We start from the raw sequence: 57,671 nt of genomic DNA, 5'->3' as shown, positions 1-57,671 counted from the left end.
ACAAGTTCGGTATCAAAGCTGACGTTTCTTACATCTCTACTGGCGGCGGCGCTTTCCTTGAGTTCGTTGAAGGTAAAGTACTTCCTGCAGTAGCAATGCTTGAAGAGCGTGCTAAAGCATAATTGATTTAGAAAGGCGAGATGCGAATCTCGCCTTTTAACGTTTGCTGCATATCACACTTTTTTGCTAGAATGGCATAAGTTGTGAGCAAACGATTGCAAGTTTTTAAACTTAAGTTTTTTAATCTTAAAACGATAGAATAAATAGGACTATTTCCATGTCTAAGATCTTCGATTTTGTAAAACCTGGTGTGATTTCTGGCGATGACGTACAGAAAGTATTTGAAGTAGCAAAAGAAAACAAATTTGCTCTTCCTGCTGTAAACGTTGTTGGTACTGACTCTGTAAACGCAGTACTAGAAGCGGCTGCTAAAGTTAAATCTCCAGTAGTTGTTCAGTTCTCTAACGGTGGCGCTGCATTCTTCGCAGGTAAAGGCGTTAAACTTGAAGGTCAAGGTGCACAAATCCTTGGTGCTGTAGCTGGTGCTAAATACGTACACGCTGTAGCTGAAGCTTACGGTGTTCCAGTTATTCTACACACTGACCACGCTGCTAAGAAACTACTTCCATGGATCGACGGTCTACTGGACGCTGGTGAAGAGTTCTTCGCTCAAACTGGTAAGCCTCTATTCTCTTCTCACATGCTAGACCTTTCTGAAGAGTCTCTAGAAGAGAACATCGAAACATGTGCTAAGTACCTAGAGCGCATGGCTAAAATGAACATGACAATCGAGATCGAACTTGGTTGTACTGGTGGTGAAGAAGACGGCGTTGATAACTCTGATATGGATGCATCTGAGCTTTACACTTCTCCAGAAGATGTTGCTTACGCATACGAGAAACTAAGCGCTGTTAGCCCACGTTTCACTATCGCAGCATCTTTCGGTAACGTACATGGTGTGTACAAGCCAGGTAACGTTGTTCTAACTCCAACTATCCTACGTGACTCTCAAGCATACTGTGCAGAGAAGTTTGGTATCGCACCTAACGCTCTAAACTTCGTATTCCACGGTGGTTCTGGTTCTACTGAAGCAGAAATCCAAGAGTCTATTGGCTACGGTGTTATCAAAATGAACATCGATACTGATACTCAGTGGGCGACATGGGATGGTATCCGTGCATACGAAGCGGAAAACCGTGACTACCTACAAGGTCAAATCGGCAACCCAACTGGTGAAGATGCACCAAACAAGAAGTACTACGATCCACGCGTATGGCTACGTGCTGGTCAAGCTTCTATGGTTACTCGTCTTGAGAAAGCATTTGCTGACCTTAACGCTGTAGACGTACTATAATTCTTTGAATTAAGTACTCTTTAGTTCCAAAACCCGCAGATTGAGCGGGTTTTTTTATATCTGATAAAAAGTTGTATTATTTATGTGAAAAACCTAGCGTGTGGTGAATAAGTTTCCTAGGATTGAGTTAACGGTATTTGTATTTATGCGTAAGTTTCCTTTATTCAAAGGCTTACATGAGTATGACTTTGCAATCTTTTAAAGACAGGATATCGTGCCGGAAAACGGAGTGTAGACACTCTGTTTCGTAAAACAGACTTAGCAAATTTTTCGTTAGCCTTCTGGTTTGGTCAAATAAAGTTAGCAAAGCCTATTCGACTGAAAAATTTGGTTTAAGGCAGTTTAGCTCATAGCGTATAACATAGAGGATGCACATTATGGCTGAGAGTTCTACAACGATTGAGACCCCGCTTGTAGATGGTCTTTCAAATGCAGAACAGTGGTTAACGGATAACTCAGATTTGTTTATTCAGTACGGGGTAAACATTATATCTGCATTGGTTATTCTGTTTATTGGTAACCTAATCGTAAAAGCTGTAGCAAACAGCGTGGCTAAGGTTCTTCAGAAGAAGAATATGGACCGAGCGGTTGTTGAGTTCATTCATGGCTTAGTCCGTTATTTGTTGTTTGTTATTGTTTTGATTGCAGCTCTTGGTCGTCTTGGCGTTCAGACTGCATCTGTGGTGGCGGTAATAGGTGCCGCTGGTTTAGCGGTTGGTCTTGCACTGCAAGGTGCACTATCGAACTTTGCAGCAGGTGTGCTTATCGTTGCATTCCGTCCATTCAAGTCTGGCGACTATGTGGAAATTGGCGGTGTGGCAGGCTCAGTTGATTCAATTCAGATCTTCCAAACGGTTTTAACAACACCTGATAATAAAATGGTTGTGGTACCAAACGGCAGCGTTATCGGTGGCTCAATCACTAACTATTCTCGCCATGATACGCGTCGTATCGACCTAATGATTGGTGTCTCTTACGGCGCAGATCTACAAAAGACCAAAGAGCTTTTGACTAAGATCTGTGAAGCTGATGAGCGTATACTTAAAGAACCAGGTGTTTTAGTTGGTGTACACACGCTAGCAGACTCTTCAGTTAACTTCGTGGTTCGCCCATGGGTTAGCACTGCTGAGTACTGGAATGTTTACTTCGACTTAATGCAAGCAATCAAAGAAGGCTTGGATAAAGAAGGTATCGAAATCCCATTCCCACAAATGGATGTTCACATGAACAAAGTTGAGGGCTAATAAAGCTTCGACAAATTGAATAAAAGGCGGATAACTTAGGTTATCCGCCTTTTTTGTTGTCTTCAATATCATTCCTTTTACTCGTTAGTTGTTGTTACTGCTTAGCTTCTTTTCTTTGTATATCCCTATTTCGTGTTCTACTCGACGTCGGCCACAACGATGTTTTTAACATCGCATATAAGGGCTTTCTTACTTCTTGTCCTCCCAAAATAGCCAATAAACATAAACCGCCAGGAATCAGAATCATCATCAGTAGCGGTCGAAGTAGGTAAGAGAAGCAAAAGATCGTGGGCAGAAAAATCAGCACTTGTCCCAGTCGGTTTAATATATTCATCATGTCCGTATCTCCAAAGTTAAATTGAGCGCGCTCATTTTTATAATTGAGCGTGCTCAATTTGTCAAGTTAGAGCACTAAGAGTATGATCAAGCTTGATTAGAGAAGGATGTATTTTCGTGAGTAAGAGAGAGATAACGAAACAGAAGATCTTAGCGTCTGCTTGGGAGTTGTTTGGGGAAAATGGTTATGACAACACTACAACTCGACAGATCGCTCGCCACGCGGGTGTGGCAGATGGCACGGTGTTTAGTCATTTTGAAACCAAGCTGACTATTCTTCGAGAAGGAATGCTATCGCAGTTGGAAAAGATTGGTCAGGAGGTGTTAGCGGCTGAGCAAGATAAACGTGCTGTGGATATCGGTATCTCGCTAATTGGACACTACTACAGCTATTATTTTGATAATGTTGAGTTAAGTCGAGCGTTACTCAAAGAGGTCATTTGGGATCTAGACTATTACCGCACCTTTGATCAGGCACTCTTTCAGACTGTTAATGTCGATGCATCTATTTCTGAAAAAATGCCATTGATTATGGATAGCTATTTCATGACCTTGATAAATCACTTGAGCCAACCGGAACCAAGCCTTGAAGCTGCGCTGAGTGAATTTAACAGTAAAATTCGAGTCATTCTAGCGTAACTCATTATATTAATGAGTTACTGATGTCATCTTTGGCTTGGTCGGCAGTCTTTGTTCTTTAATTGCTTACCAGTATTGCTCAACCAGTCCATTGGTAAGCACAGCAGCAATTGCGAACATCATAGTTGCTACAGCGATATCAATGCCTTTCTTAACATTCGGTTTAGATAGCGTTGGGCCTAGCTTTGCCGCGCCCAGTGACAAAGAGTAAAACCAAACAAATGAAGCCAAGATGGTTCCCATAGCAAAAGCAATTCTGTCGTTACCTTCAAACTGCCCGCCAATCGACCCAAGAATCACCACCGTATCTAAGTAGAGATGTGGGTTTAACACAGTAACCGCCAATGCGCCCAAAATAACGGTGCGCTTACCACGAGCCAGTATATCTCCTTTTGACTCCTCGCTTGAGGGCGCTTTAAAGGCACTGCGTAGTGATAACAAACCATACACGGTTAGAAAAGCGATGCCGCCTAACGTGACCGAGGTGAGTAGCAATTCATTTTGCGACAAGATAGCGCCACCACCAAAGATGCCTAACGAGATAAATAGGGTGTCGAGCAAGCTACAAATCGTTGCTGTGGTTAAATGGTGATTGCGCTTTATCCCTTGATTCAGGACGTACGCATTTTGTGCGCCAATAGGGATAATCATGCTTGCCCCTAGACCAAAACCTTGTAATAAAACCCAAAAACTCATTTTAACCTCCCATTAAATTAACGACATACGCTGGTGATAAAGGGAAGATACTCCGCTCCTTATGATAAGTATAATTAATGATTTTAATCTATTATTAGAGTTGCTAATGTGGTGTAAATTCTGATTAAAAAGGAAGCAAAGCAATGCGTGGTTTGGATTATAAATGGATAGAAGCGCTGGATGCTGTGGTTAAACAACGCAGTTTTGAAAGGGCGGCAGAGCAGTTATATATCTCTCAATCTGCGGTGTCACAGCGCATTAAACAGCTAGAAAAGTGGCTCGCTCAACCTGCTTTGGTAAGGGAAAACCCACCTAGACCAACCCCGGCTGGTAAAAAGTTACTAGGCTTATATCGTCGAGTCCGTTTGTTGGAGCATGAACTCGTTCCCGAGCTGATGAATGAAGATGGGAATCAGCCTCTATCAATATCCATTGCGACCAACGCGGATAGCTTAGCCACTTGGTTACTGCCTGCTTTGTCGGATGTGATGAAGTCGCGCCAAGTGGAATTGAATCTTGCTATTCATGGCGAATCGAGAACCATAGAGAAAATCAAAAGTGGTGAAGTGGCAGGTGCTATTAGTTTGGAGTCTCAAGCGATTCCTGGCTGTAGTGCCGACTACCTTGGTCGCATGGATTATGTGTGTGTGGCGAGCCCTGACTTTCATCAACGTTATTTTTCTGAAGGGGTTAATTACACCACATTGAGAAAAGCCCCAGCAGTGTCTTATGATCAATATGACGACCTACATAAGAAGTTTTTGCATGATCATTTTAATGTGCCTAGAGACAGCGTGATCAATCACACGGTCGGTAGCTCAGAAGCATTTGTACGTTTGGCATTGTCGGGCGTTGCCTACTGTTTGATTCCGAGGTTACAGATCATCGAGGAGCTAGAATCGGGCTCGTTGATTGATATTACCCCCGGTTTTTTATTGTCTTATCGGATTTATTGGCACCATTGGCAGCTTGAAAGTGGGGTACTTAAAGAGATCTCGCAAGCGATCTTGAGTTTTGCTCACGAACATCTACCACAGTAAGTTGGCGGTTTTTTCAGCGTCAAAGTTCTGTTAGAAGTGTTGCGTCTGGATTGGATAAGCGACAAATTACTCTATGATGAAAAGACATTTGTTTAGCATAGGTCTCCCCCCATGAAGTTTGTACCAAAGATGTTAGCAACCTCTCTTGCCCTTACTGCTGCGTTGAGCGCTGTGAGCTTTTCTGCATTGGCTAACTCGCCATCTTTTCCGCATATTTCTACCACCGGTTATGGCGAAGTAATCGCGACGCCCGATATGGCGACGTTTTCGGTCAGAGTTGTAGAGTCAACGATGACGGCAGAACAAGCAAAAATCACCGTTGATAAAGTGGTAACCGGTTTTCTTAACAAGCTGCACCAAGCTGGTGTTGATGAGGCGAGTGTACACAGCTCTAACCTGTACCTAGCACCTCAATATCACTACCCGAAAGACGGCAAGCCAGAGTTGGTCGGTTACCGAGCTTCACGTAATGTGACGGTCGAAGTGAAGGAGCTATCGAATCTCAATGAGTATATGGATATTGCTATTGCTCAAGGGATTAACCAGATCGATAACATCCAATTGCAAGTGCGTGACCAAGCGAAATACCAAGAAAAAGCGCGTTTAGAAGCCATCAAAGACGCAAGAGCGAAAGCGAAATCATTAGCGACGGGTTTTGAGCGTGAGCTTGGTGACGTTTGGCGTGTGGATTACAACGCACAGTCTTCTCAGCCGGTATTAATGCGTTCTATGGCAATGGATGCGAGAACGGAGTCGAACTCTTATGAAGACTCAACGATCACTATTCGTGATCGTGTGAATGTGATCTATCAGCTTGAAGAGTAATTAGATCATCATGATCTAATTGCCTATCATAGGCCAAATACTAAAAAGGCTCTCACAATGAGAGCCTTTTTGTTTTTCTAATACCGAATTCGATGATTAGTGAAGTAGACGAGCACGGATAGTGCCTTCGATCTCTTTCAGTTTCAGCAGTGCTTCTTCAGACCGGTCTGCCTCAACATCGATCACTACGTAACCCATATCAGCGGCTGTCTGTAGGTACTGACCCGCGATGTTGATGCCTTCTTCTGCGAAGATGGTGTTGATTTGAGTCAGAATGCCTGGACGGTTCTGGTGAATGTGCAATAGGCGAGATGTGCCCGTATGCAATGGTAGCGATACCTCTGGGAAGTTAACACTTGATAGCGTTGAACCGTTATCAGAGTATTTTGCCAGTTTACCTGCCACTTCTACACCGATGTTCTCTTGGGCTTCTTGAGTAGAGCCACCTACGTGAGGTGTAAGAATCACGTTATCGAACTGCATCAATGGAGACTCAAATGGGTCAGCATTGGTTTTTGGTTCGGTTGGGAATACATCGATAGCTGCACCAGCAAGGTGACCAGAATCTAGTGCACCACACAGAGCAGGGATATCGACTACAGTGCCACGCGCTGCATTGATAAAGATAGAGCCTGGCTTCATACGCTCGAACTCTTCTTTACCCATCATGTTCTTGGTTTCGTTAGTTTCTGGAACGTGCAAAGAGATCACATCACACTTGTTCAACAGTTCTGTCATGGTGTGAACTTGCGTTGCGTTACCTAAAGACAGCTTGTTTTCAATATCGTAGAAGTAAACACGCATACCAAGGTTTTCTGCAATAATACCAAGCTGAGTACCAATGTGACCGTAACCGATAATACCTAAACGCTTACCACGAGCTTCGTAAGAGTTGTCTGCACTCTTTTTCCAGATGCCACGGTGCGCAAGAGCGTTCTTTTCTGGGATGCCACGCAGTAGTAGTAGAACCTGACCAAGAACCAGTTCCGCAACGCTTCGCGTATTTGAGAATGGTGCGTTGAAGACAGGTACGCCACGCTTTGCAGCCGCTTCAAGGTTTACTTGGTTAGTACCGATACAGAAACAACCGATAGCAACCAATTTTTCAGCAGCATCAATCACTTCTTGGGAAAGGTTTGTGCGAGAACGAATACCGATGAAGTGAGCATCTTTAACTGCTTCAAGTAGTTCATCTTCAGGTAGTGAGCCTTTGTGGTACTCAATATTTGTGTAACCAGCGGCTTGAAGTACTTCTACTGAAGAAGGGTGAAGACCTTCTAGAAGTAGAATTTTTATTTTTTCTTTTTCCAGTGAAACTTTGGCCATTGTTCTCGTCCTTAAAATGGAAAGGTTGGGCAAATGCGGCGCACGTGCTACAAAATGGCTGAAAGGGGAACAAACTCACCACTTTGTTAGGAGACAAACGTTTTCCCTGTGCGTCTTCTGAACAATAAAGTAACAAAAAAAAAATGTTTTGGGTAAGAAAATTACGGAATAAGACATAATTTTACAGGTGCAAAGCAAAAAAAACGGCGCCCTTGGGCACCGTATGTAATGAAGTAACAGAAAAACTCAATCTTCTATTATTTATTCTTCGATTTTTGCACCTTCAGGGGTACCTGTGATAACCACATCTGCACCACGGTGTGCGAATAGGCCAACCGTTACCACACCAGCAATACCATTGATGATGTCTTCTAGCTGTTTCGGGTTTTCAATAGCCATGCCGTAAACATCTAGGATCACGTTGCCGTTATCCGTTGTACAACCTTCACGGTAAACCGGGTCACCACCAAGCTTAACTAGCTCACGCGCAACGTATGAACGCGCCATTGGGATAACTTCTACCGGTAGAGGGAATTTACCCAGTACATCAACAGCTTTCGTGCCATCAACAATACATACAAATTTATCAGAGATAGCCGCTACGATTTTTTCACGAGTTAGAGCTGCACCGCCGCCCTTGATCATGTCGCGAGTTGGGTTGATCTCGTCTGCGCCATCAACATAGATGTCTAGCTTAGCAACATCATTACACTCATACACTTTGATCTCTAGCTCTTCTAGGCGTTGCGTTGAAGCAACAGAGCTTGAAACTGCACCTTTGATTTTGTCTTTCATTGTGCCCAGTGCGTCGATGAAGTGATTTACTGTAGAGCCAGTACCAACACCTACAATGCTGCCTTCTTCAACATATTTAAGTGCTGCCCAACCAGCTGCTTTTTTCATTTCATCTTGAGTCATGCCATTCTCCTGAATAAGATCTTGCGCTTTGAATTAGTCGTTCGCGTATTGAAGTTAACGTTTGTATATCAAGGTTAACGTTTGCGGCGGGATTATAGCGCTTTAATGGTTACTTTCCCATTGCCAAGTTTTACTCGGAGTCACGATTTTAGGTAAGGGAATGTCCCATTTCTCAATCGGTAGAGTATCGACATGTTGGCAATCGTGAGCCAAACCAATTGGAGTTGCACCTTCGCCGGTCGCAAACCACTTCGCTAGGGTGCGATCGTAATATCCGCCGCCCATACCTAAGCGGTGACCATGAGAGTCAAACCCTACAAGGGGCGTCAGGATGAGGTCGAGTTGCTGACAAGGTTTCACCAACGTTTGATTAAGCTGGGGTTCTACAATGCCGTACTTATTTAAAACAGTGGGTGTGATTGGAGAGTAGTGCAGAAACAACAGGTGTCCGTCAGAGAACGGGTGTAATACTGGTAAATAAGTTTGCTTACCTTGCGACCATAACCACTCGATTAAAGGTTGGGTATCAAGTTCACCATCGATCGAGATATAAAGTGCGATATGTTGAGCAGACTGAATGTCATCGAGTTGAGCGCACTGCTTAACTAAGTCTAAACCGGATTGAGCTTGCTGTTCGTTAGATAGGGAGTTGCGTTTAATGCGGATCTGTTTGCGAAATTCGCTGCGTGTGAGCGTCTTCATAAGAAGGGATACCCCAAAGTGCCGTTGAGAATAGATGGCCCTTGAACCAGCGAGTTCAAGGCGGATCAGCAATGATTACCGTAGGCTTCTCGGTCGGGCCGAGCATGCTCAATAGCACTCAAGTACTAACCCTTAGGGATTGCTTATCGGCTCGGGGACGTGAATCCTCTGACAAACACTCCAGGGTAAATTTTGTGTACGCTATTGCTGTCCGTGCTTAACCTTACTGAGAACATCTGAAAGTGATGTTGTGAGCTGTTCCATTCGCTCGGTCAGTGCGTTTTGTTCGTCATTTGCTTCAAACTTCTTGGTTTGTAATTCATAACAAATGTTCAGAGCTGCGATAGTCAGCAGCTTCACTTCATTGGTTACCTTAGTACGTTCAGCCATCTCTTTCAATCGATTATCAAGATCGGCCGCCGCTGCAATCAATGACTCTTCTTGCCCTGGTGGACAATTCACTCGAGTCAGTTTTCCTAATATTTCAACGTCTACCGCTTGATTACTCATGATGGATGAACTCTTTAACGCGCTATTTTAAGGCTGTTGCTCTTCGTTATTTTCTTGAAACAAAAAGTGCAAGTACCGATGAGGAAGCAATCTCCTCTGAGGGAGAAACTATAGGTAAACCGCTATTAAGATTCAAGCTTTTCAGAGTGACTGTTTGTAAATGAGAGCTTGAGCACACAGTAATTCAGCAAATTGAACAATTGGTAGTCAGTCATTCTTCAATTGCTAGGGATCGATGCTTACCAGAATTGGGGTGAAGTGGTACGATTATACTATCGATATAAAGAATAACTGAGCGAGCTATCTGATGAGCGAAACTACTTTACCTGATTACCTAACGGTTGCGACTGAACTTCAATCGGCAAGTCTAGCCGTAACCCCTGCTGAGATGCACGGTTTATTAACGGGTATGTTAAGCGGAGGCTTAAGCCTTGCAGATAAAAGCTGGCAGCCACTGATCTTTGATTACACCAATGAAGGCATGGGTTGGCCAGACCGCGCGTTAACCTTAGCAGAAGCAACCCTGAAGGTAACTACTAACGAGATCACAGGCTCAGGCATGGAATTGTCTATGTTGTTACCTGACGAAGACGCAAGTGCAAGCCTGTTTGATTTGGCGGATGGTGTGTCTGACTGGATCAACCACTTTATTTCTGGTTTAGGGTTAGTAGGCGCTCAGTTAAACAAAGCATCGGAAGGCACTAAAGAAGCACTGGCTGATCTTGAAGAGATGGCAAAGCTAGGCATTGATGAAGATGATGATCTAGAAGAACAAGCACAACTTCTAGAGCACGTTATTGAGCACGTAAAAGCGTGTGCATTAACCATTCATGCTGAGTTCGGTGCACGCCCATCTGAAGATGCGGCGCCAACCATTCACTAATCGTTTTTCGGTTTGAGGTTATGATGGCTCAGTATGATGTTGTAATTGCTGGTGGTGCGATGGCAGGGGCAACCTTAGCCCTAGCTTTGAATCACCTAAGCCAAGGTTCACTGTCGATTGCGGTAGTGGAGCCTTATCAGGTTGATCATCAAGCTCACCCTGGATTTGATTCTCGTTCGATCGCTTTGTCTTATGGCACAGTGCAGATCCTTGATTCGTTGCAGTTGTGGCAATCGATCGCTCCTGTCGCTACCCCGATTAAAGATATTCATGTCTCGGATCGTGGGCATGCAGGGATGACTGATATTTACAGCGAAGATCTTGCGGTTGATGCACTTGGTTATGTGGTCGAGTTGGCGGATGTCGGTCGAATCTATCAGCAAAAGCTGGAGTCTGAATCGAGCATCACGATGTTGTGCCCTGACTCAGTAGCGAAAATTGAGCGTAGTGATTTACTGATGACCATTGACCTTAACAGCGGGCAAACCATTACTACTAAGTTGTTGGTTGCAGCTGACGGAGCGATCTCTACCTGCTGCCAACAACTGAATATTTCGTTGAGTGAGCATGACTTTGAGCAAGTGGCTGTCATTGCCAACATTGTGGCGAGCGAGCCTCATCAAGGTCGCGCCTTTGAGCGTTTTACCCATCATGGGCCAGTTGCTTTATTACCGATGACGGACAACCGTCTATCGCTAGTGTGGTGCTTACCGCCAGAACAAGCTGATAAAGTGATGGCTTTAAACGACAGCCAGTTCCTTGAACAGCTGCAGAATGATTTTGGTTGGCGATTAGGCCGTTTAGATAAGGTGGGTAAGCGTGCGAGCTATCCTCTGATTCTTCGTCATCGTCAGCAAAATATCTCTCATCGATTTGCGATTGTCGGCAATGCCGCTCAAACTCTTCATCCGATCGCGGGTCAGGGCTTTAACCTTGGTATTCGTGATGTGGCTTCTTTAGCCGAAGAGTTGTGTACTCAGTTGGATGATGTTGGTCGATACACTGGTCTTGTTAACTTTAGAAAACGTAGAGAACAGGACAGAGGGGCGACGATTACACTGACATCGAGCCTAGTACACCTGTTCTCAAATGATTTTTTAACCGCTCGTATCGGGCGAAACCTTGGGTTAGCTGTTATGGATAACCTTCCACCACTTAAAGGTCCACTTTTGCGTCATACGCTTGGCCTAGTAGAAAGATAAGGTAGATAAATAATGATGCAAAGTGTTGATATCGCAATTGTTGGTGGAGGCATGGTTGGCTTAGCCCTTGCAGCGGCTTTGAAAGACAGTGATCTGAGAGTGGCTGTAATTGAAGGCAAGGCACCAAGCGAAGGGCTTAATGAACTGCCTGACGTACGTGTTTCTGCATTGAGCCGTTCTAGTGAAGTGATTTTGCGTAATCTAGGTGCGTGGCAGGGAATTGAGCAAAGACGTGCAGCCCCTTATCAAGCGATGGAAGTGTGGGAACAAGATAGCTTCGCTCGTATTGAATTTGACTCAACGCGTTTAGCGCAGCCTAATTTAGGTCATATTGTTGAGAATCGTGTGATTCAATTGGCGTTGCTTGAACAGGTTAAAAAGCAAGAAAACGTCAGTCTCTACATGCCAGCGACGTGCAAAACAATGGCAATTGGTGAAAGTGAAGCGTGGCTGACTTTAGATAACGGTCAAGCACTAACGGCTAAACTCGTTGTGGGTGCGGATGGAGCTAACTCTTGGGTTCGCAAGCAGCAAGATATTCCGTTAACGCATTGGGATTATGGACACAGTGCAATTGTTGCTAATGTTAAAACCGTAGAACCGCATCATAGTGTGGCTCGTCAAATATTTACGCCACAGGGGCCGTTGGCATTCTTACCAATGCAACCGAGCAACATGAGCTCGATTGTTTGGTCTACTGAGCCTAATCGTGCCGAGAAGCTCGTATCAATGTCGGATGTTGAGTTTAACAAACAGCTAACGGCTGAGTTCGATGCAAAGCTTGGCTTATGTGAAGTGGTTGGTGAGCGTTTTGCTTTCCCATTGCGTATGCGATATGCGCGTGACTTCGCAGTAGAACGCGTAGCTTTGGTGGGTGATGCAGCGCATACCATTCACCCGCTTGCAGGGCAGGGCGTTAACCTTGGTTTGTTAGATGCAGCCAGCCTAGCACAAGAGCTATTAAAGCTTTGGGCAGCAGGTGAAGACATTGGTACCAAGCGTAACTTACGTGGTTATGAGCGCTGGAGAAAAGCAGAAGCCGCGAAGATGATTGCATCGATGCAGGGCTTTAAAGACCTATTTGAAGGCGATAATCCGGCGAAGAAGCTGATTCGTGGTATCGGTATGAAGCTCGCAGGTCAATTACCTGGTGCGAAAGATGAAATCATGAAGCGAGCTTTAGGACTTGCGGGTAACCTTCCTGACTTAGCGAAGCCCCCTGTGATTCATCGATAACGTCTGAATGTACCTATGATTCGTAGAGTCATTAATACGAAAAAAGGGTTGGCAATAAGCCAACCCTTTTTGTTTGGAATCTTCTAGATAATCAGATTATGCGTAAGCACAGCGCAGCTTCATAATTTCACTATTTATTTCTTTCACTGTTTGAAAGTGGCGTTGCTCTGCTCGATCTGGCAGGACTAACTTGCCGTTATCAAACTCAAATTTCCCTACGCCGTAAATGTAGATTCGTCCTTTGAAAAGTCGACTTACATGTTTAGCAATCATACTCGGTGTATAGCGCTTAAACAGTCTCATTCTTAATTATCCTTATATTTACCCAGCCTGCACATTATAGAAAAACTCCGGAAAAATAATTGTGATAAGCATGGAGTAATATGCAGTAGCGTTGACGTTAATTAGATATTTGTGCTGTTCTAAGCACTTTCTACAGTAAATATCTATTTTTACGTGAGCTCCTCCCCAAAATAATACTGAGTAGTGAACTGCCGTGAACTTTCCTATTCGGTATTAAGCAGTGTTAATGTGACAAGTATAAGAATAGGCGGGATTTTTTTGTTTGTGTAATCAAATTGTAAAATTAAGACAAAAAAAAGCCCGTCTAAAACGGGCGAATAGTCACAGATGCATTACACAAAAGTGGATACTGATGTTACTCAGTGGATTCACTTGTACTGATTTGCCTAGGGGCTAGTCAGTAAATCCACAATAACGCAGTTTTTTACTTGTGACTACTTATGCTTTAATTTTGATTAAATATTTAACTTTAATCTATTTATCTTATGACGAACTTCACAATAAATATGTATCTAGTGAAAACTGGAATGTGACTTTGCGATCAGTTACTGCTTTGATCTGATCATCGGCTGATCTCTGTAATGATAGGCGCGCATAGGGCTATGAGATCATCGGGATCCAGAGCAATACCTGCCATTCGATCCCCAGAGCTGATGGTCACCGTCGAATTGTTTTGAATCGAAGGATCAAAGATGATCGGCATGTGCCTCTTTAATGCAAGAGGGCCAACACAACCTATCTTAAAACCAGTGATGGACTCTACATCGCTTAGCGGAACACAAGTCATTCGGCGGCAATTTAAAATTGAGCGCACTTTCTTTGGGTCGACCGAGCGATCACCAGCCGTACAGGCTAAGGCGTATTGATTGCCCATGTCTTTGAGTAGAATGCATTTCACCATTTGAGAGGGGTCGATGCCTCGCTCTTGTGCGGTTTCTTCGATGCTGGTGGTTGGCTTGCTTTGCAGCAGCAGGCGATAGTTTACCTGCTGCTGATCGAGCCATTGTGTAATCACTGTTTCCACGTAATTACTCGTCGTCAAGACTGTAAGGCAGTGGCAGGATATTCCAGATTTGATCAGGTTGTGCTGTCAAACGCAGTTGAACATCGTCATCCAGGTTATTCGGCAGAACCATTAGACCAATCGCTTGGTTGTCAGCAAATTGATATACGTTGATCAGTCGACCTGCACCACGCCAGTTTTCACCCACGCTACGCTCTAGCTCAATAGGGTTCTCTAGTGTTAGCACTTCCGCAGTCGGACCAGAAACAATGCGCATTTCACGTTTGTTCATGCCACGATATTTAGCGCGAGCTACTGTTTCTTGCCCCGTGTAACAGCCCTTGGTGAAGCTAATGCCACCAATCGCTTGCAGGTTAAGTGCCTGAGGGATGTGCTCATTTTGCTCTGCTTTGGTTAGGTGAGGTTGAGCATCGATAATTTCATGATACTGCCATAGCGCCTCTGAGACTTTCTCCGCAGAACTGTTAGTGACCAAAGCTTCTGCAGCTTGTTCTGTTACAAGCAGAGCCCAGCGGTTTTCTGCAACTTGAACGGCTGTACCGCCTGAAATCGCACGAACTTTACCTTGGCTCTCTGAAATTGAGTCGATGTATTGATCCGCAACTGCGCCCATCACACCGATAACCACATCGCTGGTTTGCTCAATATCAACTTTAGAGAAGACCGCGTATTTTTTGATTTCTACGAGCTCAACTTCAATCGCAGACTTAGGCTGCATAAGCGCATAACCACCGTTGTGGTGGAATAGGCGGAAGATACTCCATACCTTTCCTTTTGCATCACAGTGGGCGCCTAATGTGGATTCATCATTAGGAAGAGTCACGACGTCGCACGTTACTTGACCTTGTAGGTACGATTTTTTGTCGTCGCCTACCATGGTAATTGCACTCCAGTCTGACACATGTGTCATCATCAGTTCTGGAAGCGAATCATTTTGCGTATGAGCGTGCGGCTGAAAGGTGTTTTTCCAATCCATTTTATCTTTCCTAAGAATTTTATTTGGCTCTATGATAATCCTGTTCTGTTTCTTTGTCAGCCTAGGTTTTTTTGTGAGCTGAGATAGGGACTGTGACCCACATAGTAGTTGCAGAGCGTATGACTTGTTACACTCCAAGAAAGAAAAATTATAGGTGAGGATAGCCAATGTACACTGCAGAGCAGAAAGCACGAATTAAATGGGGTTGCCGTCGCGGCATGTTAGAACTTGATGTAGTCATCATGCCATTTTTCGAAGAGTGTTTTGATTCATTGCAAGAGCAGGAACAGCGCGAGTTTGTTTCTTTACTAGAGTGTGATGATCCAGACTTGTTTACTTGGGTGATGGGCCACGGCCGCAGTGAAAACCTAGGTCATGCATCAATGGTTGATAAAATTGTCGCACACAACCTCAGCAAGGTTCGTTAAGCTCCAGCTTAACCCTTCGCATTTCGCATTATTAACAAAAGGCACTGTTTTCGGGTGCCTTTTGTTTTTCATCGTTGTCTCTTCTATTCCATTGGCTGTCAGCCTTTATTGTCTTTATTTATCCTTCAATTTGTTTCGTGCCAATCATATGCTTATCACCAGTGCTCAAGGGCGTTTTGATTATAAGGGTGATGGTGAGGTGCGGCTTAATGATCAGCTTTACAAGTTAAAGTCCGTCGACCAGATTTGGGCGCAATTCTTTATAAAATTACGATTTGAATGCGGTCACTCGATACTGCTATGGCGAGACAGTTGCCAAGATCAAGAATATCGGCACTTTTTGGCGAACTTACAACGAATGCGTTCGCTCAGCTAAAGTAATCGATTAGCCGTGAGATAAAAGAAAAGGGAGCACTAGGCTCCCTTCCATTTGATTACTTTTCATTGTTGGCGAATGCGCCAGATTACGATTGACGTTTCTCTGGTGTCAGAATCGTTGGGCCACTGTCTTCAGCAAGCTCTGGGTAATCCAATGTATAGTGCAGGCCGCGACTCTCTTTACGTTGCATCGCACAGCGAACCATTAGCTCAGCGACTTGAAGTAGGTTACGCAGTTCTAGAAGGTTGTTCGACACCTTAAAGTTGCTGTAATACTCGTGAGTCTCTTGCTGCAACATCTGAATACGACGCATTGCGCGCTCAAGACGTTTGTCTGTACGTACGATACCCATGTAATCCCACATGAATAGACGAAGTTCATGCCAGTTGTGCTGGATAATAACTTCTTCATCACTGTTAGTGACTTGGCTTTCATCCCATGCTGGAAGTTCAGCACACAACTGAGACTGTTCAATGTTCTCAACGATGTGTTTTGCTGCCGACCACGCGTAAACCACACATTCTAGTAGTGAGTTTGATGCCATACGGTTCGCACCGTGCAGGCCAGTGTAGCTAACCTCACCAATCGCGTAGAGGTTTTGCAGATCCGTTTGACCATCTTTATTGACCATCACCCCACCACAGGTGTAGTGCGCAGCAGGAACAATCGGGATCGGCTCTTTAGTCATATCGATACCCAAGTCCATCAAGCGAGTGTGGATCATTGGGAAGTGCGCGGTGATGAACTCTTCAGGTTTGTGGCTGATGTCGACGTACATGCAGTCTGCACCTAATCGCTTCATTTCGAAGTCGATCGCGCGAGCAACCACATCACGAGGCGCCAATTCACCACGCTCGTCGAAGTCCTTCATGAAGCGTGTACCATCCGGGCGACGCAGGTATGCGCCTTCGCCACGTAGCGCTTCCGTTAGTAGGAAGTTACGCGCTTCTGGGTGGAACAAGCAGGTTGGGTGGAATTGGTTGAACTCTAGGTTTGCTACACGACAACCTGCACGCCAAGCAATCGCAATACCATCACCAGAAGATACATCTGGGTTAGAGGTGTATTGGTAAACTTTGGATGCGCCGCCAGTAGCAAGTACAACAAATTTAGCGCGTACGGTTTCTACTTGTTCTTGGTTACGGTTCCAGATGTAGGCACCAATAACCTTGTCTTTCGAGCCACCAATTTTATCTTCAGTGATCAAGTCAAGCGCGTTGTGGCGCTCGAAGATCTCGATGTTCGGGTGATTCTTGACGTTATCTTGCAGTGAAGTTTGCATTGCCATGCCGGTTGCATCGGCAGCGTGCAGGATTCTGCGGTGACTGTGGCCACCTTCACGAGTTAGGTGGTACTTAGGTTGACCATCAGTGCTGTTCTCATCTTTATCAAATGGAACACCGCCATCAATCAGCCATTGCACACACTCTTTAGCATTTTCAGCAATGAATTGAACTGTATCTTCCTCACATAACCCAGCCCCGGCAATTTGAGTATCTTCAACGTGAGACTCAATACTGTCAGACTCATCGAACACCGCAGCGATACCGCCTTGTGCGTAATACGTCGATCCTTCGCTGCGTGGTCCTTTGCTTAATACAATTACTTTTGCATGTTCTGCTACGCGTAAGGCTAATGACAAGCCTGCCGCACCACTTCCTACCACTAATACATCACACTGATGTTCACGGTTTGCGTTCATAAAACTTATTAAATCCCGGGCTATAGTCGAGTTGTCCACTCTCAATTGACTTTGTCTTGTTTTAGGAGTCGCGGTAAGACTGTTATAATCTCCCCAGAGTCGTCCTAAAACGCTATGCAAAATCAAGATATAGACAGCTATCTAGAAATATTTAATTGCTCAATACCATTGCTTTTGCTCAAGTTTCCCCAAATTGATAGGGATAGCTATTTTTATTACATCACATTGTGAAACAATAATGGCAAATAATTTTAAGAAAGTTGGAACTTTCGGTATTTGGCTTAGTCACAATAGTGCTCTTGTAGACGGTGGTGTCAATACTACATTTCGCATAATTAGTACCCATATCTGTGAAGGTGAGGGTTATAACAATAGGAGTACCCGCTCGAATGAACGAGCAGCTAACCGATCAAGTGTTGATTGAGCGAGTTCAGAGTGGAGATAAGCAAGCATTTAACTTACTAGTGGTTAAGTATCAAAACAAAGTTTGTAATCTTATCTCTCGATACGTGAATAATTCCGGTGATGTACCTGATGTAGCACAAGAAGCTTTTATTAAAGCTTACCGCGCGATACCTAATTTTCGTGGCGAGAGTGCCTTCTATACATGGTTGTACCGAATTGCCGTGAACACCGCTAAGAATCATATCGTTGCCCAGAGCCGTAGGCCTCCCGCAACGGATGTAGATGCAGAAGATGCTGAATATTACGAAACAGGCAGCGCGTTAAAAGAAATATCGAACCCTGAGAACTTAACGCTGTCAAAAGAATTGAAACAAGTTGTTTTTGGTGCGATTGAAGCGCTACCTGAAGACTTAAAAACTGCAATGACGCTGCGTGAGCTTGAAGGTTTGAGCTACGAAGAGATTGCAGAAGTAATGGATTGCCCTGTAGGAACCGTACGTTCGCGTATTTTCCGAGCTCGTGAAGCGGTGGAAAAGAAAATTAAACCTCTTTTGCAACGCTAGAACTTGTAATAATTATGGTGAAAATAATGGCTGATAAAGAAAAGCTTTCGGCACTCATGGATGGTGAAACGATCGATAAATCTTTCATTGTAGACCTAGAATCTGATCAAGAAAGCATGAATACCTGGCAGAGTTACCACTTAATTGGTGACGTTATGCGTGGGGATGCGCCAGAAACTAAAAATTGGAACATTGCTGGTAGTGTGGCAGCTGCGCTTGAAGATGAGCCTGCACACAGTGCAATGCCAAACCAGCACCAAGTGAATGTTGAACCTACTGTTGCTCCAATTGAAGAGCAACCAAAGCCTCAGCAAGCGAAGCGTCAGCTTCCTGCGTGGTTACAACAGTTTGGACAAGTTGCTGTGGCAGCGTGTGTTTCATTAGCAGTTGTATTAGGTGTTCAACAATATGGTGGCAGCGACCCAGCGGCACCAGAACAGTTACCTGTACTTCAGACGATTCCATTTGCAGGATCGGCTGAGCCAGTGAGCTTAACGCGTGACTCTGTAGAGAGACCGGCTTCTGAAGCAAACTTGCAAGAGCAGCGCAAACGCGTTCATGCAATGCTAGAAGATTATGAGCTACAACTAAGATTAAACAGTGATGCGTCGCCTATGGAAGATGCACATCTAGAATCGGACATTGAATGAAGAAAATCCTGGTCAGTGCACTGACACTGTTCAGCTTGATGTCTCCAACAGCCTTTGCAGAGGAAACAACTGCAAAGGCGTTGTTGCATCAAATGAACGAGGCCAGTCAGCATCTAAATTACGAACTCTCTTACATACTGATCAAGAAGAGCAGTATTGAACCTCTTGTTTATCGCCATGCGGTTAACGACGACCAACAACTCGCACACCTTGTTTACCTGAGTGGCCCTGTTCGTGAAGTGATTCGTCGCGGTAATGAAGTGAGCTACATCGAACCGGGTACAGAGCCGTTTACGATCCAGTCAGGCAGTATGGTTGCGCCTGTTATTCCGATGATCAATCGAGATATCGAATCCCTGAATCAGTACTACGACTTTGTAAAAGTTGGGCGTTCTCGTGAAGCGGGCAGCACTACTCAAGTGTTACGCGTAGTGCCAAAAGATGGCCTTCGTTACTCTTACGTGGTTTGGGTAGACGAGAAAACCAGTCTTCCTCTACGTGCCGACCTATTAGACCGTGATGGTGAAATACTGGAACAGTATCGAACAATCTCTTACGTGGTGAACGATAAAATCGCTGAAGCCATGGGCGGCTTAAACCAAGCGCAACTGCCGAAGGTTTTATCATTACCTGAAGGTTTGGTGAGTGAGACCGACTGGCAAGCTTCATGGGTGCCAGAAGGGTTTAAGTCAAAAGAATTGAGCCGTTACCAAATGGCAGCGACCGATAAAATGGTCGAGAGTCAGCTTTTCAGCGATGGATTATTTAGCTTTTCGGTATATATCGCCGACAAAGACGAACACTCATTGAAAGGCCAGTTGGTACGTCAAGGACGCAGAACCTTGCACAGCTTAGTGATTGGCGACAGAGAGGTGTCTGTCGTGGGTGATATCCCGCCAGCGACAGCTAAGCGTATCGCTCAATCTGTGACTTTCAATCATCAGGTATCAGCGCAATGATGACCGCGCTGGCTACCGTTAGCTCAGTTGAACAAAAAGGTAAGCAATACTTTGTTCAACTGAGCTGCGAACAACAAACCAGTTGCAGCAGCTGCTCTTCACAAAAAAGCTGCGGCACTGGCATTGTCACCAAAGCGGTTGGCAACAAATCCTTGTTTTGGCAATTAAAAACCAAAAGCCTTGTGAAAGCGGGTCAGATTGTAGAAATCGGCTTTCCTGAAAAAAGCCTGCTTCAGTCTGCAGCTATTGTTTATCTCATCCCACTTTTCATGTTGATGGTTGGTGCTGGCATTGGACAACTCTTGTTACAACCCTTACTTCAAGGGGGCGAGGGGATTGTTATACTGAGTGCAGCCCTATTTACAGCTGGTGGTATTGCTTTAGCGAAGCGACTCGCTAAACCGATGGAAGACAAATCCAAGCAAGAAGTCGTATTGATTCGAATCCTAGGTGAGCCGCTCGTCTAATTTATGATGCGTCTTGCTGTTAAATTGGGTAGAATCTGCCAACTTGATTGAAATGCCGCCACCGTTAGCTATTTTTAAATAGTTTTGCGGCTTTCTTACCGTCCTAATTTAAAGAGTTTGTCACACCAAATTATGAAGCACATTCGTAACTTTTCGATTATCGCCCACATCGACCATGGTAAGTCGACCCTATCTGACCGTCTAATCCAAGTTTGTGGAGGATTAAGCGATCGTGAAATGGCTGCACAAGTCCTTGATTCGATGGATCTTGAGCGTGAACGTGGCATCACCATCAAATCTCAGAGTGTGACACTAAACTACACCGCAAAAGATGGTGAAACTTACCAACTTAACTTCATCGATACTCCGGGACACGTTGACTTCGCATACGAAGTATCACGTTCTCTTGCGGCTTGTGAAGGCGCACTATTGGTTGTCGATGCTGGTCAAGGTGTAGAAGCTCAGACTCTAGCAAACTGTTACACAGCGATCGAAATGGATCTGGAAGTTGTGCCAATCCTCAACAAGATTGACCTTCCAGCAGCTGATCCAGAGCGCGTATCTGAAGAGATCGAAGAGATCGTAGGTATCGACGCGATGGAAGCAACGCGCTGTTCTGCGAAAACAGGTATCGGTGTTGACGATGTTCTAGAAAACATTGTTTCAGCAATTCCTGCTCCAGAAGGCGATCCTGAAGCGCCACTGCAAGCGCTGATCATCGATTCTTGGTTCGATAACTACCTTGGTGTTGTTTCTCTTGTTCGTATCAAGAACGGTTCTCTGAAGAAGAACGACAAGATCAAAGTAATGAGCACAGGCCAAGTTTGGGGTGTAGACCGTCTAGGTATCTTCACACCGAAACAGGTAGATACTACTGAACTAAATACTGGTGAAGTAGGTTGGGTTGTTTGTGGTATCAAAGATATCCTAGGTGCACCGGTTGGTGATACGCTAACACTGGCTAAAAACGGCTGTGAAAAAGCGCTACCAGGCTTTAAAAAAGTAAAACCACAGGTATACGCGGGTCTGTTCCCAGTATCATCTGATGACTACGAAAACTTCCGTGATGCGCTAGGTAAACTCAGTCTGAACGATGCTTCTCTATTCTACGAACCAGAGAACTCAGCAGCACTTGGTTTCGGTTTCCGTTGTGGCTTCTTGGGTATGCTTCACATGGAGATCATCCAAGAGCGTCTAGAGCGTGAATACGACCTAGACCTAATCACAACAGCACCAACCGTAGTATACGAAGTTGAAAAAACAGACGGCACTCAACTGTATGTTGATAGTCCAGCTAAGCTGCCAGCTATCAATGATATCAACGAGATTCGCGAGCCGATTGCACGCTGTAATATCTTAGTACCTTCTGATTACCTAGGTAACGTAATCACACTGTGTGTTGAGAAGCGTGGTGTTCAGGTTGATATGATTTATCACGGCAACCAAGTAGCGGTTGTATACGATATTCCAATGGCTGAGGTAGTACTGGACTTCTTCGACCGTCTGAAATCAACGTCTCGTGGTTACGCATCACTGGATTACAACTTCCAACGCTTTGAAGCATCAAGCATGGTTCGTGTAGACGTACTTCTAAACGGTGACACGGTTGATGCACTTGCGATGATTACACACAAAGATCAATCGCAAACTCGTGGTCGTCAGCTTGTAGAGAAGATGAAAGAGTTCATCCCTCGTCAAATGTTTGATATCGCGATTCAAGCGGCTATCGGTAACCACATCATCGCGCGTTCTACAGTTAAACAACTGCGTAAGAACGTAATCGCGAAATGTTACGGTGGTGACGTGAGTCGTAAGAAGAAACTTCTGAAGAAACAGAAAGAAGGTAAGAAGCGTATGAAGCAGATCGGTAACGTAGAGCTGCCTCAAGAAGCATTCTTAGCAATTCTTCACGTTGGCAAAGACTAGGCTTATCCAACGATAAACGAATAATTGAAAGTGAAAGGGTAGCTCGCTATTCTTTCACTTTCGTTATTTTTAAAGAAATGAAATTTAAGGGATATCAATGGCTAACAAATTTTCGCTCTTTTTAGTGCTCTTAACTCTAGTGACCGGCATTGTATGGGCATTGGAAAAGTTTGTGTGGGCGAAGAAACGCCAGCAGAAGCTTGCTGATGTGGAAGCACAAACCAATGGCCTAGACGCTGAAACCAGCGCAAAAGTTACGGCTCAGCCTTGGTGGGTTGAGAACAGTGTGTCCATTTTCCCGGTAATTGCATTTGTTTTGATCTTGCGTTCATTTATTTATGAACCGTTTCAAATCCCATCTGGCTCGATGATGCCAACGCTTTTGGTTGGTGATTTCATCTTGGTAGAGAAGTACGCTTACGGTCTTAAAGACCCAGTATGGCGCGCTCAATTAGTTGAAACTGGCAAGCCAGAACGTGGTGACGTTATGGTATTCAAGTATCCACCAAACCCAAGCATCGATTACATCAAGCGTGTTGTCGGTTTGCCAGGTGATACTATTCGTTACAGCAGTCGTAAAGAAATCTGTATCCAAGCGAAAGGTACAAGTAGCTGTAAACCTGTGAAACTAAGTCACGTAGAAGAGAGCCAATTTATTCAAGACGGTGTGCCTCTGATTCAGCTGAATGAACAGCTTGGAGACGTAGAGCACCAAATCTTAGTTAACCCACTGCGTCGTGATCGTGTGCATGCATATCAACCTCGCAACGGTGTTAACGAATGGGTTGTTCCAGCAGGCCATTACTTTGTGATGGGGGATAACCGTGACAATAGTTCTGATAGCCGTTACTGGGGCTTCGTCCCTGAAGCAAACCTTGTTGGTAAGGCCGTTGCTATTTGGATCAGTTTCGAATTCGAACGTGGTTCCGACAGTGTACTTCCAACATGGATTCCTACTGGTGTGCGTTTTAATCGCATCGGTGGGATTCATTAATCGATCAATTAACACATCGAGAGAGCATGAATTCTCCAATTGATAAACTAGAAAGAAAGATTGGCTATCAGTTCAATGATGCCGATCTTATCCACTTGGCGCTGACTCACCGCAGCGCCGCTGGTAAACATAACGAACGTCTTGAGTTTCTGGGCGATTCAATTTTAAGTTTTGTTATCGCTGATGATCTATACCACCGTTTTCCTAAGGTAAACGAAGGTGATATGAGCCGCATGCGCGCGACATTAGTACGTGGTCATACATTGGCAGAACTAGGTCGTGAATTCGAACTAGGAGATTACTTAAAATTAGGTCCAGGTGAGTTGAAGAGTGGCGGTTTCCGTCGTGATTCTATTCTAGCGGATGCTGTTGAAGCGATCATCGGCGCTATCTATTTAGATAGTGATACCGAGACGGTTCGCGGCATTATTTTAAGCTGGTACCAATCTCGCCTAGAAGCTATTCAGCCTGGAGTATCTCAAAAAGACCCGAAAACTCGTCTTCAAGAGTTCTTACAAGGTCGAAGAAATCCTCTACCTGTCTACACAGTGACTAATATTAAAGGTGAAGCACACAACCAAGAGTTTACGGTTGAGTGTGAAGTGGCAGGTGTGGATAAACCTGTTATCGGTAAAGGCACTAGCCGCCGCAAGGCAGAACAAGCGGCTGCTGAAACAGCATTAGAGCAACTAAGCAATGTCTGATAACAACCAAGAATTCGATATCGATGCATTCTTTTCATCTGATAGCAAACAACCTAGCCTACCGGAAAACCAACACTGTGGCTTCATCGCTATTGTAGGTCGCCCAAACGTAGGTAAGTCGACGCTTCTGAACCATATTCTGGGACAGAAGATTTCTATTACATCACGTAAACCACAGACGACACGTCACCGTATTATGGGCGTGGAAACTGAAGGTGATTACCAAGCGATCTTCGTTGATACTCCTGGACTTCACATTGAAGAAAAGCGTGCAATCAACCGTTTGATGAATCGTGCAGCAAACAGCTCACTGAGTGATGTGAACCTAGTATTCTTCCTTGTTGACGGTACTCACTGGACTGAAGACGATGAGATGGTTCTGAACAAGCTGAAGAAGACTAACTTCCCAGTTGTACTTTGCATCAACAAAGTAGATAACGTTCAAGACCGTACTAACGTGATGCAGCACATGATGGAAGTCTCGAAGAAGATGGACTTCATTGATGTTGTGCCAATCTCGGCGAAGCAAGGTAAGAACATTGATGTACTGCGTAAGCACGTACGTGAACACTTACCTAAAGCGACACACCACTTCCCAGAAGAGTATGTGACGGATCGCTCGCAGCGTTTTATGGCGTCTGAAATTATCCGTGAAAAGCTGATGCGCTTTACGGGTGATGAACTACCTTACTCGGTAACGGTTGAGATCGAACGTTTCGACTACAATCCAGACAACGATGGTTTCCACATCAATGCGCTAATTCTTGTTGAACGTACTGGTCAGAAGAAAATGGTGATTGGTAAAGCGGGCGAGAAGATCAAAACGATTGGTCGCGAAGCACGTATCGATATGGAAGAGCTATTCGGTCGTAAGGTTTACCTAGAGACTTGGGTTAAGGTTAAATCTGGTTGGGCTGATGATGAACGTGCACTTCGTTCACTAGGCTACATCGACGATCTATAATCTAGATTGAACTTCACTTTCCTGAACTGGATGTGAAATCAAAATAGTGAGTTGAAGAGAGAGTGCGAACTCTCTCTTTTTGTATCTGCAAGAAGGATGAATCATTGAGCGAAGGGTTACAGCGATGCTTTGTATTGCACCGCAGGCCATATAGCGAGTCGAGCTTGATACTGGATATTTTCAGTGAAGAGTTTGGCCGTGTAACGTTGATGTCGAAAGGTGCTCGTAGCAAGCGTTCCAATTTAAAAGGAGCGTTGCAGCCTTTTACGCCTCTATTACTGAAGTGGTCGGGGAATAGCTCAATGAAAACACTGCGCCAAGCTGAGCCTATCAGTTTAGGTTTGCCTCTCACTGGTATTAACCTCTACTCCGCAATGTATGTGAATGAGCTGATTGGCCGAGTGCTGATGGCTGAAGTGCCAATGCCTGCTCTTTTTCACGACTATCTTCATGCTTTAACAGAGCTGGCGCATAATGAAAATCCAGAGCCAGCACTGCGTCGCTTTGAGTTGGCACTGCTATCTGCTATGGGTTATGGCGTCGACTTTTTACACTGTGCAGGTACTGGCGAACCGATTGATCCAACAATGACTTATCGCTATCGAGAGCAGAAAGGTTTCATTGCTTCAGTGCGACGAGACAACCTAACTTTTATGGGCGATGAACTTATTGCGATCAGCGAACGTAGGTTTATCACTAAAGAGCAGTTAAAAGCGGCAAAACGCTTTACACGCATAGCCTTAAAGCCGTATCTTGGCGGCAAACCATTAAAAAGTAGAGAACTGTTTTTGCCAAGAGCAGGTCTTTCTAGAGCACGGAGTATTGGAAAATGAGCTCAATCCTTTTAGGCGTTAATATCGACCATATTGCAACACTACGTAATGCACGTGGTACTAAATACCCAGATCCAGTACACGCAGCTGAAATTGCTGAGCGAGCTGGTGCTGACGGCATCACCATTCACCTGCGTGAAGACCGTCGCCACATCGTAGATCGCGATGTACGCATTCTGGCTGAAACTATCCAAACTCGCATGAACTTAGAAATGGCAGTGACGGATGAGATGGTTCAGATTGCACTAGATACTAAGCCTGAGTTTGTTTGTCTTGTTCCTGAAAAGCGTGAAGAGCTAACTACTGAAGGTGGCTTGGACGTGGTTGGTCAGCTTGAGAAAGTAAAAGCGGCTACGCAAAAGCTATCTGCAGCTGGTATTAAAGTGTCGCTGTTTATCGATGCTGACCGCGAACAGATTGATGCAGCAAAAGCTTGTGGTGCACCGTTCATTGAGCTTCACACTGGTCACTACGCTGATGCGAAAACAGAAGAAGACCAACAAGATGAGCTGAAAAAGATTGCGGCTGGCGCAAGCTACGCAGACGATCTAGGTATTACGGTGAATGCCGGTCACGGCCTGACGTACCACAACGTGGCGCCAATTGCGGCACTACCAGAAATCTACGAGCTAAACATCGGTCACTCAATCATGGGACGTGCTGTCTTTGATGGTTTGAACAAAGCAGTAGCTGACATGAAAGCTGTAATGGAAAACGCGCGTAACAACATTTAGTTTGTTAAATATCTAGTTTGTTAAGTGGCATCATCAAAAAGTAGTTAAAGGGTAATCATGGCTGTTGTAGGGCTTGGGACAGATATTGCGGAAATTGAACGTGTTGAAAAAGCATTGTCACGCAGTGGTGAGGCATTTGCTCAGCGTATTCTGACGGATTCTGAATTTGAAGTGTTTCAACAGCTAAAGCAAAAAGGTCGTTATCTCGCTAAGCGCTTTGCAGCTAAAGAAGCTGCATCAAAAGCGCTGGGTACAGGCATCGCACTGGGTGTTACTTTTCATGACTTCGAAATCTCGAACGACGAGCATGGCAAGCCAGTGCTGAGCTTGCACAATAAAGCTCGAGAAATCGCACAAGCGAGTGGCACAACTTCGATTCACCTGACTATTTCAGATGAGCGTCATTATGCGGTGGCGACGGTATTATTTGAGTCGTAATTGCTAGCTAACCCTGACGTTCGTCTGCTGCTAAGTAAATAGAACAAACAAAAAAGCAGAGCTTATACGCTCTGCTTTTTTATTGCCTTGAGTTTGAGGCTAAGCCGATTTAATCACTGGTTGGTTTTAAGTAGTGAATAGCGGTTGCTTGCACCTTATCGAGCTCGTCTTGAAGTTCAAAAAGTTCTGGCTCGATATCTTCAATTGAAGTACCTGAGCGCAGCTCTTTCTCTATCGTGGCACAGACTGATTTAAGCCTTGGTACGCCACTGTATGAGCTGCTGCCATGCATCTTGTGGATGATGTGTATCAGCTGATCTACAGGGTAATCCGTGTCTTCGATTGCTTTCTCCGCCGCGTCATACACCTCAGGGATAAAGTCGACCAGCATCTGCAGCATATCGCGTGCGAGGTCTTCTTTATTGGCTGCCTGCTTCATCGCAGCTTGCCAATCAATGATGATGTTCTTGTGTACGCTAACATTACTTTCAGACACCTGGCTGTTGTCTATCTCGGCTGACACTGCAGGGTGATCTGGATTGATCTTTTCGATGTGCTCAACCTCAGAGGTTGGGCTCCAGTGAATTAATACTTGCTGTAACACATGCTCTTCAATTGGCTTGGTCAGGTAGTCATCCATGCCAGCTTCTAGCAGCCTATCGCGCTCGCCCGTCATGGCGTGTGCAGTAACAGCAATCACAGGTGTGCTGGCATTGTTGGCGAGCTTTTTGATGTTCTGGCAAGCGGTTACACCATCCATCTGCGGCATCTGAATATCCATGAAGATAATATCAAATTGAGTCTCAGTGGCTTTGTCGATCGCCTGCTGACCACTGGTGCAGCTAATGACGGTTTCCACGCGTTCTTTGAGTAGCGCGGTGATAAGTTTCAGGTTAGCTGGGTTATCATCCACAGCCATTACAGTCAGTGGCAGCTTCTCTTCTGAGTGGGTTTCAATTGCTGGTGCAATCAAGGTTGGCGCTTGGTTCGACACCAGAGTTTGCAGCAGCTTCTTACGAGAAAGAGGTTTGGTGATGCATTGAACATCGACTTCTTTCATCAATTGTTCGCCAAGTGCGAGCTCGGTACTCGGTGTACCAATGATCACGTTCTGAGCAATCTTCTTCGCGCCAATTGCCCAGCCACTGACCGTATCAAATTGATAATCTTGGTTAGCTGCGAGGTTCAGCAGAACGTAGTCGTACGAGGTTGATTCGTCAGGCATCACCGAACGGTAGGTAACGACTAAGCCTTCTTGGGTCAGGATTTGTTGAGTAATCGAAGCGGCTTGCATGTTTGGTTCGATAAGCAGTAGTTGCTTGTCTTGCAGACATTGAGTCTCAATTAGCTCTGTCATCGGCATATCGGTGGTTGATAGCCTTAGCGTAAACCAGAAAGTTGAACCTTGGTGTAGGCGACTGGTTAGGCTGATCTCACCGCCCATTTGGCTCACAAGTTTCTGGGTGATAACCAGACCTAGGCCTGTACCACCATAGCGACGAGAGATACTTGCATCTGCTTGGCTGAAGGCTTGGAATAGTTGGGCTTGCTGACGCTCAGAGATACCAATACCCGTATCACGAACCATGAACTGTAGCTCGATGTTGTCTTCGCTTTGTGAACGTAACTCAACGCTAATATCGATGTTACCGCGCTCGGTAAACTTGATTGAGTTACCCACTAGGTTGGTCAGAATTTGTTGGATACGCAGTGGGTCACCTACAACGCCTGCAGGCACTTTAGGATCGATCTTAAGCGTAAGCTCTAGGCCTTTCTCATGAGCGTTGGTCGCTTGAAGGTTCACTACCTCTTCTAGGCTTGCTTGGAACTCAAATGGAATGTTTTCTAGCGCCAGTTTACCGGCTTCAAGTTTCGAGAAGTCCAAGATATCGTTGATGATACTGAGCAGGTTGTTCGCAGAGCGTTCAATGGTCTGTAGGTAATCCGTCTGGCTGTTCGACAGGTGAGTTTTTAGCATTTGGCGAGTAAAGCCAATCACACCGTTGAGTGGTGTTCTTAGCTCGTGAGACATGTTTGCCAAGAACTCAGACTTAACACGTGCCGCTTCTTGTGCGCGTTTTTTCGCGATGTCTAACTCAACGTTTTGAATCTCTAGTTGTTCAAGAGTTTCACGCAGATCCGAAGTGGCTTGGTCGATACTGTGCTGCATCTCGACGTGATATTCCGACAGCGAGACCGCCATCGCGTTGATACCGTTTTTCAGCGAGTCCAACTCACCGTGCATTTTACCTTCGATACGGACATCTAAGTGACCACGACGAATTCGGTCCACCATGTTCTTCATGTGAGTGATCGGTTGAGTTACATCGTGCATCAAGCGGAAAGCGAAAACACCAGAAAGACCCAGTCCAAGAATCAACACTAAGAAGGCAGAGAACACTTCTTGGTATTGCTGCAAACGAAGTGAAGAAAGGTCCAACTCAATCGCAATATAACCAATCGCTTGGTTGGCTTGAGACTGACCGTTAGCCGAGTTGATGTACTGGCCTTCAGCAATAATCGGTGTCCGAAGAATCAGTGTGTTATCGAGTAAGTCAGAAGAGCTTAAATGCGGAATCGGTTTATCTTTGGGATAAGTTAGGCTTTCGAAATCAGGGTGGAAGTTTGAGGTTACAAACAATTCATGACGATCATCGAACACCGCGATACTGCGTACCAGCTTAGAGTTCTTTCGATGTGCATAGCTGATTAGCTGACGAACAGACTCTCGACTTTCGAGTTGCATGCCAGATTCACTCGCAATTGCCAGTGGCTCAATGATGCTAGTACCTGTGTTCACCACCTGACCTTCAAGGTCTTGATAGCGGTTAAATGAGAAAAATGCACTCAATAGCAGCCCAATAATCAGGGTTGGAGCTAGAGTTAAGGTAATTACACGGGCTCTTAAGCCATATCTGGTCATGTTCTTTAATTACATCGAGGTCTGGATATGGGAAAATAACGCACACAATGGCGGTTAAGTGAACGGTAAGCTTAATCAAAGCCGTGACGTTCGACAATGATTCCAAGGCAGAATAGTGAGTCCTGGATACCAATTACTTATTAAAAGATACATTAGGCACAAGCAATGGCACGTTTTTTCCGACCAAAAAAGAAAACTCAACTCGAGACCAAGCATCAATCGGTTTTGGTTGAACGAATGGATCACAATGGCGCTGGCATCGCTTATCAGAAGAACAAACCGGTTTTCATTGATGGCGCATTGCCCGGTGAACAGGTGGTTATTCAGCTTACTGAAAGTAAAAGTAAGTTTGCACGCGCGAAACTCATCAAATTACTGAAGCCAAGCGAGCAACGTTTAAAGCCTTTTTGTAAACACTTTAATCAGTGTGGCGGTTGTCATCTTCAGCACCTTGGTTACCAATCTCAGATAGAACACAAGGCACAATCTCTTACGCACTTGATGAGCCAATATAAGACGGATGAGACAGAGATGGCTCAACCGATTGTGGGTGATGAAACGGGTTATCGTCGTCGTGCGCGTATCAGCCTGTTTGTTGATAAGAAAACGCATAAGCTTCAGTTCGGTTTTCGTAAGAAGCAGAGCAAGCAGATAGAAAACATCACCGATTGTGCCGTGCTTGATCCTCGCCTAAATGTATTGCTGCCAAAGGTGAAAAATTTACTCAACACTTTCAGCAACCTTACGTCTTTAGGACACGTTGAATTGGTATTGGGTGATACTGGCCCGGTAATGGTGTTACGTCACCTCAAGCCTTTGATTGAAAAGGATGAGCAAGCATTGGTTGCGTTGGCGAAAGAAGAAGGCGCGATACTGTACTCAATGCCAGAGACCGATAAGTTGGTCCGTCTGGTTGGTGATGCGCCTAGTTACAGCGAAACAGGCGTTACCTTACCTTTTGAGCCAAACCACTTCATTCAGGTGAACCAGAAGGTCAATCAGCAGATGGTGGCTCAAGCGATTGAATGGTTAGAACCTAAAGCGGACGAGCGAGTACTGGATCTGTTTTGTGGCTTAGGTAACTTCAGTCTGCCTATCGCTCAACAGTCGGCATTTGTGGTTGGGGTTGAAGGTGTCGATGAGATGGTTCAGCAAGCCACATCGAATGCCAAATTGAACCAGTTGAGCAACACCGAATTTTACCAAGCGAACCTTGAAGAAGACCTATCGGCACAAGCTTGGGCAAAAGAGAAATTTGATAAAATCTTACTGGACCCAGCTCGTGCTGGAGCGAGTGGTGTTGTTGATCAAATTTCAGCATTAGGAGCGAAGCGTGTGGTTTATGTTTCGTGTAATCCTGCTACTCTAGCTAGAGATTCAGAGAGCTTAGAAAAGCAAGGCTACCAATTAGCCAAACTTGGTATGTTGGATATGTTCCCACACACCAGCCATCTAGAATCGATGGCTCTCTTTATCAAGGCTTAAAGGCCCGTAAATAAGGCTTAAAAATGAATGACAAAGGCGCAGGGACACCTGCGCTGATATCAATATGGTCGAACTAACTTGGAACCAGTTAGTCATATTGAATTGGGTATAAAACAGAATAACTAGGAAGGCACGATGGTTGCGGTACGAAGCGCACATTTAAACCCAAGCGAACAGTTTGAGCTAGAAAGTTGGATTGCGTCATTAAAGCAAGACGCAAAAACCTCGAATAAACTGAACAAAGTTTATCGTCACTGTGAAGAGCTATTAAAAGATCACGAGCAAGCATCACTCTTGCTATGGCGTGGACGCGAGATGATTGAAATCTTGGTCACGCTGTCGATGGATCGTGCAACATTAGTCGCAGCACAACTCTTCCCAGTGGTATCAAGTGGCGTTTTTGAGCGCGAAGCCTTCGAAGAAAGCTACGGCAAAGAAATCGTTAAGCTGATTGACGGCGTTGAAGAAATGGCGGCCTTGGGCCAGTTAAACGTAACCCTTGAAGGCAGTGCTGCTTCGGGTCAAGTTGATAACGTTCGACGCATGCTATTGGCCATGGTTGATGATTTCCGCTGCGTAGTTATCAAACTTGCGGAGCGAATCTGTAACCTTATCGAGGTGAAAAAAGCGCCTGATGCTGTGCGCCGCGCGGCAGCAAAAGAGTGTTCTAACATCTATGCCCCACTGGCAAACCGTTTAGGTATCGGCCAACTTAAGTGGGAAATCGAAGATTACGCCTTCCGCTACCAACAACCAGATACCTACAAGCAGATTGCAAAACAGCTGTCTGAGCGTCGTATCGTTCGTGAACAATACATCACAGATTTCGTTGATGATTTAACCGCAGAAATGCAGCGTTCAAACATCAATGCTGAAGTGAGCGGCCGACCAAAACACATCTACAGCATCTGGCGCAAAATGCAGAAGAAAGGCTTAGCCTTCGATGAGCTTTTTGACGTACGAGCAGTACGTATTATCGCTGACCAGCTACAAGACTGCTACGCCGGTCTTGGGGTGGTACACACCAAATACAAACACCTACCGAGCGAATTTGATGACTATGTGGCGAACCCTAAGCCAAATGGTTACCAGTCGATTCATACCGTAGTCCTTGGCCCTGAAGGCAAGACTATTGAGATTCAGATCCGTACCAAGCAAATGCACGAAGACTCTGAGCTTGGTGTGGCGGCGCACTGGAAGTACAAAGAAGGGGCTTCAAGCGGCCGTAGTGGCTACGATGAGAAAATCACTTGGTTGCGTAAACTTATCGACTGGCAAGAAGAGATGTCGGACTCTGGCGAGATGCTGGATGAAGTACGTAGCCAAGTCTTCGATGACCGTGTATACGCATTTACTCCACGTGGTGACGTGGTCGACTTACCAATGGGCGCAACCCCGTTGGATTTTGCTTACCACATCCACTCGATGGTCGGACACCGCTGTATCGGTGCCAAGGTAGCGGGGCGTATCGTACCGTTCACTCATAAACTATCGATGGGCGACCAAGTTGAGATCATCACGCAGAAAGAGCCGAACCCATCTCGTGACTGGCTAAACCCAACTACGGGTTTTGTTCACTCTGGTCGTGCTCGAGCGAAAATCAACGCTTGGTTCCGCGCACAAAGCCGTGAGAAAAACCTAGAAGCGGGTCGTGACATCCTGGAAGTTGAGCTAGCGAAAGTGGGCGCAACCCTAAAAGATGCTGATCAATACGCACTAAGACGCTTTAACGTGAATACGCCAGACGAACTCTATGCAGGTATTGGTAGTGGCGACTTGCGTATTAACCAAGTGGTTAATCACATCAATGCGCTAGTGAATAAGCCAACGGCGGAAGAAGAAGACAAGAAAGCGCTAGAGAAACTGCTTGAGTCGGAAAACAAGCCGGCACAACAGAGTCGTCCTAAGAAAGATGCAGTTGTTGTTGAAGGTGTAGATAACCTAATGACGCACCTAGCACGCTGTTGTCAGCCGATTCCAGGCGATGTGATTAAAGGTTACATCACTCAAGGTCGCGGTATCTCGGTTCACCGTGCCGACTGTGAGCAGTTGAGTGAACTAAGCCTGCACGCACCAGAACGTATCATTGATACAGTTTGGGGTAATGGCTTTGTCGGTTCTTACATCCTAACGCTGCGTGTAGAAGCACTAGAGCGCAATGGCTTGTTAAAAGACATCACCTCACTGTTCTCTAACGAGAAGATCAGCGTGACGACAATGAAGAGTCGCATCGACTACAAGCGTCAGCTATCGGTAATGGACTTCGATTTAGAAGTGACTAATATTGAGATTCTGAGTCGAGTGACAAGCCGAGTCGAGCAGATCAAAGATGTCATGAGCGTCAAGCGCTTGGGCTAAAATTCTCGTCATACTTGAAGCTGATGGCGTTGTTGACTGCGCGCACTCGCTCAATCACATAGGCAAGCTATGCTCAGGAGTCTCGCTTGCTTGTCGCCTAGCCACAGTTTCAATTATTTAGAGAATTAGACAGTATCAAGAAAGGTGAGTGGTTTTGGCTGCTCACCTTTTTTAGTTTTAGAAGACGTTATAAATTTAAAAATCAAAGACAATAATAGGAAGAAAACGATGAATCACCCGATTGAACAACTTGAACAGATCATGACTAAGCTGCGCGATCCAGAAGGTGGCTGTCCTTGGGATTTAAAACAAAATTTTGAAACAATTGTCCCGCATACTATCGAAGAGACTTATGAGGTGGTGGATGCGATTCACAACAAAGACTGGTCGAATCTGCAAGAAGAGCTTGGCGATCTACTGTTTCAGGTGATTTTTTACAGTCAGTTGGCGAAAGAACAGGGGCTGTTTGAGTTTTCGGATGTGGTTGATGGCATCAATGAGAAGTTAACACGCCGTCACCCTCATGTGTTCTCGGATGCCGAGTTTGCTAGTGACGAAGAAATCAATGCGAATTGGGAAGCGGAAAAAGCGAAAGAAAAGGCACAAGCAGGCAAAACTCAAGAAAGTATTCTAGACTCAATACCAAACTCTCTACCTGCGCTTTCACGTGCTACAAAGATTCAAAAGCAGGTAGCTAAATATGGCTTCGATTGGGACTCAATTGGCCCAGTTGCCAACAAGGTAATAGAGGAAGTGGATGAGGTGCTAGAAGAGGCGCTTCAAGTGACACCAAACGACGATTTGGTTGAAGAGGAGTTGGGTGATTTGCTGTTTGCAACGGTGAATTTGGTGCGACATTTAGGTAAAAACCCTGAATCGGCGCTCAATAAGGCCAACTTGAAGTTTTCACGTCGCTTTAAAGCGGTGGAAGAAAAAGTGCGTCAACAAGATAAAAGTTTGACCGATTTTTCACTACAACAGCTTGATTCCATGTGGGATGAGGTAAAAGTAGCGGAGAAAAGATAACCAAAGCTTTTATCATGAATTGATTTGAAGCAAAAAATAAAAAATAGCAGTGTGATAGATTTCACGTTGTGGCGATAAGGGGCTTCTGGTATATTTTCATCCCGTCCAGAAGTAGTCCATTTCCCTCATTCAACCAATTTCAGGTTAAACATGACGACAAATTACATTTTTGTTACTGGCGGGGTTGTATCCTCTCTAGGTAAAGGTATTGCTGCAGCATCTCTTGCGGCTATTTTAGAAGCTCGTGGTCTTAAAGTGACTATGATGAAGCTTGACCCTTACATCAACGTTGATCCAGGCACTATGAGCCCGACTCAGCACGGTGAAGTGTTCGTTACGGAAGATGGCGCTGAAACAGACCTTGACCTTGGTCACTACGAGCGATTCATTCGCACCAAGATGACTAAGCGTAACAACTTCACTGCAGGTCGTGTTTACTCAGACGTACTAGCAAAAGAGCGTCGCGGTGATTACCTAGGTGCAACTATTCAGGTTATCCCACACATCACTAACTCTATTAAAGAGCGTGTTATTTCTGGCGCTGAAGGCCACGATATAGCGATCGTTGAAGTTGGTGGTACGGTTGGTGATATCGAATCTCTACCATTCATGGAAGCGATTCGTCAGCTAGCAGTAGAACTAGGCCGTGAACGCGCAATGTTCATGCACCTAACGCTAGTACCTTACCTAGCAGCTGCGGGGGAAGTGAAAACTAAGCCGACTCAGCACTCTGTAAAAGAGCTACTGTCTATTGGTATTCAGCCTGACATCCTAGTTTGTCGTTCTGACCGCAACATTCCTTCGAATGAGCGTAAGAAAATTGCTCTGTTCTGTAATGTGCAAGAAAATGCAGTTATTTCTATGCGCGATGTTGACTCTATCTACAAGATCCCTCAGCTTATTAAAGCTCAAGGCACTGATGATCTTGTATGTAAGCGTTTCGGCATTACAGCTCCAGAAGCAGATCTGTCTGAATGGGAACAAGTAATTTACGAAGAAGCTAACCCAACGGGTGAAGTGACGATTGGTATGGTTGGTAAGTACATTGAACTACCAGACGCATACAAATCAGTAAATGAAGCGCTAAAACACGCAGGCTTGAAAAACCGCCTAAGCGTTAATATTAAATACGTAGATTCACAAGACGTTGAGTCTCGTGGCGTAGAAATTCTAGAAGGCCTAGACGCAATTCTAGTACCAGGTGGCTTCGGTGACCGTGGTGTTGAAGGTAAGATTCTTGCTGCTCAATACGCACGTGAAAATAAAGTACCGTACCTAGGTATCTGTCTAGGCATGCAAGTAGCACTTATCGAGTACGCTCGTAATGTTGCGAAAATGGAAGGCGCACACTCTTCTGAGTTCTGTTCTGAAACTAAATACCCAGTTGTTGGCCTAATCACTGAGTGGGTAGACGGCGAAGGTAAAGTTGAAGAGCGTACAGAGACATCTGATCTAGGCGGCACAATGCGTCTAGGTTCACAGCTTTGTCACCTAGCGAAAGGTACGAAAGCTTACGAACTATACGGTAGCGCGACGATCCATGAACGTCACCGTCACCGTTACGAAGTGAACAACAACCTTCGTCCACAAATTGAAAAAGCGGGCCTAAAAGTATCGGGTCTATCTGCGGACAAGAAGCTGGTTGAAGTTATTGAGAACCCGAACCACCCATGGTTCGTTGCAGCTCAATTCCACCCAGAGTTCACTTCAACACCTCGCGATGGTCACCCATTGTTTGCAGGTTTCGTTAAAGCGGCTGGTGAGTTCCAGCGCGGCGAGTTAGAGAAGTAAAAGGAATACAGGTAGCAGCGTAAGTTGTGCTGCTACCTTTAAATTTGACATTTATATATTCAACGAGAAGGAAACATTCAATGTCTAAGATCGTTAAAGTTCTAGGTCGTGAAATCATCGATTCACGTGGTAACCCAACTGTAGAAGCTGAAGTACACCTAGAAGGCGGTTTCGTAGGTATGGCTGCTGCTCCATCTGGCGCATCTACTGGTTCTCGCGAAGCTCTTGAGCTACGTGACGGCGACAAATCACGTTTCCTAGGTAAAGGTGTTCTTAAAGCAATTGAAGCTGTAAACGGCCCAATCGCTGAAGCTCTAGTTGGTAAAGACGCTAAAGCTCAAGCTGACGTTGACCAAATCATGATCGACCTTGACGGTACTGAGAACAAATCTCAGTTCGGCGCGAACGCTATCCTAGCTGTTTCTCTAGCGAACGCTAAAGCTGCTGCTGCAGCTAAAGGCATGCCTCTATACGAGCACATCGCTGAGCTAAACGGTACTGCTGGTCAGTTCTCTATGCCTCTACCAATGATGAACATCATCAACGGTGGTGAGCACGCTGATAACAACGTTGACATCCAAGAGTTCATGATCCAACCAGTTGGTGCTAAGACTCTTAAAGAAGGTCTACGTATCGGTGCTGAAGTATTCCACAACCTAGCTAAAGTTCTTAAGTCTAAAGGCTACAGCACTGCAGTTGGTGACGAAGGTGGTTTCGCTCCTAACCTTAAGTCTAACGCTGAAGCTCTAGAAGTTATCGCAGAAGCTGTTGCAGCTGCTGGTTACGAACTAGGTAAAGACGTTACTCTAGCTATGGACTGTGCTGCATCTGAGTTCTTCGACAAAGAAGCTGGCATCTACAACATGAAAGGCGAAGGTAAGACTTTCTCTTCTGAAGAGTTCAACCACTACCTAGCTGAGCTAGCTAACCAATTCCCAATCGTTTCTATCGAAGATGGTCTAGACGAGTCTGATTGGGCTGGCTTCAAGCACCAAACTGAACTACTAGGTGACAAGCTTCAACTAGTTGGTGACGATCTATTCGTTACTAACACTAAGATTCTTGCTGAAGGTATCGAGAAAGGCGTAGCTAACTCTATCCTTATCAAGTTCAACCAAATCGGTTCTCTAACTGAGACTCTAGCTGCAATCAAGATGGCTAAAGACGCAGGTTACACAGCTGTAATCTCTCACCGTTCTGGCGAAACTGAAGACGCAACTATCGCTGACCTAGCGGTAGGTACTGCTGCAGGTCAAATCAAGACTGGTTCTATGAGCCGTTCTGACCGTGTTGCTAAGTACAACCAACTAATCCGTATCGAAGAAGCTCTAGGTTCTAAAGCTCCTTTCAACGGTCTTAAAGAAGTTAAAGGTCAATAACCTCTCTGGTTTTTAAACCAAAGGAATTGTTAATCTAAGCTTTGAATGCCTCGCTAATGCGGGGCATTTTTTTGTCTGTATAAATGATGGGAAGAAGCTCTAGGTTCTAAAGCTCCTCCTTTTTACAACGAAAGCGGTCTTTAAAACGTTAAAGGTCAATAATTCCTAGCGAATTGTTAACTTAAAGCTTTTGAAACGCTCTACTTCGGTAGGGCGTTTTTTTTGCCTAAAATTCGTCATTCCCTAGACTGACGAAGGAAGGAGTAGGGAATCTCTTATTTGCGTTCCCTGCGATAGATTCTCAACTTATTGGCTCTTCGTTCTTGGGAATGACGTGGATCAGGAATCTCACCACTGGTTCCTAACGACAATAATTCCCCGACTTATTGATTCCCTGACACCACATATCTCGCACCAATAAGCTCATTATGGTATATATGTGCCTTATTCTAGTTCCTTCTTTTTCAACCGGCGAAAGGTGTTATGCGAATTTTTGCTTTAGTACTGCTCATAGTGTTTGGCTGGCTACAACACACACTGTGGCTCGGTAAAAATGGTATCTCTGATTACTACGGTGTGAACAACGAAATCCAAGTTCAGCAGCAAGTAAATGAAAAATTAAAAATTCGAAATGATGAGATGTTTGCAGAAATCGACGATCTACGCCAAGGCTTAGACGCGATTGAAGAACGCGCGCGTCATGAGCTTGGCATGGTTAAAGAAGGCGAAACGTTTTATCGCATCATTGGTGAGGAATCCCATTAATGTTGACTCAACCTCAAAGCGTGATTGCCGTTGTCCCTGCTGCGGGCGTGGGTAGCCGAATGAAGGCTGACCGTCCGAAGCAATACCTTAAGATCAATGGCAAAACGATTTTAGAGCATACTGTTGAGAAGCTACTGGCTCACCCGCAAGTCTCTCAAATTGTCGTCGCAATCAGTGATGATGACCCATACTACCCAGAGCTACCCCTTACTCAGAATCCACAAGTGATTCGAGTCGCTGGTGGAAGTGAAAGAGCGGATTCCGTTCTTTCTGCTTTAGATTATATCGAGAAGCAACAGCTCGGTGGTTGGGTGATGGTACATGATGCGGCAAGGCCTTGTGTTCAGCTAAGTGATATCGACAAGTTAATCTCGACGGCGATGAGCCATAATGTTGGGGCAATTTTAGCAGTCCCAGTTCGAGACACGATGAAGCGAGGCGCTCAAGGGCAAATTGATCATACTGTCGAGCGAGCTGATTTGTGGCACGCCCTTACACCACAAATGTTCAGAGCGGAACCTCTGTGGAATGTATTGAGCGAAGCGCTGCAACAAGGCGTTTCGATTACCGATGAAGCCTCTGCTTTTGAATGGAAAGGCTTCTCGCCCGCTTTAGTCGCAGGGCGTTCAGATAATTTTAAGATTACTCAGCCTGAAGATTTAGCGCTCGCTGAGTTCTATTTAAGTCAGAATAAGGAATAATGATGATTCGTATTGGCCATGGCTTTGATGTACATAAGTTTGGTGGTGAAGGTCCGGTAATTATTGGTGGTGTGAGCATCCCCTATGAACAAGGTCTTATCGCACACTCAGATGGTGATGTTGCCCTTCACGCTTTGTGTGACGCGCTATTAGGAGCGATCGCCGCAGGTGATATCGGTCGTCATTTCCCTGATACTGACGATGAGTGGAAAGGCGCGGATAGCCGTGAGCTATTGAAAGATGTGTACCGTCGAGTAAAAGAACAGGGCTACGTGATTGGTAATGCCGATATTACTATCATGGCGCAAGCGCCCAAAATGGCACCTCATATAGACTCTATGTGCCAAGCTATTGCACAAGATTTAGAAACCAGCATCAATAATGTGAACGTAAAAGCAACGACAACAGAGCGTTTAGGCTTTACGGGTCGCAAAGAGGGCATCGCATGTGAAGCGGTGGTCCTAATTACCAAAAGTGCGTAAGCACCAACACGAAAAGAACAGCATGTCAGATATTTTATCTTCATTGGCTTATCTAAACGGTAAACCAACTGCGAAAGCAAAACTAAAAGCGAAAGCTGAACACTTTGTCGTTAATGAAGACTTGGGTTTTGAATTTACCGGTGAAGGCGAACATCTCATGGTTCGCATCCGTAAAACGGGTGAGAACACCAGCTTCGTGGCAAACGAGTTGGCTAAAGCTTGTGGTGTTAAGTCGAAAGACGTGAGCTGGGCGGGTTTAAAAGACCGTCACGCAGTAACCGAGCAGTGGTTGAGCGTCCACCTACCGAAAGGTGAGCCTGACTTTTCAGCGTTCTTAGCACAATACCCAAGCATTGAAATCCTAGCGACAGCAAGACACAACAAAAAGTTACGTCCAGGTGATTTAGTTGGCAACCAATTTGAGTTGACCTTGTCTGAAGTAACGGATTGCGATGATGTGGTCAAGCGTTTGGCAAAAGTCGCTCAAGTGGGCGTGCCAAACTACTTTGGTGCTCAGCGTTTTGGTAACGAAGGTAACAACCTGTCGGAAGCTCGTCGTTGGGGCCGTGATAACGTTCGTACTCGTAATCAGAACAAACGTAGCTTGTACCTTTCTGCGGCTCGCTCGTGGATTTACAACCTAATCCTTTCTGACCGTATTGAGCAAGATGTATTTGCCTCGGCATTGGTTGGCGATATCGTGGTTAAAGACGGTGCACAGCTAACGGTAACGGCTGAAAACCTTGAATCTGTAAAGCAAGATATCGCGAATGGTACTGCATTGGTGACTGTAGCGTTGGCCGGTGATAACGCTTTGCCAACAACAGATGAGTCTCAAGTCTTAGAGCAGAAACACCTTGATGCTGAACAGGATTTGATGGCTCTGATTCGTGGTAACCGTATGCGTCACGACCGCCGTGAAGCGTCGCTGAAACCGACTGATCTAACGTGGGAAGTAAGTGAAGATAATGTCACTCTGAAGTTCTCTCTTGATGCAGGCTGCTTTGCGACGGCTATCGTTCGTGAATTGGTTGAAGAAGTACACGTAGAGAGAAGCTACGAGCAGTAATGATTCTGCTTGGCACTAAGTGACTTAATATTGGACTTTAAGTCACTTGGCATTGGAATATGAAGAAAGGATACAGAATGAAGATTTTACTCAGCAACGATGATGGTGTGCATGCTCAAGGTATTCATGAGCTAGCAAATGAATTACGTGATCTTGCTGAAGTTATCATAGTGGCACCTGACCGTAATCGTTCAGGCGCTTCAAATTCATTAACTTTAGAACAGCCTTTACGCGTTCAAGAGATCGCAGAAAGCACCTATTCAGTACAAGGGACACCAACCGATTGTGTGCATTTCGCATTAAATGAACTGCTAAAGGATGATATGCCTGATCTGGTATTAACGGGCATTAACCACGGCGCGAACCTGGGTGATGACGTGTTGTACTCAGGTACAGTCGCAGCCGCAATGGAAGGGCACTTCTTAGGCGTTCAATCGGTGGCGTTTTCTCTGGTTGGTAAAAAACATTTTAAGACAGCGGCAGCGATTGCTCGTCGTATTGTCGAACAACATTTAGCAAAACCAATCCCAACCAACCGCTTGTTAAACGTCAATGTGCCGGATCTCGCTTTAGAACAGCTATCAGGGACTCAGGTCACTCGTCTTGGCGCACGTCATCATGCTGAAGATATGATTAAGCAAAAAGACCCGCGTGGTCATGATATCTATTGGCTTGGTCCTCCGGGTAAAGAGCAAGATGCAGGAGAAGGGAATGATTTCTATGCGATTGAGCATGGTTATGTATCGGTAACGCCATTGCAGGTTGATCTGACGGCGCACGAATCTTTGGGCGCTATGACAACATGGTTAGGGGAGAAGTAAGTGAGTAACCCACAAGCAGAACGCTTAATTACTTTTCTGATTGAAAATGGCATCCGAGACCAAAAAGTACTGGATGCGATTTACCAACTGCCAAGAGAGAGTTTTTTGTCTCAGGCTATGTATCATCAGGCTTATGACAATAATGCGCTGCCTATTGGGCAAGGGCAGACCATCTCACAGCCGTATATTGTTGCTAAAATGACAGAATTACTTGAGCTGCAACAAGATAGCCGAGTTTTGGAAATCGGAACCGGTTCTGGCTACCAAACTGCTGTTTTAGCTCAACTTGTTGATCATGTTTATTCGGTTGAAAGAATAAAGTCGCTACAATGGGACGCTAAGCGTCGGCTAAAACAGCTCGATTTTTATAATATTTCAACTAAGCACGGTGATGGTTGGCAAGGGTGGTCTTCTAAAGGGCCTTTTGATGCGATCATCGTAACCGCTGCTGCAGAGTCAATTCCTCAAGCGCTTTTGCAACAGCTTAAAGATGGTGGTCGTCTATTGATTCCGGTTGGTGATGACGAGCAACAGTTATTGAAGATTGTGCGTCAAGGTGATGAGTTTTTGTCGAGTGTCATCGAGATGGTGCGATTTGTACCTCTGGTGCCTGGTGAGCTAGCTTAATAAAAGACTGATGGTGTAGGTGGATAGAGAGTCGATGCGTTCGAAGTTGTTAAAAGGAAGTTCCTTGCTGCTTAGCTGTGCCCTTGTCGGGTGTGCAGCGAATTCGCCTGCGCCAGTTTCAAGCCTAAGTAAAAACTACTCATCGGTTGATCGCGGTAGCTACCGTGGCAGTTACTACGAAGTGAAAAAAGGCGATACGCTTTATTTCATCGCGTATGTCACCAATAAAGATGTACAAGACCTGATTAGCTATAACAAACTTGCAGCTCCTTATACCATCCACCCAGGGCAGAAGCTTAAGTTGTGGCGTCCTAGCTATAACGCGCCAGCCTATGGTAAATCAACGGTTGTAGCCGCAGCAGTCGCTGCTCCTGTTGCCGTGTCCACAACATCATCGACGGCAAGTAAACCTAAAGCAACCCCGCAGCAGAGCAAAAACTCTAAACCTGCGCCAGCTCAAACTACAGCCAAAGTGGCGAAAAAAGATCCACCAAAGAAGGTTGAACAATCCAAATCAAAGGAGTATGTTGGGTCTAAAGGTAAACAGAATGTTACACCGTCCACCAAACCAACAAGTGATAAAGTATCCAAATGGTTATGGCCAACAAAGGGGAGAGTAATTAAGAATTTCTCTGTAGGCGAACAAGGAAATAAAGGCATAGACATAGCAGGACAGCGAGGTCAGCCAATAGTATCTACTGCAGGGGGAACGGTTGTTTATTCGGGTAATGCATTACGAGGCTACGGCAATCTAGTGATTGTGAAGCACAATGATAATTACTTAAGTGCATACGCGCATAACGACCGACTATTAGTATCTGAAGGGCAAAGTGTTAAACCAGGGCAGAAGATTGCAACAATGGGAAGCTCTGGAGCCAGCAGTGTTAGGCTGCACTTTGAGATTCGTTACCAAGGTAAATCCGTCAATCCAAAACGATATTTACCTTAAATACAATACCAACTAATCACGTATTGTATTGAGTGACATAGTCATTTAGCGACATATGAAGTTGTAATGTCATGCTAATTTCGCCAGGGGGAGGCGTTATGAGTATAAGCAATGCAGTAATCAAAGAAGAGTTCGATCTTGACCAAGTAACCACGGAATCGGAAACACTTGAACAAGAGAAGCGAACAGCCACTAAGAAAGCCGAAGTTAAAGAAGAAACAGAATTTACTTCCAAGAGTTTAGATGCGACGCAACTGTATCTGGGCGAAATCGGTTTCTCACCACTACTAACCGCTGAAGAAGAGGTGCTTTACGCACGTCGAGCTCTACGCGGTGATGAAGCAGCACGCAAACGCATGATCGAGAGTAACCTGCGTTTGGTAGTGAAAATTTCCCGTCGTTATAGCAACCGTGGCTTGGCACTTCTCGATCTAATCGAAGAAGGCAACCTAGGTTTGATTCGCGCCGTCGAGAAATTTGACCCAGAGCGTGGCTTCCGTTTTTCTACTTACGCGACATGGTGGATTCGTCAGACCATAGAGCGTGCCCTGATGAATCAGACTCGCACTATCCGTTTGCCTATTCATGTTGTGAAAGAGCTGAACATCTACCTACGTACTGCAAGAGAACTATCACAAAAGCTTGACCACGAACCAACAGCTGAAGAGATCGCTTCTAAGCTCGATAAGCCGGTTGGTGATGTGAGTAAGATGCTTCGTTTAAACGAAAGAGTGAGTTCTGTAGATACGCCAATTGGTGGTGATGGTGAGAAAGCACTGTTGGATATTATTCCAGACATCAACAATTCTGACCCTGAGGTTTCAACTCAAGACAGTGATATCAAGAACTCACTGATCTTCTGGCTTGATGAACTGAATCCTAAGCAGAAAGAGGTGCTTGCACGTCGATTTGGACTACTAGGTTATGAACCGTCAACGCTAGAAGAAGTTGGCCGTGAAATCAGCCTGACTCGTGAGCGAGTTCGTCAAATCCAAGTTGAAGGTCTGCGTCGTCTACGTGAGATCCTAATCAAGCAAGGTCTGAACATGGAAAACCTGTTCAACGTTGAAAACGACTAAACGATATCCACTGTATGGAATCAAAAAAACGCTGACTTAATGTCAGCGTTTTTGTTTTTATCGGGGTTAAAGGTATTTGCCTTTGATTAGAGCAGTTTCTTCAAGCGGTACAACTCTTCCAGAGCTTGGCGTGGCGTCAGATCATCAGGATCCACGTTCGCTAATGCTTGCTCTACTTCGCTTGGTTCCGGGATAAGGCTCAGTTGGTTCGCAATATCAACGCCGCTCGGCTTCGATGTAGGAGACTCAATGCTCAACGCTTCAAGTTGTGTCAGTTTCGCACGAGCGTTCTTGATCACGGCTTTTGGTACGCCAGCTAACCCAGCAACCGCTAGGCCGTAAGACTTACTTGCTGCACCTTCTTGAACTGCGTGCATGAAGGCGATGCTGTCACCGTGCTCTACTGCGTCTAAGTGAACGTTGGCCAGTGTTGGAATCTGGTTTGGTAGTTCGGTTAGCTCAAAGTAGTGCGTCGCAAACAGTGTCATCGCATTGATTTGATTCGCTAGCCATTCTGCACTTGCCCAAGCCAGAGATAGACCATCGTAAGTACTGGTACCACGACCGATTTCATCCATCAGCACCAAGCTGTTTGGTGTTGCGTTATGCAGGATGTTGGCAGTCTCTGTCATCTCAACCATGAAGGTTGAGCGACCAGACGCTAGATCGTCCGATGCGCCAATACGAGTAAAGATACGGTCGATAGAGCCAATGGTTGCGCTTTCAGCTGGCACATAACAACCGATATGCGCCATTAGCGCGATAAGTGCTGTTTGACGCATGTAAGTCGATTTACCACCCATGTTTGGACCTGTGATGATCAGCATCTTACGCTTATCGTTAAGGTCAATTGGGTTAGCAATGAATGGTTCGTCCATCACTTGCTCAACCACTGGGTGACGGCCTGCTTGGATTTGGACGCCAGCGGATTCCGTCATAGTCGGGCGGCAGTAATCGAGAGTGTCTGCACGTTCGGCTAAGTTCTGTAAGACATCAAGCTGAGACACAGAAGAGGCGATGTTTTGTAGTCGCTCTAAATGTGGCAGTAGCAAATCAAACAGCTCTTCCCATAACTGCTTCTCGATAGCCAGAGCTTTCGACTTAGAGTTTAGAACTTTGTCTTCGTGCTCTTTTAGCTCAGGAATGATGTAGCGCTCAGCGTTCTTTAGTGTTTGACGACGTACATAGTGTGGCGGAACAAGGTGGCTTTGCCCGCGGCTTACCTGAATAAAGAAACCGTGTACGTTGTTGTAACCCACTTTTAGTGTGTCGATACCATGACGTTCACGCTCTTCTTGTTCGAGTTGGTCAAGGAATTCGGTTGCACCAGCGGCTAGGTTACGCCACTCGTCTAGTTCAGCATTGTAGCCTTCTTCGATTACACCGCCATCGCGGATAACCACGGGTGGGTTCTCTTTGATGGCGCGCTCTAATAGCTCTGAGACCTCATCTAAAGGAGAAGCATACTGAGCTAACTGAGTGAGGTATGGGTGCTTAAGCTGGGTTAGCGTTTCTACAAGTTCTGGTAGGTATTCCATCGCTTGACGAAGTCGCGCCATATCACGAGGGCGAGCCGAGCGAAGTGCCAATCGAGCCAAAATACGCTCAATGTCACCGATCTGTTTCAGGGTTGGCTGCAGCTCAGTAAATAGAGCCAAATCTTTCATTTCACCAATCGCGTCTAGGCGCTGATCGAGTGCCGAGATATTACGCATTGGTTGATGTAACCAACGCTTAAGCATACGACTACCCATTGCGGTTGCAGTGTGGTCCAGCACTTCAGCAAGGGTGTTATCGGTACCACCACCAAGATTTTGTGTGATCTCTAGGTTGCGGCGAGTTGCAGCATCAAGGATCACCGAGTGATCTTGCTTGTCCATGGTCAGTGAACGGATATGTGGAAGTGCTGTCCGTTGGGTATCTTTCACATACTGAATAAGACAGCCGGCTGCACACAAGCCAAGCTTCGCGCCTTCAACGCCAAAACCAACAAGGTCACGAGTACCAAACTGTTGGTTCAACTGCTGCTTAGCGGTATCTAGTTCAAATTCCCATACTGGACGACGACGATTGCCAGTGCGGCTTGCCATTAATTCAACGGGTTCGAAATCTTCAGGGAACAACAACTCACGCGGAGAGGTTCTCTGCAGTTCTGCTGCCATTGCTTCTTCGGTTTCTGGTTCACACAGTTGGAATCGGCCAGAGGTAATGTCTAGCGTCGCGTAACCAAACTGGCCATTGTGGTGGTAGATAGCGGCAATCAAATTGTCGACGCGTTCAGAAAGCAGTGCTTCGTCAGTTACGGTACCCGGTGTCACGATACGCACAACCGCACGCTCTACAGGGCCTTTTGAAAGTGCTGGATTACCAATCTGTTCACAAATTGCTACGGATTCACCGAGTTGCACTAACTTTGCTAGGTACCCCTCAACGGCATGGTATGGGACACCGGCCATTGGGATTGGCTCACCATTTGAAGAGCCGCGTTTAGTCAGTGAAATATCGAGGAGTTGAGACGCTTTTTTTGCGTCATCGTAGAAAAGCTCGTAGAAATCGCCCATGCGGTAGAACAGCAGAATTTCTGGGTTTTCTGCCTTCAGTTTTAGGTACTGCTGCATCATGGGAGTATGTTTTTGATCGGCTTTCACAGTTAACTTCTTTCGTTTATTTCTATTGCGGCTTAGGATACGTGAAAGCGTTTCGTGCGAAAAGCGGCTGAAGCGAAAAGATGCGCATCCAAATGTTCTAATGGTAAATAAAGGGAAGCTGACAATGCAGATGACTCAAGATCTTAGTGAAAAACTCGGACTGTTGCTTGCAGAGCACAATCAGGTGTTGGTCACCGCCGAATCTTGTACTGGTGGCGGTGTAGCAAGTGCGGTAACGGATATCGCGGGCAGTTCTGCTTGGTTTGATCGCGCTTTTGTCACGTATAGCAATGAAGCCAAACAAGAGATGATTGGCGTACAGTTAGAAACCTTAGTGGAATTTGGTGCGGTCAGTGAACCTGTCGTCATCGAAATGGCTAAAGGAGCGCTAGAGCATTCGAACGGAACCATCGCGGTGTCAATTAGTGGTATTGCAGGCCCTGGCGGCGGTACAAAAGAGAAGCCCGTAGGAACGGTATGCTTTGCTTGGAAAGCGCTAAGTGTTTGGAATAAAGTGGAAACGCATGTATTTGATGGTGACAGATCACAAGTACGCCAACAAGCCACCCACCATGCTCTGCAAGTTATTTATGATTACCTATCAATGGAAGACAAGTAACATTTGTACAAATTATTTTCATACAGGTATAGACACTGTATGAATCAACAGTATAATAAAAGCCAATTAGTCATCCCTATGTGGGTTAGAAATAGATTCTAAATCGCTTGTTTCACGACAACCGATTACCTGGAGATAGTAATGGACGAGAATAAACAAAAAGCGTTAGCCGCAGCCCTTGGTCAGATTGAAAAACAATTTGGTAAAGGCTCTATCATGCGTCTTGGTGACAACCGTACAATGGATGTAGAAACGATTTCTACTGGTTCTCTATCTCTAGATATCGCACTAGGTGCTGGTGGTCTACCGATGGGTCGTATCGTTGAAATCTACGGTCCAGAATCTTCAGGTAAAACAACGCTAACACTTGAGCTGATCGCTGCAGCACAAAAAGTAGGTAAAACCTGTGCTTTCGTTGATGCTGAGCACGCACTAGACCCTATTTACGCTCAAAAGCTTGGTGTTGATATCGATGCACTTCTTGTTTCTCAACCGGATACTGGTGAACAAGCTCTAGAAATTTGTGATGCTCTAGCGCGTTCTGGTGCTATCGACGTATTGGTTGTCGATTCAGTAGCAGCACTAACACCAAAAGCTGAAATCGAAGGCGAAATGGGTGACAGCCACATGGGTCTTCAAGCTCGTATGCTTTCTCAGGCAATGCGTAAGCTGACTGGTAACCTTAAGCAGTCTAACTGTATGTGTATCTTCATTAACCAAATCCGTATGAAGATTGGTGTAATGTTTGGTAACCCAGAAACAACAACGGGTGGTAACGCACTTAAGTTCTACGCATCGGTTCGTCTTGATATTCGTCGTACTGGTTCTATCAAAGAAGGTGACGAGATCGTTGGTAACGAAACGCGCATTAAGGTTGTTAAGAACAAGATTGCTGCACCGTTTAAACAAGCTGAAACTCAAATCTTATACGGCCAGGGTTTTAACCGCGAAGGTGAGCTGATTGACCTAGGTGTTAAGAACAAGTTAGTTGATAAAGCTGGCGCTTGGTACAGCTACAAAGGCGATAAGATCGGTCAAGGTAAATCGAACTCTTGTAAGTTCCTACGTGAAAACCCAGAGATCGCTCTAGAGCTAGATACTAAACTTCGTGAACTACTACTGACTCCTGCTGTTCTTGACGAGAAAGAAGTAGAAAAAGAAGAAGAGAACGAAGAGTTTTAATCTAAATCGTTGCTCTTAGCTAAGAACTTTAAGCCTCGCATTGTATGCGGGGCTTTTTTATTAGTGGACACATTGTGGCTACATTTCCTCAGTTCTCATCGGCGCTTTTGCACGTTACTCCCCCACCTGAAACTAAGCTGTACAACTTTCCAAGGGCTGGAACTATTATTGCTGTGGCTTACCTTTGCAGTAAAAGGAATCCAGTAAAGGAGTAATAATGGATGGGTAAATATTGAGGCCATCTAGTTTCTGTTTGAAGATATTTTGACTCTTTCGATTGTTGGTAAAAACAAAAGCATACATTGAAATGATGTTGTCTCGGAAAGCTGAATTAGTGATGCGAATGTAGATACTTTTTACATTGCACTGCGATAGCTCGAGGTGATCGATGTATGAGGTCATTTCGGGTGCAGTGATTGTATTTGATTGGTCATGAACATAAAGCGTGGCACTACCAAAGGAATAGGACTGGTAGTTGTCTTTATCTAAAAATGGCGCTTGCTCTTTGTTGTAATGAATATCGTAGTAGGCGACCAATATGATGCCAAGCCACAGGGCACATAAATTTAACGTAAATTGACGAGGAAACTTGGTTTTCGTTTTCTGAGTACTGACTGGTTGCTGTAAATCTGGGCTTATTTTTTCTTCATCAATGCTAGTGCCTGCATCCGCCAATTCAAGTTGCACTTCAGCATCAACGAAAGGCTTAATTTCTTCAACCTTCAGAGCTTGTTGCTTTGGTGAAATCACCAATAAGTAACCTTGCTTACTGATTGTTTTGAGTTCTAGCTCGTTAGTGTCTAATTTTTTGAATACTTTTCGAATATAACTAATGGTGTTGGTTAGGGACTGATCGGTAACCAACACACCTTGCCAACACTCTTCAAACAACTCCTCTCGCGAAACGCATCTATCTTGGTGCTTTAACAAGTACAACAGAACCTTGAACGGTAGAGGGCGCATGCTGACCGTGATATCCGCTGGATGGTGAGTCAGCGTCCTTATCTCAATATCAATAGTGACGGAATCGGTGATATTACGCATTTGATTCATGGGCTTAGTAATTTTAATGAAGTTCATTTTGGCGGGCGGTACTTTAAGCATAGGAGGGCTGTCTGTAACTGTAAAATCTCATTGGTTATATAAAGATTACATTTAGCTATGTGGTTATGTTTTTGTTTGGCAATGGTTTGTGGTGAGAACGAGGGCTGGTTGCTAACGTAATGCCGCCTCGAGTTTGGGTGATAGCTTGACTTCTAATCGTTGTTTTAAAGGTAATTAGGATGCCAGAAATTAAACAGAAAAACTCTCAATCGGTGAATCAGCTGTTGCAAGAGTATAAGTACGTCACTTCCATAGAGTCCTTTCAACTGGATGTTGTTCAGTCTCTTACTAAGATTTTTGCCGATAAAGAGAAGAGCCTTGAGCGCTGCGACAAGGTGACCTTACTCAAGGTTGCTCAGCAGCATATTGATCAAGAAATTGATTTCTCTCTTTCTGTTGGTTTCGACGATGCGGTTCCTATCCTCAATCAAATACGAAAAGTAATCGAAGCTGCCTAAGCGTTGAGTTTGCGCCCGAGCGTTAATAAACGTTTTTACTGATTTCGCAGGTGCAAATTACGAATGACATATAGATAAGAGATGTTCGATTTGAATGTCTTTAGATAATAGCAACACAGTCAGCTACAACAGCCATTTTTAGAATTACATTGAAAGGAATAAACATGAACACAGTGACATTTATGGGCGATAAAATCGCACTAGCAGGTGACTTCCCACAAAAAGGTGAAGTACTTACTACACCAGCAATGACATCGGTATCGTTAGCACCACTAACGATTTCAGAAAAACAAGCTGATTTTAAACTGATCTACTTGTTCCCAAGCGTTGATACACCAGTATGTTCAAGCAGTACTAAGGTGATCTCTGAACTAGCAGAGCTAAAATCTGAGTCAGTAGATGTATATACGGTTTCAACCGATCTACCATTTGCGCTTGCTCGCTACCAAGAGAGCGAAGGTGTGAAAGGCATTGAGCAGCTATCGGTATTCAAAAATCCAGAGCTATTAAAAGCATTCGGTACTCAGTTTGAAGAGCATGCACTATCTGGCTTGTCAGCTCGTGCAGTTATTCTACTAGATGCGAACAACGTCGTTTTGCATAGCGAATTGGTTTCGGAAGTAACTGAAGAACCAAACTACAACGCTATTGTGGAAGCTCTAAAAGCTTAATCATAGTGGGGAGCCTTGGTGAATTTTGGGCACCGAGGCTTCACTGTTAATTAGGCGAAACTTTATGGATTACAAGATTTTGCTGAACCTTAGTTGGTTTCGGTCTACGCTTATAATTCAGATGCTTGCCGTGAATGACAGGCAAGTAAGTAAAGAATAGAATCAGATACAAGGTGTCACGCATTGATAAAATCTAAGCCTGCAATTTTTGTCCTGATTACAGCGCTAGGTGTATTTATTCTGGCAATCGTATTACTCATTCAACCGATCTCTTTAAGAGGGAGTCAATGGGCGTGTAACCTTAAACATGTGGGTTTTGTTACGTCATCGTATGCGCAGTACTCTGAGTTGAATGAATTTATGCTGTACTCATTTAGTTCTGACGAAGATTTTTTTGTCAGCGATAGGATTCAAACCGTGAATCAGCAGGGGGCAGTCGAAACGGCAGAGGTAGTGTTTGTCGGAAAATATACATTGCAAGATAATCATTTAGAGATGGTATTTAATGAAGTGAACTTCAGGCATAAACACCCGAATGACATGATCAATCGTAATCAGGCGCTGTATAAGGGTTTTACGATTCAATATGATATTGAATTGGAAGATGATTTTCTTTATCTGTTCTCTGCCAATAATAGTGAAGAGTTCAATCATATCTGCACTAAGCGCTAGCCTTCCATAGTCAGTAATACCCAGTGCGTTCTCTTACTTATCAGAGTTGATTGAAGCCTCCCCCATAAACATTCATCACACCGGTTTTCTTCATATCTACTTGGTACAACCTAGTGGAATATTCTTCATTTTCGCTAATTCCAACTAAAATCCTACCCAAGGGCGTCTTTTCTACAAGAAAACTAGTCGAAGCCTTAACCATGATCTACAATACGGCAAAATTCTAACTCGACTATTTTCAGGAAGAGCTGCATGTACATGAGCACTGATGAGGTTCGCAACGCGTTCCTTAAGTTCTTTGAGAGCAAAGGACACCAAATCGTAGACAGTTCATCGTTAGTTCCACATAACGATCCAACCCTGCTATTCACTAACGCAGGTATGAACCAATTCAAAGATTGTTTCTTAGGCGCCGAGAAGCGTGCCTACACTCGAGCGACTACGGCTCAACGTTGTGTACGTGCTGGCGGTAAACACAATGACCTTGAAAACGTAGGTTTCACGGCTCGTCACCACACATTCTTTGAAATGCTTGGTAACTTCAGCTTTGGTGACTACTTCAAAGAAGACGCGATTGCGTTTGCTTGGGAATTCCTAACAGAAACTCTACAACTGCCAAAAGATCGTCTATTGGTAACGGTATACGAGACAGATGACGAAGCATTCGATATCTGGAACAAGAAAGTAGGTGTACCTGCTGACCGTATCGTTCGCATTGGCGACAAAGAAGGCGGTAAACAGTTCGAGTCTGACAACTTCTGGACAATGGGTGACACAGGTCCTTGTGGTCCATGTACTGAGATTTTCTACGATCACGGTGAACACATTTGGGGCGGCCGTCCAGGCACTCCTGAAGAAGATGGTGACCGTTTCATCGAGATCTGGAACAACGTATTCATGCAGTTCAACCGTCACGCAGACGGCACAATGGAACCGCTACCTAAGCCTGCTGTTGATACAGGTATGGGTATTGAGCGTATCTCTGCAATCATGCAAGGCGTACACTCAAACTACGAAATCGATGTATTCCAAAAGCTAATCAAAGCAACGGCTGAAACGATCGGTTACGAAGACCTATCAAACCAGTCGCTACGCGTTATCGCTGACCACATCCGTTCTTGTTCATTCCTGATCGCTGATGGCGTTATGCCTTCAAACGAAGGTCGTGGTTACGTTCTACGTCGTATTATCCGTCGTGCAGTTCGTCACGGTAACAAGCTAGGTGCACAAGGCGTATTCTTCCACAAACTTGTGGGTGTACTAGCTGAAGTGATGGGTTCTGCAGCAGACGAGCTGAAGAAGCAACAAGAGCTTGTTGAAAAAGTACTTCGTATCGAAGAAGAGAACTTTGGTCGCACACTAGAGCGCGGCATGGTTATCCTGAACGAAGCACTAGACGCTCTTGAAGGCAAAGAGCTAGACGGTGAAACAGTATTCAAACTTTACGATACCTACGGCTTCCCAGCTGATTTAACTAACGACGTAGCTCGTGAGCGTGACTTCACCATTGATGAAGAAGGCTTCGAGAAGGCGATGGAAGTTCAGCGTCAGCGTGCACGTGAAGCAGGCCAATTCGGTACTGACTACAACGCGACGATTAAAGTGGAAACTAACACTGAGTTCTGTGGCTACACAGGTACAGAAGGTGCTGGTGAGATCTCTGCACTGTTCGTTGAAGGCGAAGAGGTTGCTTCTCTGTCTGCGGGCGATAAAGCAATCATCATCCTTGAGGAAACCCCATTCTACGCGGAATCAGGCGGTCAATGTGGTGATACCGGTACGCTAAAAACTGCGTCTGGTCTTTTCAAAGTTGAAGACACTCAAAAGCTAGGTAACGCATTTGCACACCACGGTGAGCTAGTTGAAGGTGTGTTCGCGAAAGGCGATAAAGTAGAAGCAACAGTAGACGCTGAGCGTCGTGCTGCTATCTCACTAAACCACTCTGCAACTCACTTACTTCACGCTGCACTGCGCGAAGTGCTTGGTGAGCACGTTGCTCAGAAAGGTTCTTTGGTTAAGCCAGACAACCTACGTTTTGATTTCTCTAACCTTGAAGCGGTAACACCGGCACAGATTAAAGAAGTAGAGCGTTTGGTTAACGCACAAGTTCGTAAGAACCATGCAATTGAAACCAACATCATGGACATCGAGTCAGCGAAAGAAAAAGGTGCAATGGCACTGTTTGGCGAGAAGTACGATGATGAAGTTCGCGTTCTGTCTATGGGCGATTTCTCTACTGAGCTTTGTGGTGGTATTCACGCTTCAAACACAGGTGATATTGGTCTATTCAAGATCACTTCTGAAGGTGGTATCGCAGCGGGTATTCGTCGTATCGAAGCGGTAACGGGTGAAGCTGCACTAGATGCAGTAGAAGCTCAAGCTAACGCTTACGAAGAGAAACTGGCTGAGTCAGCTAAGAAAGCGAAATCTCTAGAGAAAGAAATCCAACTACTTAAAGAAAAGATGGCTGCAGCAGAAAGTGCAAACATCATGGGCAAAGTAGAAGAGATCTCTGGTACTAAGGTACTGGTTGCTGCTATTGAAGGTGCAGACAACAAGAACCTACGTACTATGGTTGATAATGCTAAAAACCAAGTGGGTAGCGGCATCATCCTGATCGCTAACGTAGCAGACGGTAAAGTTGGCTTGATTGCTGGTGTAACTAAAGACCTTATCGGCAAAGTAAAAGCTGGTGATCTCGTTAAGATGGTTGCTGAGCAAGTTGGCGGTAAAGGTGGCGGTCGTCCAGATATGGCTCAAGCGGGCGGTACTGACGTTGAAGCACTACCTGAAGCGCTTAAATCTGTACGTACTTGGCTAGAAGAGCGTCTTTAAGCTTAAGTAATTGATACAAAGATGCCCAATCAGTTGATTGGGCATCTTTTATTTTGCCTATTGGAAGAGTGTCTAAACCAGGTTTGATTGAGATTAACCAAGAAGTCTAATGTCAATGTTAGACTTCTTGGTTAATTTTTTATTGCTTCGCCATGACGCGGAGCGTGTGTTTTTTTGTCATATATAGACATTGGTCTTGGGAAGGTGAGGACGGGTGAAAATGCCTCTTATCGTGCAGAAGTTTGGCGGAACGTCAGTGGGTTCAATAGAACGAATCCAACATGTAGCAGAGAAAATCATTGAAGCGAAAAATGAAGGCAATCAGGTTGTGGTTGTGGTCTCTGCTATGTCAGGAGAAACGAATCGGTTGGTTAACTTAGCCACTCAAATCGATAGCGTACCAAATGCTAGAGAATTGGATGTGTTGTTAACTGCAGGAGAACAAGTTTCCATGGCACTGTTGGCGATGACGCTGCACAAGTTAGGTTATGAAGCGACATCGATGACGGGCTATCAAGCTGGGATTCACACCGATTCTAATCATAACAATGCGACGATCGAGCGTATTGATACTACTCCTATTCAAACCTTGTTAGACGACAATCAGATTGTGATTGTGGCTGGCTTTCAAGGTATGAACGCTAAAGGCGACATTACGACATTAGGCCGTGGTGGTTCCGATACCACAGCGGTTGCGTTAGCTGGCGCCCTTCAAGCTAAAGAGTGCCAGATCTATACTGATGTCGATGGCGTTTACTCGTGTGATCCTCGCGTTGTTAAACATTCGAAGAAGTTAGATACCTTAGACTTTCCATCGATGGAAGAGATGGCTCGTCGTGGTGCTAAGGTATTGCACCTTCCGTGCGTGCAGTACGCGTGGCAACACAATGTGCCATTGCGAGTGCTTTCAAGCTTTGAAGAAGGCGAGGGTACATTGATTGCTGGCGACCAGTGTTTGAATGATATTTCTGGCCTCGCTATACAAAGAGATATGGTGCGTATCGAGTGTTTGAATGAGGACCTAGATTCTTTCTTATCGCATTGCCAACTGTTAGGAATTGAAGTCTGTAGTGTGATCGAGGGAACAGAACGGGCAGCACTCATTATTAAACAAGACATAAGTGCCAAATTAAAACTAGTTTTTGATGAGAAAATCCGTAATAGTGAACAGGTTAGTTTGTTAACTGTGGTAGGAAGCCGAACACAAGAAATTGTGGTCAGTTCACATGGATTGTTGTCTGAAGGCGAAATTGATGTACAGCATCACTTATTGCAGCAGCAGTCTTTAACTTTGGTGATATCACCAACGCAAGTCGATACGGCTGCTAACATATTACATAATGCATACATCGTAGCGCGTGAAAAGCAGGGTTATCCCCAAAAAGAAGTGCATTTTGGTTAAATAAACTCAATCGATAGTTTACGAAAATATAACTTTTGTTGGATAATGCTCTCGTAGCTAGATAAATTTAGAGATTACTCAAGGAGCAAAGAATGCTAATTTTGACTCGCCGCGTTGGCGAAACACTGATGATTGGTGATGAAGTAACAGTTACTGTACTAGGTGTTAAAGGTAACCAAGTACGTATTGGTGTTAACGCACCTAAAGAAGTATCTGTTCACCGTGAAGAGATCTACATGCGCATTCAAGCTGAAAAAGGTAATGGTAACGTTGCATCTGGCAACTACTAATACTTTGCGTAGAGAAGAGGCTAGCATTACTGCTAGCCTTTTTTGATCTTGAGGAATGATAATTCGACGTCGAAACATTGGTTCATCGGATAACGTATTTGTTTTGATTTTGCAGAATGAATACTTCACCAAGTTAGGTGCTATTGGTAATTGCTGGGTGTGATAGCGGACGGTGAAATTTCTTTGCCACACTTCAAGATTTATTGGCTTCCCCTATAGCGCGAATACGCATCCCGTAGTATTGTTCATCCAGCGGTAGCACTTGCTGCTGGAGAAATCAGATAATTGTTTTTAGCGGTTTATTATTGCCAATCTTTCGCCTTAATTTTTAAGGGAAAAAGCGCGCTTTTGATGTTGTAAGTTCAAATTGCAAGCGCTTTGATTAAATAGCAAACGGTTGAGTGTTTTTGTCCAATTTTTTTCAATAAAGTGTTTGACATATTTTCGGTAAAACGTAATATGTGCCTCCGCAAGACGGTGAGGTGGCCGAGAGGCCGAAGGCGCTCCCCTGCTAAGGGAGTATGTGGTTTGTAGCTGCATCGAGGGTTCGAATCCCTCCCTCACCGCCATTTCTTGCGAGTCTAAAGTTAGCAACTTAGACAATGTAAATGTGCGTCCTTAGCTCAGCTGGATAGAGTACCTGGCTACGAACCAGGCGGTCGGAGGTTCGAATCCTCCAGGACGCGCCATTCTCTCTTCTCTTACTTGTAAGTGATGTGAGAATAATGAATTAGGTGAGGTGGCCGAGTGGCCGAAGGCGCTCCCCTGCTAAGGGAGTATGTGGTTTGTAGCTGCATCGAGGGTTCGAATCCCTCCCTCACCGCCATTCATTACAGGCCGATGGCCTTTTTTTTTCTTCGTAGCAAGAAGAATGTGATATATTTCACAACTTCATTCTTAATGAATGAACATCGTGCGTCCTTAGCTCAGCTGGATAGAGTACCTGGCTACGAACCAGGCGGTCGGAGGTTCGAA

55 protein-coding genes, 3 tRNA genes and 1 other RNA gene (1 of these 59 running past the window's edge) are annotated in these 57,671 nt (G+C 45.0%); 46 read left to right on the top strand and 13 right to left on the bottom strand.

Translation table 11 applies throughout. The annotated features are described in order from the left end of the window. The 4 genes from JC606_RS10220 to JC606_RS10205 form a co-directional block, all read left to right on the top strand. Positions 1-122, top strand: partial view of a phosphoglycerate kinase gene (locus JC606_RS10220; RefSeq protein WP_061032422.1) — the final stretch only. The gene continues 1,042 nt to the left of window position 1, outside the view; only the last 122 of its 1,164 coding nucleotides appear in the window; its start codon lies beyond the left edge, outside the window; its stop codon occupies positions 120-122. A gap of 155 nt (positions 123-277) precedes the next feature. After that, the gene (fbaA, locus tag JC606_RS10215) at positions 278-1,354 is read left to right on the top strand and encodes a class II fructose-bisphosphate aldolase (RefSeq protein ID WP_032549831.1); all 1,077 of its coding nucleotides are present in this window, start codon (positions 278-280) and stop codon (positions 1,352-1,354) included. A 377-nt stretch (positions 1,355-1,731) separates the two neighbouring features. Beyond that, positions 1,732-2,598, top strand: coding sequence for a small-conductance mechanosensitive channel MscS (gene mscS, locus JC606_RS10210; RefSeq protein WP_198778534.1), 867 nt, complete (start codon positions 1,732-1,734; stop codon positions 2,596-2,598). A 453-nt stretch (positions 2,599-3,051) separates the two neighbouring features. Next, positions 3,052-3,573 (top strand): TetR/AcrR family transcriptional regulator, encoded by a 522-nt coding sequence (locus JC606_RS10205; protein ID WP_198778533.1) that lies wholly within the window; start codon positions 3,052-3,054, stop codon positions 3,571-3,573. Positions 3,574-3,639: 66 nt separating this feature from the next. On the opposite strand, the gene JC606_RS10200 is transcribed toward JC606_RS10205, so the two are convergent. After that, complete coding sequence (locus tag JC606_RS10200) at positions 3,640-4,269, bottom strand: LysE/ArgO family amino acid transporter (RefSeq protein ID WP_198778532.1); 630 nt, start codon at positions 4,267-4,269, stop codon at positions 3,640-3,642. A gap of 143 nt (positions 4,270-4,412) precedes the next feature. Here JC606_RS10200 and JC606_RS10195 point away from each other — a divergent pair, with 143 nt between their 5' ends. Both JC606_RS10195 and JC606_RS10190 read left to right on the top strand, forming a co-directional pair. Beyond that, positions 4,413-5,309: a LysR family transcriptional regulator ArgP gene (locus JC606_RS10195; protein ID WP_116871631.1), complete on the top strand. Its 897-nt coding sequence runs from the start codon at positions 4,413-4,415 to the stop codon at positions 5,307-5,309. A gap of 111 nt (positions 5,310-5,420) precedes the next feature. Next, the gene (locus tag JC606_RS10190) at positions 5,421-6,134 is read left to right on the top strand and encodes an oxidative stress defense protein (protein ID WP_198778531.1); all 714 of its coding nucleotides are present in this window, start codon (positions 5,421-5,423) and stop codon (positions 6,132-6,134) included. 96 nt (positions 6,135-6,230) lie between these two features. Here the strand turns inward: JC606_RS10190 and serA are convergent, their stop codons facing one another. The 5 genes from serA to zapA form a co-directional block, all read right to left on the bottom strand. Then, complete coding sequence (gene serA / locus JC606_RS10185) at positions 6,231-7,460, bottom strand: phosphoglycerate dehydrogenase (RefSeq protein ID WP_198778530.1); 1,230 nt, start codon at positions 7,458-7,460, stop codon at positions 6,231-6,233. A 261-nt stretch (positions 7,461-7,721) separates the two neighbouring features. Next, a complete protein-coding gene (gene rpiA / locus JC606_RS10180) occupies positions 7,722-8,378 on the bottom strand; it encodes a ribose-5-phosphate isomerase RpiA (protein WP_004739007.1) in 657 nt (218 codons plus the stop codon). Positions 8,379-8,480: 102 nt separating this feature from the next. Beyond that, complete coding sequence (locus JC606_RS10175) at positions 8,481-9,080, bottom strand: 5-formyltetrahydrofolate cyclo-ligase (RefSeq protein WP_198778529.1); 600 nt, start codon at positions 9,078-9,080, stop codon at positions 8,481-8,483. Positions 9,081-9,086: 6 nt separating this feature from the next. Beyond that, positions 9,087-9,270, bottom strand: a non-coding RNA gene (ssrS, locus tag JC606_RS10170) — 6S RNA. 11 nt (positions 9,271-9,281) lie between these two features. Next, complete coding sequence (gene zapA, locus JC606_RS10165) at positions 9,282-9,590, bottom strand: cell division protein ZapA (RefSeq protein ID WP_004735366.1); 309 nt, start codon at positions 9,588-9,590, stop codon at positions 9,282-9,284. Between the two features lie 307 nt (positions 9,591-9,897). Here zapA and JC606_RS10160 point away from each other — a divergent pair, with 307 nt between their 5' ends. Genes JC606_RS10160 through JC606_RS10150 form a run of 3 tightly spaced genes read left to right on the top strand, consistent with a single transcriptional unit; the run spans position 9,898 to position 12,911 of the window. Further along, entirely contained in the window at positions 9,898-10,473 is a 576-nt protein-coding gene (locus JC606_RS10160; protein ID WP_061032430.1) for a YecA/YgfB family protein, read from the top strand. Positions 10,474-10,496: 23 nt separating this feature from the next. After that, a complete protein-coding gene (ubiH, locus tag JC606_RS10155) occupies positions 10,497-11,675 on the top strand; it encodes a 2-octaprenyl-6-methoxyphenyl hydroxylase (protein ID WP_198778540.1) in 1,179 nt (392 codons plus the stop codon). Between the two features lie 12 nt (positions 11,676-11,687). Then, positions 11,688-12,911, top strand: coding sequence for an FAD-dependent 2-octaprenylphenol hydroxylase (locus JC606_RS10150; protein WP_198778528.1), 1,224 nt, complete (start codon positions 11,688-11,690; stop codon positions 12,909-12,911). 96 nt (positions 12,912-13,007) lie between these two features. On the opposite strand, the gene JC606_RS10145 is transcribed toward JC606_RS10150, so the two are convergent. The 3 genes from JC606_RS10145 to ygfZ form a co-directional block, all read right to left on the bottom strand. Continuing rightward, entirely contained in the window at positions 13,008-13,214 is a 207-nt protein-coding gene (locus JC606_RS10145; protein WP_008223967.1) for a DUF1107 domain-containing protein, read from the bottom strand. Between the two features lie 562 nt (positions 13,215-13,776). Continuing rightward, positions 13,777-14,238 (bottom strand): aminoacyl-tRNA deacylase, encoded by a 462-nt coding sequence (locus tag JC606_RS10140; protein WP_198778527.1) that lies wholly within the window; start codon positions 14,236-14,238, stop codon positions 13,777-13,779. Between the two features lie 4 nt (positions 14,239-14,242). Further along, a complete protein-coding gene (ygfZ, locus tag JC606_RS10135; RefSeq protein ID WP_198778526.1) occupies positions 14,243-15,214 on the bottom strand; it encodes a tRNA-modifying protein YgfZ in 972 nt (323 codons plus the stop codon). A gap of 167 nt (positions 15,215-15,381) precedes the next feature. Between ygfZ and JC606_RS10130 the strand changes: the two genes are divergently transcribed. Then, positions 15,382-15,642, top strand: a complete 261-nt coding sequence (locus tag JC606_RS10130; RefSeq protein ID WP_004735374.1) for an FAD assembly factor SdhE — start codon at positions 15,382-15,384, stop codon at positions 15,640-15,642. Beyond that, positions 15,590-16,018, top strand: coding sequence for a protein YgfX (locus tag JC606_RS23605; protein ID WP_315973341.1), 429 nt, complete (start codon positions 15,590-15,592; stop codon positions 16,016-16,018). Before JC606_RS10130 ends, JC606_RS23605 begins: the two co-directional genes overlap by 53 nt. Before the next feature lie 88 nt (positions 16,019-16,106). On the opposite strand, the gene nadB is transcribed toward JC606_RS23605, so the two are convergent. After that, complete coding sequence (gene nadB, locus JC606_RS10125) at positions 16,107-17,723, bottom strand: L-aspartate oxidase (protein ID WP_137408044.1); 1,617 nt, start codon at positions 17,721-17,723, stop codon at positions 16,107-16,109. A gap of 389 nt (positions 17,724-18,112) precedes the next feature. Here nadB and rpoE point away from each other — a divergent pair, with 389 nt between their 5' ends. From rpoE to acpS, 11 genes are all read left to right on the top strand, one after another. Further along, positions 18,113-18,691 (top strand): RNA polymerase sigma factor RpoE, encoded by a 579-nt coding sequence (gene rpoE, locus JC606_RS10120; protein WP_008223963.1) that lies wholly within the window; start codon positions 18,113-18,115, stop codon positions 18,689-18,691. 26 nt (positions 18,692-18,717) lie between these two features. Further along, complete coding sequence (locus JC606_RS10115) at positions 18,718-19,341, top strand: sigma-E factor negative regulatory protein (protein WP_198778525.1); 624 nt, start codon at positions 18,718-18,720, stop codon at positions 19,339-19,341. Next, a complete protein-coding gene (rseB, locus tag JC606_RS10110) occupies positions 19,338-20,300 on the top strand; it encodes a sigma-E factor regulatory protein RseB (RefSeq protein ID WP_008223961.1) in 963 nt (320 codons plus the stop codon). The genes JC606_RS10115 and rseB overlap by 4 nt, the downstream gene beginning before the upstream one ends. Next, positions 20,297-20,767, top strand: a complete 471-nt coding sequence (locus JC606_RS10105; RefSeq protein ID WP_137408046.1) for a SoxR reducing system RseC family protein — start codon at positions 20,297-20,299, stop codon at positions 20,765-20,767. The genes rseB and JC606_RS10105 overlap by 4 nt, the downstream gene beginning before the upstream one ends. A gap of 132 nt (positions 20,768-20,899) precedes the next feature. Beyond that, positions 20,900-22,693: a translation elongation factor 4 gene (gene lepA / locus JC606_RS10100; RefSeq protein WP_008223960.1), complete on the top strand. Its 1,794-nt coding sequence runs from the start codon at positions 20,900-20,902 to the stop codon at positions 22,691-22,693. A gap of 97 nt (positions 22,694-22,790) precedes the next feature. Further along, on the top strand, positions 22,791-23,687 hold the full coding sequence (gene lepB / locus JC606_RS10095) for a signal peptidase I (RefSeq protein WP_137408047.1): 897 nt from the start codon (positions 22,791-22,793) through the stop codon (positions 23,685-23,687). A 26-nt stretch (positions 23,688-23,713) separates the two neighbouring features. Next, positions 23,714-24,391, top strand: coding sequence for a ribonuclease III (rnc, locus tag JC606_RS10090; protein WP_004739034.1), 678 nt, complete (start codon positions 23,714-23,716; stop codon positions 24,389-24,391). After that, positions 24,384-25,355, top strand: coding sequence for a GTPase Era (gene era / locus JC606_RS10085; protein WP_004739035.1), 972 nt, complete (start codon positions 24,384-24,386; stop codon positions 25,353-25,355). The genes rnc and era overlap by 8 nt, the downstream gene beginning before the upstream one ends. 104 nt (positions 25,356-25,459) lie before the next feature. Continuing rightward, a complete protein-coding gene (gene recO / locus JC606_RS10080) occupies positions 25,460-26,188 on the top strand; it encodes a DNA repair protein RecO (protein ID WP_032498827.1) in 729 nt (242 codons plus the stop codon). Continuing rightward, the gene (gene pdxJ / locus JC606_RS10075; RefSeq protein ID WP_004739038.1) at positions 26,185-26,922 is read left to right on the top strand and encodes a pyridoxine 5'-phosphate synthase; all 738 of its coding nucleotides are present in this window, start codon (positions 26,185-26,187) and stop codon (positions 26,920-26,922) included. Before recO ends, pdxJ begins: the two co-directional genes overlap by 4 nt. Before the next feature lie 57 nt (positions 26,923-26,979). Beyond that, positions 26,980-27,360: a holo-ACP synthase gene (gene acpS / locus JC606_RS10070; protein ID WP_063524082.1), complete on the top strand. Its 381-nt coding sequence runs from the start codon at positions 26,980-26,982 to the stop codon at positions 27,358-27,360. A gap of 109 nt (positions 27,361-27,469) precedes the next feature. Here the strand turns inward: acpS and barA are convergent, their stop codons facing one another. Continuing rightward, positions 27,470-30,283, bottom strand: coding sequence for a two-component sensor histidine kinase BarA (gene barA, locus JC606_RS10065; protein WP_137408048.1), 2,814 nt, complete (start codon positions 30,281-30,283; stop codon positions 27,470-27,472). 165 nt (positions 30,284-30,448) lie between these two features. Here barA and rlmD point away from each other — a divergent pair, with 165 nt between their 5' ends. From rlmD to rpoS, 13 genes are all read left to right on the top strand, one after another. Next, a complete protein-coding gene (gene rlmD / locus JC606_RS10060; RefSeq protein WP_198778524.1) occupies positions 30,449-31,768 on the top strand; it encodes a 23S rRNA (uracil(1939)-C(5))-methyltransferase RlmD in 1,320 nt (439 codons plus the stop codon). A 135-nt stretch (positions 31,769-31,903) separates the two neighbouring features. Further along, entirely contained in the window at positions 31,904-34,126 is a 2,223-nt protein-coding gene (gene relA, locus JC606_RS10055) for a GTP diphosphokinase (protein WP_008224477.1), read from the top strand. Between the two features lie 228 nt (positions 34,127-34,354). Further along, complete coding sequence (gene mazG / locus JC606_RS10050) at positions 34,355-35,152, top strand: nucleoside triphosphate pyrophosphohydrolase (protein ID WP_198778523.1); 798 nt, start codon at positions 34,355-34,357, stop codon at positions 35,150-35,152. A gap of 150 nt (positions 35,153-35,302) precedes the next feature. Further along, positions 35,303-36,943, top strand: coding sequence for a CTP synthase (locus JC606_RS10045; RefSeq protein WP_063524391.1), 1,641 nt, complete (start codon positions 35,303-35,305; stop codon positions 36,941-36,943). Between the two features lie 80 nt (positions 36,944-37,023). Further along, positions 37,024-38,322 (top strand): phosphopyruvate hydratase, encoded by a 1,299-nt coding sequence (eno, locus tag JC606_RS10040; protein ID WP_137408051.1) that lies wholly within the window; start codon positions 37,024-37,026, stop codon positions 38,320-38,322. A gap of 483 nt (positions 38,323-38,805) precedes the next feature. Beyond that, positions 38,806-39,087 (top strand): cell division protein FtsB, encoded by a 282-nt coding sequence (gene ftsB / locus JC606_RS10035; protein WP_008221147.1) that lies wholly within the window; start codon positions 38,806-38,808, stop codon positions 39,085-39,087. Continuing rightward, the gene (ispD, locus tag JC606_RS10030) at positions 39,087-39,788 is read left to right on the top strand and encodes a 2-C-methyl-D-erythritol 4-phosphate cytidylyltransferase (RefSeq protein ID WP_198778522.1); all 702 of its coding nucleotides are present in this window, start codon (positions 39,087-39,089) and stop codon (positions 39,786-39,788) included. The genes ftsB and ispD overlap by 1 nt, the downstream gene beginning before the upstream one ends. 2 nt (positions 39,789-39,790) lie before the next feature. Beyond that, positions 39,791-40,270, top strand: a complete 480-nt coding sequence (gene ispF / locus JC606_RS10025) for a 2-C-methyl-D-erythritol 2,4-cyclodiphosphate synthase (RefSeq protein WP_102424618.1) — start codon at positions 39,791-39,793, stop codon at positions 40,268-40,270. 22 nt (positions 40,271-40,292) lie between these two features. After that, complete coding sequence (truD, locus tag JC606_RS10020) at positions 40,293-41,339, top strand: tRNA pseudouridine(13) synthase TruD (protein ID WP_198778521.1); 1,047 nt, start codon at positions 40,293-40,295, stop codon at positions 41,337-41,339. Positions 41,340-41,416: 77 nt separating this feature from the next. After that, positions 41,417-42,160, top strand: a complete 744-nt coding sequence (gene surE, locus JC606_RS10015; protein WP_198778520.1) for a 5'/3'-nucleotidase SurE — start codon at positions 41,417-41,419, stop codon at positions 42,158-42,160. Then, positions 42,161-42,787, top strand: coding sequence for a protein-L-isoaspartate(D-aspartate) O-methyltransferase (locus JC606_RS10010; RefSeq protein ID WP_198778519.1), 627 nt, complete (start codon positions 42,161-42,163; stop codon positions 42,785-42,787). Between the two features lie 34 nt (positions 42,788-42,821). After that, on the top strand, positions 42,822-43,736 hold the full coding sequence (gene nlpD, locus JC606_RS10005) for a murein hydrolase activator NlpD (RefSeq protein ID WP_198778518.1): 915 nt from the start codon (positions 42,822-42,824) through the stop codon (positions 43,734-43,736). 98 nt (positions 43,737-43,834) lie between these two features. Beyond that, complete coding sequence (gene rpoS, locus JC606_RS10000) at positions 43,835-44,815, top strand: RNA polymerase sigma factor RpoS (RefSeq protein ID WP_150897807.1); 981 nt, start codon at positions 43,835-43,837, stop codon at positions 44,813-44,815. 86 nt (positions 44,816-44,901) lie between these two features. Here the strand turns inward: rpoS and mutS are convergent, their stop codons facing one another. After that, positions 44,902-47,463: a DNA mismatch repair protein MutS gene (mutS, locus tag JC606_RS09995; RefSeq protein ID WP_198778517.1), complete on the bottom strand. Its 2,562-nt coding sequence runs from the start codon at positions 47,461-47,463 to the stop codon at positions 44,902-44,904. 124 nt (positions 47,464-47,587) lie between these two features. Between mutS and pncC the strand changes: the two genes are divergently transcribed. Together pncC and recA are read left to right on the top strand one after the other, a co-directional pair. Next, on the top strand, positions 47,588-48,082 hold the full coding sequence (pncC, locus tag JC606_RS09990) for a nicotinamide-nucleotide amidase (RefSeq protein ID WP_198778516.1): 495 nt from the start codon (positions 47,588-47,590) through the stop codon (positions 48,080-48,082). A gap of 141 nt (positions 48,083-48,223) precedes the next feature. Further along, positions 48,224-49,264: a recombinase RecA gene (recA, locus tag JC606_RS09985; RefSeq protein ID WP_004739060.1), complete on the top strand. Its 1,041-nt coding sequence runs from the start codon at positions 48,224-48,226 to the stop codon at positions 49,262-49,264. Positions 49,265-49,429: 165 nt separating this feature from the next. Here the strand turns inward: recA and JC606_RS09980 are convergent, their stop codons facing one another. Then, positions 49,430-50,308: a winged helix-turn-helix domain-containing protein gene (locus tag JC606_RS09980; protein WP_233090232.1), complete on the bottom strand. Its 879-nt coding sequence runs from the start codon at positions 50,306-50,308 to the stop codon at positions 49,430-49,432. Between the two features lie 239 nt (positions 50,309-50,547). On the opposite strand from JC606_RS09980, the gene JC606_RS09975 reads away from it, so the two are divergent. From JC606_RS09975 to JC606_RS09935, 9 genes are all read left to right on the top strand, one after another. Then, positions 50,548-50,826: a hypothetical protein gene (locus JC606_RS09975; RefSeq protein ID WP_137408058.1), complete on the top strand. Its 279-nt coding sequence runs from the start codon at positions 50,548-50,550 to the stop codon at positions 50,824-50,826. Positions 50,827-50,990: 164 nt separating this feature from the next. After that, entirely contained in the window at positions 50,991-51,497 is a 507-nt protein-coding gene (gene tpx, locus JC606_RS09970; protein WP_137408059.1) for a thiol peroxidase, read from the top strand. Between the two features lie 183 nt (positions 51,498-51,680). After that, positions 51,681-52,169, top strand: coding sequence for a hypothetical protein (locus JC606_RS09965; protein WP_198778515.1), 489 nt, complete (start codon positions 51,681-51,683; stop codon positions 52,167-52,169). Positions 52,170-52,421: 252 nt separating this feature from the next. Further along, positions 52,422-55,004, top strand: a complete 2,583-nt coding sequence (alaS, locus tag JC606_RS09960; RefSeq protein ID WP_137408061.1) for an alanine--tRNA ligase — start codon at positions 52,422-52,424, stop codon at positions 55,002-55,004. 220 nt (positions 55,005-55,224) lie between these two features. Beyond that, positions 55,225-56,406 (top strand): aspartate kinase, encoded by a 1,182-nt coding sequence (locus JC606_RS09955; protein ID WP_008221085.1) that lies wholly within the window; start codon positions 55,225-55,227, stop codon positions 56,404-56,406. Between the two features lie 92 nt (positions 56,407-56,498). Then, entirely contained in the window at positions 56,499-56,696 is a 198-nt protein-coding gene (csrA, locus tag JC606_RS09950; RefSeq protein ID WP_004415691.1) for a carbon storage regulator CsrA, read from the top strand. Between the two features lie 476 nt (positions 56,697-57,172). Then, a tRNA-Ser gene (locus JC606_RS09945) sits at positions 57,173-57,265 on the top strand. 43 nt (positions 57,266-57,308) lie between these two features. Next, positions 57,309-57,385: transfer RNA gene (locus JC606_RS09940), tRNA-Arg, on the top strand. Between the two features lie 44 nt (positions 57,386-57,429). After that, positions 57,430-57,522, top strand: a tRNA-Ser gene (locus JC606_RS09935). The last annotated feature ends 149 nt before the right edge of the window (positions 57,523-57,671 follow it).

It is taken from the genome of Vibrio sp. IB15, assembly GCF_016406055.1.
GTDB classification, from domain to species: Bacteria; Pseudomonadota; Gammaproteobacteria; order Enterobacterales; family Vibrionaceae; genus Vibrio; species Vibrio chagasii.
The sequence above is the reverse complement of the archived record's forward strand: the minus strand, read 5'-3'. Positions and strand labels throughout refer to the sequence as shown.

Bases quoted from the DNA above. Each gene is read 5' to 3' on its own strand.
- surE (WP_198778520.1), top strand. From the start codon at position 41,417: ATGAAGATTTTACTCAGCAACGATGATGGTGTGCATGCTCAAGGTATT.
- JC606_RS10105 (WP_137408046.1), top strand. From the start codon at position 20,297: ATGATGACCGCGCTGGCTACCGTTAGCTCAGTTGAACAAAAAGGTAAG.
- relA (WP_008224477.1), top strand. From the start codon at position 31,904: ATGGTTGCGGTACGAAGCGCACATTTAAACCCAAGCGAACAGTTTGAG.
- lepA (WP_008223960.1), top strand. From the start codon at position 20,900: ATGAAGCACATTCGTAACTTTTCGATTATCGCCCACATCGACCATGGT.
- mscS (WP_198778534.1), top strand. From the start codon at position 1,732: ATGGCTGAGAGTTCTACAACGATTGAGACCCCGCTTGTAGATGGTCTT.
- JC606_RS10190 (WP_198778531.1), top strand. From the start codon at position 5,421: ATGAAGTTTGTACCAAAGATGTTAGCAACCTCTCTTGCCCTTACTGCT.
- pdxJ (WP_004739038.1), top strand. From the start codon at position 26,185: ATGAGCTCAATCCTTTTAGGCGTTAATATCGACCATATTGCAACACTA.
- ygfZ (WP_198778526.1), bottom strand. From the start codon at position 15,214: ATGGATTGGAAAAACACCTTTCAGCCGCACGCTCATACGCAAAATGAT.
- mazG (WP_198778523.1), top strand. From the start codon at position 34,355: ATGAATCACCCGATTGAACAACTTGAACAGATCATGACTAAGCTGCGC.
- ispF (WP_102424618.1), top strand. From the start codon at position 39,791: ATGATTCGTATTGGCCATGGCTTTGATGTACATAAGTTTGGTGGTGAA.
- acpS (WP_063524082.1), top strand. From the start codon at position 26,980: ATGGCTGTTGTAGGGCTTGGGACAGATATTGCGGAAATTGAACGTGTT.
- JC606_RS23605 (WP_315973341.1), top strand. From the start codon at position 15,590: ATGCATCAATGGTTGATAAAATTGTCGCACACAACCTCAGCAAGGTTC.
- JC606_RS09955 (WP_008221085.1), top strand. From the start codon at position 55,225: ATGCCTCTTATCGTGCAGAAGTTTGGCGGAACGTCAGTGGGTTCAATA.
- csrA (WP_004415691.1), top strand. From the start codon at position 56,499: ATGCTAATTTTGACTCGCCGCGTTGGCGAAACACTGATGATTGGTGAT.
- JC606_RS10160 (WP_061032430.1), top strand. From the start codon at position 9,898: ATGAGCGAAACTACTTTACCTGATTACCTAACGGTTGCGACTGAACTT.
- ispD (WP_198778522.1), top strand. From the start codon at position 39,087: ATGTTGACTCAACCTCAAAGCGTGATTGCCGTTGTCCCTGCTGCGGGC.
- eno (WP_137408051.1), top strand. From the start codon at position 37,024: ATGTCTAAGATCGTTAAAGTTCTAGGTCGTGAAATCATCGATTCACGT.
- serA (WP_198778530.1), bottom strand. From the start codon at position 7,460: ATGGCCAAAGTTTCACTGGAAAAAGAAAAAATAAAAATTCTACTTCTA.
- pncC (WP_198778516.1), top strand. From the start codon at position 47,588: ATGCAGATGACTCAAGATCTTAGTGAAAAACTCGGACTGTTGCTTGCA.
- JC606_RS09980 (WP_233090232.1), bottom strand. From the start codon at position 50,308: ATGCGTAATATCACCGATTCCGTCACTATTGATATTGAGATAAGGACG.
- JC606_RS10145 (WP_008223967.1), bottom strand. From the start codon at position 13,214: ATGAGACTGTTTAAGCGCTATACACCGAGTATGATTGCTAAACATGTA.
- JC606_RS10045 (WP_063524391.1), top strand. From the start codon at position 35,303: ATGACGACAAATTACATTTTTGTTACTGGCGGGGTTGTATCCTCTCTA.
- barA (WP_137408048.1), bottom strand. From the start codon at position 30,283: ATGACCAGATATGGCTTAAGAGCCCGTGTAATTACCTTAACTCTAGCT.
- alaS (WP_137408061.1), top strand. From the start codon at position 52,422: ATGTACATGAGCACTGATGAGGTTCGCAACGCGTTCCTTAAGTTCTTT.
- JC606_RS09975 (WP_137408058.1), top strand. From the start codon at position 50,548: ATGCCAGAAATTAAACAGAAAAACTCTCAATCGGTGAATCAGCTGTTG.
- fbaA (WP_032549831.1), top strand. From the start codon at position 278: ATGTCTAAGATCTTCGATTTTGTAAAACCTGGTGTGATTTCTGGCGAT.
- truD (WP_198778521.1), top strand. From the start codon at position 40,293: ATGTCAGATATTTTATCTTCATTGGCTTATCTAAACGGTAAACCAACT.
- lepB (WP_137408047.1), top strand. From the start codon at position 22,791: ATGGCTAACAAATTTTCGCTCTTTTTAGTGCTCTTAACTCTAGTGACC.
- rnc (WP_004739034.1), top strand. From the start codon at position 23,714: ATGAATTCTCCAATTGATAAACTAGAAAGAAAGATTGGCTATCAGTTC.
- JC606_RS10130 (WP_004735374.1), top strand. From the start codon at position 15,382: ATGTACACTGCAGAGCAGAAAGCACGAATTAAATGGGGTTGCCGTCGC.
- recA (WP_004739060.1), top strand. From the start codon at position 48,224: ATGGACGAGAATAAACAAAAAGCGTTAGCCGCAGCCCTTGGTCAGATT.
- nlpD (WP_198778518.1), top strand. From the start codon at position 42,822: ATGCGTTCGAAGTTGTTAAAAGGAAGTTCCTTGCTGCTTAGCTGTGCC.
- rpoE (WP_008223963.1), top strand. From the start codon at position 18,113: ATGAACGAGCAGCTAACCGATCAAGTGTTGATTGAGCGAGTTCAGAGT.
- rpoS (WP_150897807.1), top strand. From the start codon at position 43,835: ATGAGTATAAGCAATGCAGTAATCAAAGAAGAGTTCGATCTTGACCAA.
- ubiH (WP_198778540.1), top strand. From the start codon at position 10,497: ATGGCTCAGTATGATGTTGTAATTGCTGGTGGTGCGATGGCAGGGGCA.
- rlmD (WP_198778524.1), top strand. From the start codon at position 30,449: ATGGCACGTTTTTTCCGACCAAAAAAGAAAACTCAACTCGAGACCAAG.
- nadB (WP_137408044.1), bottom strand. From the start codon at position 17,723: ATGAACGCAAACCGTGAACATCAGTGTGATGTATTAGTGGTAGGAAGT.
- JC606_RS10200 (WP_198778532.1), bottom strand. From the start codon at position 4,269: ATGAGTTTTTGGGTTTTATTACAAGGTTTTGGTCTAGGGGCAAGCATG.
- JC606_RS10115 (WP_198778525.1), top strand. From the start codon at position 18,718: ATGGCTGATAAAGAAAAGCTTTCGGCACTCATGGATGGTGAAACGATC.
- JC606_RS10175 (WP_198778529.1), bottom strand. From the start codon at position 9,080: ATGAAGACGCTCACACGCAGCGAATTTCGCAAACAGATCCGCATTAAA.
- rpiA (WP_004739007.1), bottom strand. From the start codon at position 8,378: ATGACTCAAGATGAAATGAAAAAAGCAGCTGGTTGGGCAGCACTTAAA.
- rseB (WP_008223961.1), top strand. From the start codon at position 19,338: ATGAAGAAAATCCTGGTCAGTGCACTGACACTGTTCAGCTTGATGTCT.
- JC606_RS10195 (WP_116871631.1), top strand. From the start codon at position 4,413: ATGCGTGGTTTGGATTATAAATGGATAGAAGCGCTGGATGCTGTGGTT.
- JC606_RS10150 (WP_198778528.1), top strand. From the start codon at position 11,688: ATGATGCAAAGTGTTGATATCGCAATTGTTGGTGGAGGCATGGTTGGC.
- zapA (WP_004735366.1), bottom strand. From the start codon at position 9,590: ATGAGTAATCAAGCGGTAGACGTTGAAATATTAGGAAAACTGACTCGA.
- era (WP_004739035.1), top strand. From the start codon at position 24,384: ATGTCTGATAACAACCAAGAATTCGATATCGATGCATTCTTTTCATCT.
- tpx (WP_137408059.1), top strand. From the start codon at position 50,991: ATGAACACAGTGACATTTATGGGCGATAAAATCGCACTAGCAGGTGAC.
- ftsB (WP_008221147.1), top strand. From the start codon at position 38,806: ATGCGAATTTTTGCTTTAGTACTGCTCATAGTGTTTGGCTGGCTACAA.